The following is a 57,671-nucleotide window of genomic DNA, read 5'->3' on the forward strand; positions in this document are numbered from 1 at the left end:
GCCCCCCTTTGTCGCGCTGAAAGATCCAGCCCGTCCGGCGTTTGAGGACAAGGCCCGTTGAGGGCCGTAGCGGGGTCTGGGGGCGCAGCCCCCAGAGGGATGGGAACGGGTAGGGGCGGCGGGGGCGAAGCCCAAGCCCCGCCCTCAGCGCCGCTTCCTCAACACCCGCCCCACCACAATCGCCGACGCCACCACCAACGCCGCAGCCGGTGCAGCCCACCGCAGCGTCGCGCTCCCCGCCACCTGCTCCGGAGGCGGCACAGGCGCATACCGCCCCCGAGGCGGCGCATGGTCCACTTCCTCCGCGCTACGCCCGATCATCGTCCGTCGAGCATGCGCAGCCTCCGCAGGCGGCTCACCGGCATCCACGAACCGCTCGGAGACCTGCTCACCCTCATCAAGGTCGTCCACCTCGACGTCATCGACATCGAGCGCATCAGAACCATCGGGAACATCAGCGTCGGGTACCTCAACCTCCGCCACCGCCGAAGCCCCCTCGGACTCCGAGGCCCCACCGGGCGTACCCTCCCCCGCAACCTCCCCCAAGTTCTCCCCGAACCGCCGAATCAACCGCCCACCCGCCGCCGCAACCGCATCCGCAGGCAACTCGGCCACCCGCCCGTCCGCCGACACCGTGCCCCCGAACACCAGCACCGACCCGCCCTCAACACCCCGCACCCGCAACGTCAGCACCAGCTTGACCGACCCACCGCCACGCGCCTCGACAGCGTCGCCCTCCACGACGTACGCATATTCACCGTCGCCCTCACCACCGTCCTGACCGTCCACGACAGCGACCCGCAACGACCCGCGATACGTGATCGTGTGCCCCCCGACCCGCACCTTCAACCGCCCCGCGACCCCGGACACGGCAGGCTCGGTACCCGCGTCCTGCTGGAGTCCGGGCACCGCCCGGGCGGTGCGCACGGGGTCGGCGAGGACGTCCCTCAGCCGCTCTACCGAAACAGGAACGAACACCTCGTGTTCCATCAGTTCTCCTAGCAAGGGGACCACCGGCTCCAGCCGGTAGGGGTATTGCTTCTCAGGCTGGTCTGACCCCGACTGTGCCCACAGGTCCGCAGCACATCGCAAAGTGGTAGCATCTTGGTTGTGGCAAGAGGTGATCGTCGGGAGTCGCTGAACCTGCGCGTCTCACCGGACTTGAAGCGGCAGGTCGAGGCATACGCCGAGCGCTTGGGCATCTCGATCAACGCTGCTGCCTGCGTGCTTCTCGCTGAAGGACTCCGTGGCGAGCGAAGGCGTGAGCGGTGATCCGCGCGTACAAGTTCCTCCTGCGTCCCACGGCCCGTCAGACGGTCGCACTCACCGACATGCTGCGAGATCATTGCTCCCTCTACAACGGTGCGCTTCAGGAGCGCCGGGACGCCTACCGGCACACTTCGAAGACCACTGTCCGGTACAGCGACCAGTCCGCGCAGCTCAAGGAGATCCGCGCGTTCGACCCGGAGCGTCAGGGCCGCTGGTCGTTCTCCTCCCAGCAGGCCACCCTGCGCCGTCTCGACAGGGCGTTCCAAGCGTTCTTCGGCCGTGTCAAGGCCGGTCTCACGCCGGGCTACCCCAGGTTCAGGGGCGTCGGTCACTTCGATACCGTCACCTTCCCGAAGGACGGCGACGGCTGCCGATGGGACTCCACTCCCCATGAGCGTCAGACTCGCGTCCGTCTTCAAGGCGTCGGGCATGTCCGGGTGCACCGGCACCGGCCCGTACAGGGTCGCGTCAAGACAGTCTCGGTGAAGCGCGAAGGGAACCGCTGGTACGTCGTCCTGGCCTGCGACGAGGTCCCCGCCGAGCCGCTGCCGTCCACCGGGGCGATCGTCGGTATCGACATGGGCGTCGCCCACTTCCTGACCGCCTCGGACGGCGAACACGTCGCCAACCCTCGCTTCCTCCACGCGATGGCCGACGAGCTGGCCGAGGCGCAGCGGCACCTCTCTACGTTCCCCAGGCGAACCCGGCAGCGCACCAAACGCCACCGCGCCGCCGCCCGGAAGGTAGCCAAACTGCACGGCAAGATCCGGCGTCAGCGCGCCGACTTCCACCACAAGACCGCTCGCATCCTCGTCACCGGCCACGACGTGATCGCGCATGAGCGGCTGAACACAGCGGGCATGACCAAAAGCCCCACGCCCAAGGCCGACCCTGAGCAGCTCGGCAGCTTCCTGCCGAACGGCGCTGCCGCGAAGGCCGGACTCAACCGCAGCATCCTCGACGCGGGTTGGGCGCAGTTCCTCGGAATCCTGGCGAACAAGGCTGAGAGTGCCGGTCGCCTCATGATCCCGGTGGACGCGCGCAACACCTCCCGCACGTGCCCCGTATGCGGACACATTGCGAAGGAGAACCGCGCCACCCAAGAGAAGTTCCAGTGCACGGCGTGCGGGTTCGCGGCAAACGCGGACCATGTCGGCGCGACGAACGTCCTCAACAGGGCCGGGCTGGTCCTCTGTGACGTGGCCTAGCCACGACCGCAGGAAGCCCGCGCGTTCACGCGTGGGTGGAGTCACGACAGCCGAGCGTACCCAGCACGACCCGAACCGCACCCGCGCATCCGGGGATTCCCACGGGATCCGCACCCACGCGGCCCACCGGACGTGCCCTCCCCCGCTGCCCTTCCCTCAATACCGCGGATGAACGAGCGTCGAAGCCCGCACCCCCACCACCCGCATCCGCTCCGCAGCCCGCGCATCCGCCTCCAGCCCCGCCTGACCGAGCGTCCACAGCCGAGGCCCACCGCCCCCACCCACCCTCAGCCGGGGCGCCGCCCCCTCGGCCGTGGCCAGCACGAACCCCCAGTCGTGCGGCGCCCGCGCCGCCCCCGACGCCGTACGGTCCGGCCCCGCCGCGAAGCCCGCGTCCCGCCCGCCCACGCGGTACGGCACCGTACGCAGCCCCGCCGCCCGCACGGTCGCCTCGACCGTCCAGAACACGCGCGGCCGGGACTCGACCGGCCCGCCGTGCACGACCAGCCGGCCCCCGTCGGTCAGCACCTGGCGCGCCAGCCCGTAGAACTCCTGCGAGTACAGCTTCGTACTCGCCGTGATGCCCGGATCGGGCAGATCCGAGACGACCACGTCGTACGCGGCCCGCGCCCCCCGCAGCAGCCGGAAGGCGTCTGCCGTGGTCACGTGCACGCGCGGATCGTCGAACGCGTGCGCGTTCAGGGCGGCCAGGGCCGGGTCCGTGCGCGCCAACCGCACCACCCCCGCGTCGAGTTCGACGACGTCCACCCGCCGTACGCCCGGATACCGCAGCACCTCCCGCGCCGCCAGCCCGTCGCCGCCGCCGAGGACGAGCACGCGCGCGTGCGGCCCGTTCATCGCGGGATGGACGAGCGCCTCGTGGTAGCGCCGCTCGTCGCGCCCGCTGACCCGCAGCCGCCCGTCCAGGAAGAGGTCCAGCGGACGGCCGTCCGTGCCGCCGGTGAGGACCACCTCCTGTACGTCCGTCCGCAGCGCCACTCGTACGTCGTTGCCGTACACCGCCTGCCGGGCGGCCCGTTCGAAGTCGTCGACGAGTACGGCCGCGGCGGCGAGCAGCCCGATCACGGTCACGTTGGCCACCACCAGCAGCCAGCGCCCACGCCGGGTGAGGTCCCGCCGGAACAGACCGAGGACGAGGGCACCGCCGACCAGCGCGTTGACGGTACCGGTGAGCAGCGCGCCGGTGAGCTGCCCCAGCCAGGGGAGGAGAAGGAACGGAAAGGCGAGCCCTCCCACCAGTGCGCCCACGTAGTCCGCGGCGAACAGGTCGGCGACCGCGCCGCCCGCGTCCTGCCGGCGGATGCGCTGGATCAGCTCCATCAGGAGCGGCACCTCGGCGCCGATCAGCAGGCCGATGGCGAGGGAGAAGGTCACCAGCAGCACGCGGGGGCCGTGCGCCCAGAGGCCGCCCCAGTCGCCGGTCCACGCGAACACCGCGTACAGGGCCATCGCGCTGCAGCCGCCGACCAGCGCGAGCGCCGCCTCGACCGCGCCGAAGCCGGCGGCGGCCCGGCAGCGCAGGCGCTTCGCGGCGAGCGAGCCGATGCCCATCGCGAACACCATCACGGAGAGCACGACGGACGCCTGGGTGACCGAGTCGCCGATCAAGTACGAGGCGAGCGCGACGAGTTCCAGTTCGTACACCAGTCCGCAGGCCGCACAGACGAAGACGCAGGCGAGGACCAGGAACCGGCCGGTGCCGGGCCGGACGGGCAGCCGCGCGGGAGCACCCCAGGGCGGGGGGCTGCCCGGCGGGGCCGGCACGTGCGGTTCGATCACGCTGGGAACGCTACGTCACACTCCGCGTGCGCTTCGTCACCCACACGTGTGGTCCTTGTTTACGCGGAGGAAGTTGATGTGAAGCCCACCCGGGCCTCTCACGATCCCTCACAGAGCCGCTGTCACCCGCACCCCGACCCGCGTCCTGGTCGCCACCAGCTGCCCGTCCTGCGGATAGGCGTGCCAGGTCCGCCAGTGGACCTGCCCCTCGTGCCGCTGGGCCAGCATCGCGGTGAAGGCGTGCGGGCTGCCGGGGAAGACACCGGCCAGGCCGTTCGGATGGTCGGCGACCAGGGCCAGCAGCTCCTGCGCGCGCCCGGCGAACGACCCCGGCGACAGGACCTCCACTCTCGCCGCGAATTCGTACTCCCAGTCGCCGACCCGCTTGGCCACGCCGAGCGGGAGAGGGGTGCTGGAACCCGGGATGCACGCGACCGTCTCCGAACAGATGCCCTGTTCCTCCTCCAGAAGCACCTGGTGGGAGGCGCCGAGGAGTCTCAACTGGAGCTTCGCGTCCGCGAGTTCGAGGTCGAGGGTGGCGAGGGCGGGCAGCGGTTCCCGGCCCAGGGTCCAGGCGAGGTCGGCCGCGCGCGTGTCGGTGTAGGCGGTGTTCAGGGTCGTGAGCATGGATCGGCTCCGCTAGCACGCAAAGGGAGGTGTGAATGAGCAAGGTGTGGACGAGCGAGGTGTGGGTCCGGCGCGCTCCGGTCGACACGGGTCGACACCGGGAGATCAGCCCAGTCATGAGGAACATCCAGGGGCAAGGGACGTCCGAGGGGCTGTGTTGGTGATTTAGAGGGAATCATGAACGGTGGCGCCGTCACAGCGTTTTTACCCAACTTCGTGGGCTTTCCATCCCTCAGAGGGCTCCACAGCTCAACTGTTCAACCGCGGCGTACGCCCGAGCGTGCGAACAACCCCCGCGAGCGGGGTGACGCGGGGGTCACGTCACGAACGTACGAGCGCCCGCCGGGACGACGAATACGATCGTCCTCCCGGCGGGCGCTCCCCCCGCCGTCCGGATGCGGTTCCCCCTTCCGGAGCTCAGCTGCCCCGTGTCAGCTGCCTCCGCCGCATCCGCCCCCGCCGCCTCCCCCGCCTCCCCCGCAGGACGACCCACCGCCGCAGGACGAGCCCCCTCCGCAGGAGGAACCCGTGCTGCACGACGTACTGCTCCCGGAGTGCCCGGAGCCGCTGGAGCCCGCCGCTCCGCCGGCCCACCAGCTGTTCCTGCTCATGCGCCGGCGGAGCCGGGCGGCCCGGACCGTCACGGTCACGACGATGAACAGGCTCGCCAGCATGACAAGGGCGATGATGGCCACGGCCATGGCGTCACCCTCCTTTCGTTCCCCCGAGGCGGCCCCCCGTGGGCGCCTCGCCGTCTTGCGTGACGTGGGGATGCCCGCCTGTCTCACCTGCCAAAGCAGAGTTGAGGAAGTCCAGAGCTTCGGCGCAGGATGACGACCATGACCAGCAGCGCACGCCCCTTCCTCAACCGCCGGCTCGCCGAGTTCGGGACGACGATCTTCGCCGAGATGTCGGCACTCGCCGTCGCCACCGGCTCGATCAACCTCGGCCAGGGCTTCCCGGACACCGACGGTCCGGAGGAGATCCGCGAGGCGGCCGTACGGGCGCTGCGCGACGGCCGCGGCAACCAGTACCCGCCGGGCCCGGGCGTCCCCGAGCTGCGCACGGCGATCGCGGCGCACCAGGAGCGCCGGTACGGACTGTCGTACGACCCCGACCGCGAGGTCCTGGTGACGGCGGGCGCGACGGAGGCGATCGCGGCGACCCTGCTGGCACTGCTGGAGCCGGGCGACGAGGTGATCGCCCTGGAGCCCTACTACGACTCCTACGCGGCGTGCATCGCGATGGCGGGCGCCGCGCGGGTACCGGTCACACTGCGCCCCCACGAGGGCTCGTTCCGCCTGGACCTGGACGAGCTGCGGGCGGCGGTGACCCCTAGCACGCGCCTCCTCCTGATCAACACCCCGCACAACCCCACCGGCACGGTCCTGACCCGCGACGAGCTGACCGCGATCGCCCAGCTCGCCGTGGAACGCGACCTGCTGGTGGTCACCGACGAGGTGTACGAACACCTGGTCTTCGACGACGCCGGCCATCTGCCGCTGGCCTCCTTCCCGGGCATGCGCGAACGAACGGTCTCTATCGGGAGCGCCGGGAAGACGTTTTCGTTCACCGGATGGAAAGTGGGCTGGGTCACATCGACCCCGGACCTGGTGACAGCGGTCCGCTCGGCGAAGCAGTTCCTGACGTACGTGTCGGCGGGCCCGTTCCAGTACGCGGTGGCGGAGGCGCTGAGCCTCCCGGACACGTACTTCGAGGCGTTCCGGTCGGACATGCTCGCCAAGCGGGACCTGCTTTCGGCGGGCCTGCGGGAGGCGGGCTTCGAGGTCTTCACCCCCTCGGGCACGTACTTCATCACCACGGACATCCGCCCCCTGGGCGAGACGGACGGCTTCGCCTTCTGCCGCTCCCTCCCGGAACGGGCCGGAGTGGTGGCCATCCCGAACGCGGTCTTCTACGACCACCGCGAGGAGGGCGCTCCCTTCGTACGGTTCGCGTTCTGCAAGAGGACATCGGTACTGGAGGAGGCGGTGGCCCGGCTCAAGACACTCGGGGTCTAGCGGACAGCGGTGTACCGGGCAGGCTAAAGTGCCGTCGCGGGTACGGGTACGGGTACGTACCCGTACCCGGCCTGTGAGTGAAAGAGGAGCTTGCATCATGCCCGATGCCAACGTCCGTATCCCCGCCGACGCCCGCGACCGGCTTGCCGATATAGCCGCTGCGGAAGGGCTGTCCCTGCGTTCCTACCTGGCCCGGCTCGCCGAGACCCTGCTCACCCCGGCGGAGCGAGCCGAGCGGGCGGCGAAAGCACGGGCAATGCTGCGGGAGTGGAACGGCTACGACCCCGAAGAGCACGAGCAGGCCGAGCTGGACGCCGAGCTGGACCGCCGCATGACCGAGGCGGGTGCCGCGTGACCCGTGACGTGCATGTGTTCCTCGACGAGAGCGCGATGGTGGCCGCTGGGCGGGGCAACGCCCTGGCTTCCCGGCTGATCCATCGCGCTCACGCCGAGTCGGGCTGGTTCCTGTACGCCACCGTGTGTGCCTTGGTCGAGGCCGACCGGGCCCGGCCAGGCACCGCAGAGCACCTTGCGGCCCTGCCCGGCATCGCGATCGTCGACCTCGACCTGCCGGCCGCCCTGTCGGTGGCCCGCGCGACGACATGGGCCGATGCGCACACTCTTTACGCGGCCCAGCCCACTCCCGACCGGCCGGATGGCGCGGTGATCGCGACCACCAGGCCGCATACGTGGAAGAAGCAGCCGGTGCGCATCCTGGACGTCAGCCCCTGAACCCGGGCGGCAGGGTGCCCAGATGCTCCGGACCGGCAGTCCCGGCAACAGCATGGTTCCGCCACGCGGAAGCCCCGGTCGCCCTCGCCCCTCGTCCTGGCCGTGCACTGGGGATCGGCGACTCGTCGGCCCGTGGGCAAGACGGGCTGGGCGGAGGTGCCGATCGAAACACCGACCCGAGCTTGATGCTTCACCACCCCGGAAACGGCGAGAGCCCGGCCACCAGGGCCGGGCTCCTCCGCATACAGGTGTAGCGGCAGGACTACTCTTCGTCGTCCTCGGGCTTCTCCGCCTCGTCGATCTCCTGCTCAAGGCCGAGCTGCTCGACAAGCCACTTGTCGAACTCGATCGCGGCCCGCACCCAGCTCACCGTCGACGACACGAAGTGCTCCAGGCTGACACCCGTCCCGATGAGCATCTGCGCCTCGCCGATCAGGCGCACGGTGCCGTCGTCGTGGGTGTGGCTGTACACCTTGGGCCACAGGGTCCGCCGGTTCCAGTCGTCGATCGACTCCAGAAGCAGGGGCTTCTCCTCGATCTGGTGGGGCCGGTCGTAGAACGTCCGCACCGAGAAGACCTGCTGGTCACCCTCACCACGGAACATGAAGTACGTACGGAACTGCTCCCACGGCGCCGCGAGGTCACCCTCGTCGTCGACGACGTACTTCAGCTCCATCTGTTCGAGGAGCTGCTTCACAAGGTCCTGATCCGGGACGACGGGGCCCGCCGGACCTTGCGGCTGCGGCTCCGGCTGGCCCCCGAAGTTAGGGATCGAGGACGGGTCGATGGTCATTCGTGAACACTCCAACAGTCGTCTGGCTCGTCCGGCCATCGCTGAGACCAGACGTACACTCCCCACCCTCTCTTGCTTCGCCCCCGACCGGCAACAGCCGCCCCCATGCGCTGGCCCTGAGCGTCCGAAATCAGCGTTCGCGGTCCCGGAGCGCCGGATTCAAGCCCTTGGAGTTGCGAAGTTCCGCGAGATACCGGCGGGCCCCGTTCTCAGGACTGCCGGCCTCGTCACCGACCGTGGCTCCTGCTGGTTCGTCGGACATTCCCGGCTGTCGCAGCAGGTGCGGGGGCAGGTACATGTGCGCCGCCCCCGACTTGTGCGTCCCCTCGAAGAAAAACCGGACCCCGGCCTTGAGCAGCAGATCAGCGCGGGTCTCCCACGTGGCGCTCTCGGCCCAGCGTTCCCTGTAGGGCCCGCCGCTGGGCTCGTCGATCCAGCGGGCGGGTACGACTGGTTCGGTCTCCAGTCTCTCGACGGCCCTCGCATGCTCGTCCATCTGCCGGGTCAGGGCTTCGACGGCCACCGGGCTGACGGCCTGCCCAATGGCGGCGGTGAGGTTGACGAGTGCCTTCCGCAATTCCGCGATGGCCGCGAGGTGGTCCCGACCGGGTACATAGGTGCGTCTTGTCTCGGTCAGTTCCCTCGGCCTCGCCCAGAAAACGCCGCTCCAAGGATTCGTACAACCTCTCGGCGCGCCAGGTCGAAGGAGCATCACAGCGATCCATCTCGGAAATGGAACGGCACTGGTAGTACGTGAGCACAGTGGTCGTACCGTCGACCAGGCGGTTCTTCTGGTGCCGCACGTACAGGGGTCTGCCACCCCGCTCAGTGATGACAGCGTCCTTGAGCGCTGCGAACTCTTCCTGCGTGAGGATGGGTTCCGCCCAGACCACGGGCTGACCGTCCTCGTCCATGACAGGTTCGGACCGATGCAACATGACGCCCATCAGGGCGGGCGACTTCAGTATGTTGCGCAACGGGGTCACGGACCAGCGGGTCCCTCTCTCCGGTCTGCGCTCATACTCCGGAAGAGTCGTGTTCTGTTCCCGGCGCTGGTGGTCCCTGGCACTCGGGACACCTCGCACATTCCAGTCCCGTGCCACGGCGTAGACCGTGTCGGCACGGTCGACAATGCGCTCGTACGCCTCGCGGACGAGCCGTGATGTGCAGGGGTCGATGACGAGACGCTTTCTGGGCTCTCCCAGGTGAGTGAAGGTCTCGGCTCGGTAGCCGAATGGCCAGATTCCACCGTTCCACAGCCTGTTGTCGCGGAAGAACCGGGTGCGATCGAGTTGCTTGGCCTGTACTGCCTTACGGTACTTGGCCGCTTGGGTCGCTTTGATGCCCGCCATCATCCGCCCGTCCTCGGAATGAATGTCGAACGTGGGATCGTCGAGGACTTCGATGTCCTTGCCGTTCCTCAGAATCCAGTCGACGAACTGCCACCAGTGCATGTCATCACGCGTGATGCGGTCCTGCTCGGTGACCATGAGGACGTCCCACTCATGCACCAAGGGATCGATCAGCCACTTCCGCAGGCTCGGGCGCTGATCAAGGTTGACAGCACCGGAGACCGTGGCGTCGACCACACGCCCTACCTCGTCATGGACACCCCGCTGGATCGCCAGCGTGAGCGCCTCGTCCTGCCGAGTGAGCGCCGAGGATGCCTCCGTGTCGCGGCTGATGCGCTGAACTGCCAAAACTCGTTTCATACGGTATCCCTCCCGCCCGAAGGAACTACCGTGCCAGTACTGAAGTTACGTCAAATACCAGTTATCGACTGGATACTCACCCTGGTGCTGCTGCCCCAGATCAGGATCCTCTGGGACAGCAGCCGTGTCGGTTCAAGTCTGACTACAGAGTCTTCCCCGTAGCCGGGCCGACGATCAGCCCCTCCCCGAACGCATCCACCCGCACGGTGTCCCCGTCCTTGACCTCGCCCGCCAGGATCTCCTTGGCGAGGCGGTCGCCGATGGCCGTCTGGATCAGGCGGCGGAGGGGGCGGGCGCCGTACGCGGGGTCGTTGCCCTCGTCTGCGAGCCAGGCCAGGGCGGCCGGGGTGACGTCCAAGGTCAGGCGGCGGTCGGCCAGGCGCTTGGCGAGGCGGCCGATCTGGAGGCCCGCGATGCGCTCCAGCTCCTCCTTGTTCAGGGCGGAGAAGACGACCATGTCGTCCAGCCGGTTCAGGAACTCCGGCTTGAAGGAGGCCCGGACCACCTCCAGCACCTGCCGCTTCTTCTCCTCCTCCGACGTCAGCGGCTCGACCCGGCTGTGTCCACTCAAGAACTGGCTGCCCAGGTTCGACGTCAGGATCAGGATCGTGTTGCGGAAGTCGACCGTGCGGCCCTGGCCGTCCGTGAGGCGTCCGTCGTCCAGGACCTGGAGCAGGATGTCGAAGACCTCCGGGTGGGCCTTCTCGACCTCGTCCAGGAGCACCACGCTGTACGGGCGGCGGCGCACCGCCTCGGTCAGCTGGCCGCCCTCCTCGTAGCCGACGTAGCCGGGAGGCGCGCCGACCAGCCTCGCCACGCTGTGCTTCTCGCCGTACTCCGACATGTCGATGCGGACCATCGCCCGCTCGTCGTCGAAGAGGAAGTCGGCGAGTGCCTTCGCCAACTCCGTCTTGCCGACGCCTGTCGGGCCGAGGAAGAGGAAGGAGCCGGTGGGACGGTCCGGGTCAGCGATGCCGGCCCTCGTCCTCCGTACCGCGTCGGAGACCGCCTGTACGGCCTCGCCCTGACCGATCAGGCGGCGGCCCAACTCCTCCTCCATGCGCAGGAGTTTCTGGGTCTCGCCCTCCAGGAGACGGCCGGCCGGGATGCCGGTCCACGCGCCGACGACGTCCGCGATGTCGTCGGGGCCGACCTCCTCCTTGACCATGGTGTCCTTGGATGCCTCCTCCTCTTCCTCCGAGGCTTCCTCCAAGTCCCGTTCCAGGGTGGGGATCTCGCCGTAGAGGAGCTTGGAGGCGGTGTCGAAGTCGCCGTCGCGCTGGGCCCGTTCGGCCTGGCCGCGGAGTTCATCGAGCTTCTCCTTCAGCTCACCGACCCGGTTGAGGGACTGCTTCTCCTTCTCCCAACGGGCCGTCAGACCGCGCAACTCCTCCTCCTTGTCGGCGAGATCGCGGCGCAGCCGTTCCAGTCGCTCGCGCGAGGCCGGGTCGGTCTCCTTCTCCAGCGCGAGTTCCTCCATCTTCAACCGGTCGACGGCGCGCTGGAGTTCGTCGATCTCGAGCGGGGAGCTGTCGATCTCCATGCGGAGGCGGGAGGCCGCCTCGTCCACCAGGTCGATCGCCTTGTCCGGGAGGAAGCGGGACGTGATGTAGCGGTCGGAGAGGGTCGCCGCGGCCACCAGTGCGCTGTCCGCGATGACCACCTTGTGGTGGGCCTCGTACCGGCCCTTGAGGCCGCGCAGGATCGCGATCGTGTCCTCGACGCTCGGCTCCGCCACCAGGACCTGCTGGAAGCGGCGCTCCAGGGCGGGGTCCTTCTCGATCCGCTCGCGGTACTCGTCGAGGGTCGTCGCGCCGACCATGCGCAGTTCACCGCGCGCCAGCATCGGCTTCAGCATGTTGCCGGCGTCCATCGAGGAGTCGCCGCCGGCGCCCGCGCCGACGACCGTGTGGAGTTCGTCGATGAACGTGATGATCTGGCCGTCGGAGTCCTTGATCTCCGCGAGGACCGTCTTCAGGCGCTCCTCGAACTCACCGCGGTACTTCGCCCCGGCGACCATCGCACCGAGGTCAAGGGACACCAGCCGCTTGTTCTTCAGGGACTCCGGGACGTCGCCCTTGACGATCCGCTGGGCGAGGCCCTCGACGACGGCCGTCTTGCCGACGCCAGGCTCGCCGATGAGGACCGGGTTGTTCTTCGTACGCCGGGACAGCACCTGGACGACCCGGCGGATCTCCTGGTCGCGGCCGATGACCGGATCGAGCTTGCCCTCCCGCGCGGCGGCCGTGAAGTCCGTACCGAACTTCTCCAGGGCCTTGTACTGGCCCTCGGGGTCGGCTGTGGTCACGCGACGCCCTCCCCTGCTCTTCTGGAACGCGTCCAGCAGCTTCTTCGCGCCGGCGCCCTGCTGGGAGAGTACGTCCCCGGCGGCGCCGCCCTTCGCGGCGATGCCGATGAGGAGATGCTCGGTGGAGAGGTACTCGTCGCCCAGCTCCTTCGCCCGTTCGGCCGCATCGGCGATGACCGAAAGAAGTTCCCGGTTCGGTTGTGGGGGTGCGACAGTCGCGCCGGTCACGCTCGGCAGCGAGGCAAGTACGCGTTCGGCGCCCGAGCGTACGGCCGCCTGGTCGGCCTCGACGGCGGCCAGCAGGTCGGTGATGTTCTCGTTTGCTTGCTGGCCTCGGCCACTGAGAAGCGCCAGCAGCAGATGCGCCGGGGTCAGATCCGCGTGACCTCCGGACACGGCCTTGCTGCTGGCCGCGTTGATCGCGTCCCGGCTCCTGTTGGTCAGCTCGGCGTCCACGGTCGCTGTCTCCTCTCCACTTCGTGACTGACACAGCCAACGTACACAAAGTTGAGTCTATTCCACTCAAGGTGGGGCCGGAGGGCGGACAGACCGAAAAGCCGCCCATCCTCAATGACGGATGGACGGCCGAGAACACCGAGCGGGAGGCGCGGGAACGATCACTTTCAGCCAAGCGAGCGCTTGCCATACCCGGGGCGGGATGCCGCTAAACCCGGATATTTCCCGTAAAACTGCAGCGGCGTCACCGTGTTCAGGTCACGGTGACGCCGCTGCGGGGGGAAGCACCTGAGCGATCTACTGCGACGGGGGAATCGCGTCAGGCACTGCGGGGGGTGGCTGAGATGGTCTGTACGTCCTGGATATCGGGGATATCCGGGATGTCGGGGTGGTCCAGCCGGTGGTCGCGCTGATCCAGGTTCACAAAGATCATTCCGTACCGGATGGCACACCGTACGGGCTGCGGCGCCCCCCGAGGCCGCCGCAGACACCGGTACGCCCGTACGTCCTCGTCGTCGTCCCGCGTCACGACAACCGGCTCTCCGAACACGGTCACCATCAGCGAGTCACCGCTGTGGGGGATGGCGGTGACCAGGTCGATGAAGTGCCAGCCGGAGCGGTAGGCCGTGGCCATTTCGCGACGGAACGAGCGGTCGTCGGGTGGAGTCGTCATCTCAACTCCATGCACTGTCATCCGTGGTGGTGACGGCACTAGTGTCGTCATCGGCCGCGACGGTGGCAGTCGACAGCGACCAGGCACTGTCCGCTCGAATGTCACCCTTCTCGCCAGAGAGGCCACTCAGCGTTCCGAAGGCCACAACGGCGGAGAAGGCGGCGACAAGCACCGATCGAAGCATTCTCTTACGCATAGTCGGCTTCGTCCTCACTTGAAGGTCCCTCTTCCCCCGTCGAGTAAGACGATGGCTCATTCGGGCACGTCATGGCCACACAATCGATGCATCATGTTCCTGCATGTTCAGGACCCTGGGGGGTGGAGATTTGGCAATGAATCGGACTAAAGCGACACATCCCCATAGCGTGACGGAGCTGTGCGCCGAGGGCGGGCGTCTCTATGCGAATGCGCTCCGCACGGGACGTATCGCCCGTGCGGATGTGGAGGCGACCCCGTGTCTGGTGGAGTTCGCCCTGCTGCACCCCGACCCGGACGACGAGAACTGGCTGCGCCCCGTGCCTCCGTCAATCGCCCTGGCCCAGCGTCTCAACCCCCTAGAGCACGAGATCACCGAACGCAGGCGTCTGTCGATCGAGCTGGCCGACACCTTCGAACCGTTCATGGCTCTCAGCGCTCAGGAAACAGCGTCCACGCACTCGATCATGGTGCTGGAGGGGCTCGACCGCATCAACTCCGCGCTCGATCTGGCCACCGCCCAGTGCCAGAACGAGATGGTCACGGTCCAGCCGAGCCACCGCCACCCGGAAGGCCGGCTCATCGCCGCGCTGGAGCGCGACCGGCCGCTGATCGAGCGGGGGGTCCGCATCCGGACCCTGTACCAGCACACGGCCCGCTACAGCCCCGAGCGCCTCGCCTGGGTGGACCAGTTCACGGACGGCAAAGCCGAGTACCGCACCATCGACGAGCTCGTCGAGCGGCTCATCATCTGCGACGAGACCGTGGCCTTCATCCCCATCAGCGACGACCGGCAGGTCGCCCTGGAGCTTCGCCACCCCGGGCTCGTCCGCTACCTGGTCAAGGTCTTCGAGTTCATGTGGGGCCGCGCCGTGCCCCTGCGGGCGGGCACTCCGTACGACACCGACCCCGACGGCATCACCGACATCCAGCACTCCATAGCCAAGCTCCTCGTCGAAGGCCACGTGGATGAAGCCATCGCCCGGCGCCTCGGGATGAACGTCCGCACCTGCCGGGCCCACATAGCCAAGCTGGCCACCGCCCTGGGCAGCGGCAGCCGCGCCCAACTCGGCTACCTCATAGCGCAGTCGGGACTTCTGGACCAGGACCGCTGAGGACACCGAGGACTGGGGATGTCACCGAAGAACGTGGAGCACCAACCGCACGGGGCCGAGGAACTGTGCGAGGCAGGCATGAGCCTGTACGTCCGCGCGCTTCGCAAGGGCCCCATCCCGGCAGACGAGGCCAGGGCCGTCCCTTGCCTGATCGACTTCGGGCTGCTCCAGCCCGACCTCGAGGACCCTCACCAACTGCGCCCGCTGGCCCCCGCAGTGGCCCTCTCCCGGTTGCTGCACGAGAGCGCGGAGGACACGGCCAGGAAGCGGCAGCAGGAGGCACTACTGGCCGAAGCGTTCGAGCCGCTGGTGCGCGCCGACATCCCGGACGCGGTGACCACCACACCCCCGATCAGCGTCCTCAGCGGCCTCGACCGGATCAACCTCGTCGTCTCCCAGACCTTGGCAGACGCCTCCAGCGAACTCCTCGCCATCCAGCCCTTCACCAGCCTCACCCACCATCCCACCCCCTATCAGGCTGTCGCTCTGGACCGCGACCAGGACCTGCTCGACCGCGGCGGCCGGATACGTACCCTGTACCAGCAAACGCTCCGCCACGCGCCCAGAGTTCTCGCCCGCTACGAACACCTGCGGGGCGACGCCGAGGCACGCACCCTGGACGAGGTGCCCGATCGGCTGCTCGTCGTCGACCGCACGGTAGCGTTCCTGTCAGCCAACGCCGAACGGACGGTCGCGCTGGAGATCCGCCATCCGGCACTGGTGCAGCACCTGGTCACCACTTTCGAACGCTTCTGGCAACTGGCCACCCCGATGTACCCGCAAACTGTCCGGCGCCCGTCCCGTAACGGCATCACCCCCCGCCAGCGAGCCATCGCCGCCCTCCTCATCGAGGGCCTCACCGACGCCGTCATCGCCGCCCGCCTCGGCATGAACGTCCGTACCGCCCGGGTCCACATCGCCAAGCTCGCCGCCACCCTCGGCAGCGACAGCCGGGCCCAGCTCGGCTATCTCATCGGGCAGTCGGGGATTCTGGAGCCGGAGCCGGAGCAGCCTCCGGGCAGGCGGGCTCCGGAGGAGGCATCGGCGCCGGAAGACTGACCGCGCCGCCCTCCGGGTCCGCCGGGCCCCTCGGCCCGTCCAGCCCCGTCTGTGCGATCCGTACCCCCAGCTGTGTCCGGCTCGCCGCCCCCAGCGTCTCCGAGAGGCGGGCGATGTGCGCCCGGCAGGTTCGTACGCTGATGCCCAGCCGTTCCGCGACCACCGCGTCCTGGTGGCCCTCGGCGAGGAGGGCGGCGATCGAGCGCTCGCGGTGCGAGATGCCCTCGATGCCGGTGTCGGGGAGCGGGGCCGTGAGCGGAACCGCGAAGCGCCAGAGCCGCTCGAAGACCGTCACCAGGTACTGCACCAGCGCCGGGTGGCGGATCTCCAGCGCGACCGTCCGCTCCGCGTTCGCGGGGATGAAGGCCACCGTGCGGTCGAAGAGGATCAGCCGCTCGATCACCTCGTCGAGCGTGCGGGCCTGGACCGTGTCGCCCATCAGTTCGAGGTAGTTGAGCAGGCCCTGGCCGTGCCGCGCCACATGGTTGTAGAGGTCCCGCATCCGTACTCCGCGTCGGCGGAGTTCGAGTGCCCGGTGCAGGCCCTCCGAGAGTTCGTACTCGCGGCGGATGCCGCCGGGCTGAACGGTCAGCACCTCGGTCGTGCACGCGTCCGTCGCCTCGTCCATCGCGGCCTGGATACGGGCGAGACCGTCCAGGACGCGCAGGGCGGTGCCCTCGCCGGCGCCCGGGGACTGGATCTGCTCGCCCAGGGCCGCGTACCACTCGAACGCCGCCACCGCCGAGCCCACCCGCCGCTGGCTCACACTGACCTCGTCGTAGACACCGCGCAGCAGCCGGGTCATGACCTCCTGCGGGGAGGTCGGCACCAGCCAGGCCATGTCGTCGGGGTCGGGGTGCAACAGCGCGAGTTCGAGCAGGCACGGCACCGCCTCCGCGTCGAGGCGCCGCACACGGCCCCGCCGTACGGCCCGGGAATACACGCGATCCCCGGCCTCGCACAGTCGGTCAGCACCGTGTGGATGCTCGTCCGTCCCGTGCCCGGCCATCGCCCATCCCACCCCTGCGTCCAGCCCTGTTTGCAGCGCAACTATGCGCGGCCCGGACGTGGTCCGCAACACGGCTCCGCCCGTCACACGCCCCCGATCCCCCTACTATGTCCGACTTTCGCCCCTCCTCCGCCCGTGTCCCTGCAACAAGCTGACGGTGGTGGGGCGTTGTTCGTGAGGGCATTGTGGAAGGCGCTTCCCATGGACGTAACGGGGGCGCCTACGGGCGCACGGGGGAACGTCCGAAGCCGCCCCGGCAGGGTGCCCCCATCCGGCCGGGGCATCAGGCTGCCCAGAACCGGGCGCGGCAAACCCGGGAGAAAGCGCGTACCACACCATTCGCGCAAACTGCCGGAAACCACTCAGAGATCGTCCCGTTACGTCCCGCCCCTACCGTCAGGCCATGGCGGACATATTTGACGCATACGCGTTGGCCGATGCGTGGGACGAGATGTTTGTGCGGCCGGGTGAGGTCAGGACCGCCTATGAGCCGGTACTGGCGGCGCTCCAGCCCATCGAACCGACCGAACTGCGCTTCCGCGCCGACCAGATGGCCCGGGCCTTCACCGACCGCGGGGTGACCTACGCCTTCGCGGGCGAGGAGAGACCCTGGCCGCTGGACCTCGTGCCGAGGATCCTGGACGCGCTGGAGTGGGACCTCATCCAGCGCGGGGTCGCCCAGCGGGTGCGGGCCCTGGAGGCCTATCTCGCGGACGCCTACGGGCAGTGCCGGGCCTTCGAGGACGGGGTCGTGCCCTGGCGGCTGCTGCTCGGCTCGGACCACTTCCACCGGGCCGCCCATGGCATCGAGCCACCGGGCGGGGTACGCATCCACGTCGCCGGCATCGATCTCGTCCGCGACGAGGTCGGCGACTTCCGGGTGCTGGAGGACAACGTCCGGGTGCCGTCCGGGGTGTCGTACGTCATCGAGAACCGGCGGGCGATGACGCGCATCTTCCCGTCCCTCTTCGCCGAACAGCACGTCGTCCCCGTCGACGGTTACGCGCAGCGCCTGCTGGCCGCCCTGCGCGCCGCCGCGCCCGACGGTGCCGCCGATCCGCGGGTGGTCGTCCTGACCCCGGGTCCGAACAACGCCGCCTACTTCGAACACGCCCTGCTGGCCCGGCTGATGGGCGTGCAGCTGGTCGAGGGACACGATCTGGTGTGCCGCAACAACCGGGTGTGGATGCGGACCACGCGCGGTGAGGTACCCGTCCATGTCGTATACCGACGGCTGGACGACGACTTCCTCGACCCGCTCCATTTCCGGCCCGATTCGGTGATCGGCTGCCCCGGCATCCTGAGCGCCGCTCAGGCGGGGACGGTCACCCTCGCCAACGCGGTCGGCAACGGCATCGCGGACGACAAGCTCCTGTACACGTACGTACCCGATCTGATCCGGTACTACCTCTCTGAGGAACCGATTCTTCCGAACGTGGAGTCGTTCCGTCCGGATGAACCGGGGCAACTGGACGCCGTTCTCGACCAGATCGACCAGCTGGTCATCAAGCCGGTCGACGGCGCCGGCGGACAGGGCATCGTCATCGGGCCCAAGGCCGACCGGGAGACCCTGGAGGAGTGCCGGCGGGCGGTGGCCGCCGATCCGCGCGGCTGGATCGCCCAGCGGCCCGTCGCCCTCTCCACCTCGCCCACACTCGCCGGCGAGCGGATGGCGCCGCGTCACATCGACCTGCGCCCGTTCGCCGTGAACGACGGCAGCGACATCTGGGTCCTGCCCGGCGGGCTCACGCGCGTCGCGCTCCAGGAGGGCAACCTCATCGTCAACTCGAGCCAGGGCGGCGGTTCCAAGGACACGTGGGTGCTCGCCGAGGGCCCCACCGAGAGCCCGCACCCCGAGCCCGCCGGCGGGCTCCCCGAGGTCCTCCCGCGCCAGCTGGGCCCCGACGGCAACCTCACCCTCGTACAGGAAGGGGCGCAGCAGCAGTGAACGACGTGATCCTCTCCCGGATAGCCGAGGCCCTGACGTGGACGGGCCGTTACGTGGAGCGGGCCGACGCGACGGGCCGCATCCTGGACGCCTATCTGCACCGCCTGTTGGAGGACCCCTGGCGCGACGAGGACGCGGCCTGCCGCTCCCTGTACGCCATCCTCGGCGTCGACGCGGGCGCCCAACCCGTGGACATGCAGCAGGTGTTGGACCAGCTCGCCTTCGACGCGCGGTCGACGTGCTCGATCGAGGGTGCGCTGGGTGCGGCGCGGCTGAATGCCCGCAGTGCGCGTGAGGCCGTCTCCTCGGAGATGTGGGAGTGCCTCAACTCCACCTGGCACGCCCTCGCCGACCAGCGGCTCGCGGCCCGACGCACGGGCCCGTACGCCTACTTGGAGCTGGTACGGCGTCGTGCGGCCCTCTTCTTCGGACTCGCGGACTCCACCATGAGCCGGGACGACAGCTGGCGTTTCGTGGTCCTGGGGCGGAGCCTTGAGCGGGTGGACATGACCGTACGGCTGTTGTCGGTACGGGTGTTGGACGCCGCGCATGCCCCGGACTGGCCGACCTTGCTGAGCGCGTCCGGCGCCGACGAGGCGTACGCGCGGGTGTACGGCGGTTTCGGCGACACCCCGAGAGTGGCCGAATTCCTGTTGCTGGACCGGGACTTCCCGCGTTCGGCGCTGCACGCCCTCACCACGGCCGAGGAGTGCCTCGCGGCGCTCGGCCGTCCGCGCCAGGATCCGGCCCGCCGCCCGATCGGACGGCTGCGGACCAGACTCGAGTATCTGGACTCGCAGGCCATGGAAGACCAACTCCCCTCCCTCCTACGGGACTTGCAGACCGCCTGCATGGCCTCGGCGGAGGCGGTGGCGGAGCGGTTCTTCCCGTACCAGGGGCCCGTGGAGTGGGCCCAGGAAGGAGCGCGAGCAGTATGAGCAGCAACGGGACGAGCATCATGTCGACGAGCGCGCCGATGACCCGCAGGCTCCGTATCCGGCACATCACCCGGGTCGCGTACGCGCAGGCCGCGGTCTCCTCGCACAACGAGGTCCGGATGACCCCGCTGACGCTCCCCGGCCAGACGACGCTGGACGCCCGGGTCACCGTGAACCCGACGACGCCGACCTGGTCGTACTGGGACTACTGGGGCACGCAGGTCACCGGTTTCGACCTGATGGACCCGCACGCCGACCTCACGATCACCGCGCAGAGCCTGGTCGAGACGGCCCCGCCGGACCCCCTGGACCCCGCGCCGAGCTGGACCGAGGTGGCCGAACGGACCGCGAACTCCCGCCTGTTGGAGTACGCGACGACGACCACGCGTACGACTGTGCCGCCCGAGTTGGTCGAGCGGGCGCGGGAGGTTGCGGCGGGCCTCGACCCGCACGAGACGGCGACCGCGGTGTCGGCGCTGGTCGCGGACCGGGTGTCGTACCTGCCCGGCACGACGGGCGTGAACACGTCGGCGGCGGAGGCGTGGGAGCAGGGCGCGGGCGTCTGCCAGGACATCGCCCACGTCACGATCGCGCTGCTGCGGGGCATCGGCCTGCCCACCCGCTATGTCTCCGGCTACCTCCACCCGGAGCGGGAGGCGGAGCTGCACCGCCCGGTGGAGGGCCAGTCGCACGCCTGGGTCGAGTACTGGGCCGGCGACTGGTGCGGCTACGACCCGACGAACCGGACGCGCGCCGACGAGTCGCACGTGGTGGTGGGCCGGGGGCGCGACTACGACGACGTGACACCGCACAAGGGCGTGTACCGGGGTGTGGCCGGGGGGCCGCCGGAGGTGACGGTGGAGTTCACGCGGGTGGCGTGAGACGTGAGACGTGAGACGTGCGTGGCCCTGGGGCAGTTCGCTGCCCCAGGGCCACGCCCTGCTTCAGGCCCGGGCCCGGGGTGCGCCTACTTCAGGCCGATGGCCTCGCACTCGTCCTCGTACTTGGCCGTGCAGATGTCGGACACCTTGTAGATGCCGTCCTCGATGACCGTGGTCTTGATGTTTTGCTTCGTCAGGGCGACGACGCTCACGAGCTGGGCCGGGACGTCCTTGTCGGTGGGGCTGTCGACCTTGTCCCGGGTGAGGGCGTCGAACTGGATGTCGCGGCCCTGGATGCGGGCGACGGCCATCTCGGCCGCCGTCTCGGCCTCCTGCGGGTACGACTTGTAGACGCTCATGTACTGCTCGCCGGAGAGGATCCGCTGTACGGCGGCCAGTTCGGCGTCCTGCCCGGTGATCGGCGGCAGCTTGGTGACGCCGGCGGCCTCCAGGGCCTCGATGATGCCGCCCGCCATGCCGTCGTTGGCGGAGTAGACGCCGGCGATGTCGTCCTTGCCGATGGCATCGATCGCCCTCGTCATGTTCGACTTGGCGTTCTCGGGCTTCCAGTCCTTGGTGTCGAAGGACTGCGCGATCGTCACCTTGCCCTCCAGTTCGGAGAGGGCGCCCTCCTTGAACTGGGCGGCGTTCGGGTCGGTCACCGACCCGTTCATCATGACGATCTTCGCGGCGGGGTTGACGTCACCGCCGAGGGCCTCCAGGAGGGAACGTCCCTGCACCTCGCCGACGAGTTCGTTGTCGAAGGAGATGTACGCGTCGATGGGGCCCTCGGCCAGCCTGTCGTACGCGATGACGGGAATCCCGGCGTCCTTGGCCTTCTTGACCCCGCTCGCGATGGCGTGCGCGTCCACGGCGTCGAGGAGCAGGACGTCGACCTTGTCGTCGATCATCTTCTGGAGCTGCTCGGCCTGCTTGTCGGCGTCCGCCCCGGCGTTGGCGTAGTCGACCCGGCCCTGGCCGTTGGTGAGCGACGCGACCTTGTTCTTGATGATCGGGTAGTCGAACTTGTCGTACCGGGTGTTCTCGGTCTCCGGGAGCAGCAGCCCCACCGTGATGTCGTTGCCCTTGGTCGGGGTCGCCTCGGTGGTCTCCCCGCCGGCCTCGAGTACTCCGCAGCCCGCGGCGAGGGAGACCATCGCCGTGGAGGCGGCCACGGCTATGGAAATACGACGCATACGGGGTGTTCTGGGCATTCGGGCGCTCACTTCAGGCGTTTCGGGACGAGGACGCAGCAGTGCGACCCATGTGGCTGAAAGCCAACGTTGGCGAGCCCCCGCACGTCAAGCGGAACTACTTAACGAGATGGCAACATCACGCTCCGCTGCCCTGTGGAGAAGCAGCGAATGTCTGCACAAACAGCCGCCGCACAGCCGCTGCACACCCTCCACCGGATGTCCCGTACAACCGAGTGCATTCCTCGCGAGTCGTGATCATTGACGGCTCGACTCCGCCGTCCCCGACACGGACACGATGGACACGACGGATGCGAAGGACCGAATGATCTCAGCCAGACGTACGACGGCCAGGGCGACCGCGAGGGCCACCTCCGCGATCGCGGTCGTGCTCGCCACCGCAGGCGGACTGCTCACCGCGGTCGCCGCCGCACCCGCCTCGGCGGCCACGGTGACGTGCGAATCCCCCGCCTACAAGCGGCAGTTCTTCGGCAACGCGACCTTCTCCGGCACCGCGAAGCGGACGGACTGCGACGCGGCGATCGACTCGAACTGGGGCGCCAAGGCCCCCGCGGCCGGCCTCCCGAAGGACAACTTCTCCGTCCGCTGGACGGTGACGCGCGACTTCGGCTCGGGCGGCCCCTTCGCCCTGTCGGCGGCGGCCCAGGACGGTATCCGCGTCTACGTCGACGGCGTACGCAGGATCGACCTGTGGAAGAACGTCACGGCGACGCGCACCAGGACGGTGAACCTCGCGATCGCGTCCGGCAAGCACACTGTGCGTGTCGACTACGCGGCCTGGACGGGCAACGCGAACATCAAGTTCGCCTACATGCCCCGCACTTCGGCGGCCGTGGACAAGGTCAAGCCCCTCGCCCCGACGGCGCCGACGGTCACGTACGACAAGACGACGGGCAAGTCGAAGCTCACCTGGGCGAAGAACAAGGAGATGGACCTCGCGGGGTATCGCGTCTACCGCGCCCTGAAGGGCACCCAGTTCGGCGCCGCCCCACTCACGACGACCACGGCCACGACGTACACGGACGCCTCGGTCCCGAAGACCGGCGAGACGTACGTCTATGAGGTCCGCGCGGTAGACAAGGCCGGCAACCTGTCGGCGGGCAGCGCGGACGTGAGCGTGACGACGGTCGACAAGACGGGGCCGGCGCAGGTCACCGGGGTCAAGGCGACCGTGGGGGCGTCCACGCTGCGGCTCGACTGGAACACGGTCGACGACGCGTCCTCGTACAGCGTCCACCGCGCGAGCGCGCCGGAGGGCCCGTACACGCGGATCGCCGACTCGCTCGGCGGCACCTCTTACACGGACGTGACAGCGGACATCAAGCAGCGCACGTACTACCGAATCACGGCCGTCGACAAGTACGAGAACGAGTCCGTCCCGTCCGCGACCGCGGACCCCGGCGAGCCGGACACCACCGCGCCCGACCAGGTCACGGGCCTGCAGGCGAAGGGCACCACGGCGGGCAACGCGGTCCGCTGGCAGGCGTCGTCGGCGGACGTGGAGCACTACGAGGTGTGGGCGGTCCCGGCCGGCCAGTCGTCCGACCCCGACGGCCCGGACATCGTGACGGGAACGTCGTACAACGACATGCGGGCGGAGGAGGGTGCCGCGGTCGCGTACCGCGTCCAGGCGGTCGACGCGTACGGGAACATCTCGCCGGTGTCGGAGACGGTGACGGCGACCCGGCCCGCGCCGGGCGAGTCGGCGACGCCCACGGGACTGACGGCCACACCGCGCGACAGCGGCACCGAACTCACCTGGGACCACTCGGCCGAGAGCGCGCCGTTCGGGTACGAGGTCTACCGCCGTGTCGGTACGTCCGAGGCGTGGACCAGGATCAACGAGGACGACTACCCGTACTCCTCCTACGTCGACGCCACGGCCCCGGCCGGCCCCGCCTCGTACTACGTGATCGTGAACGACCAGTACGGCCACGAGTCGGCGCCCACGGCAGTGGTCACGGCGGTTCGGGGACCCCGCTCACGGTGACGCTGACGCCGGTCCCACCGGCATCAGACAGCTCAAAAATCAAAAATAATCACAACAGGCATACAACCAATCCACATCCTCACGAGTCCTGATCGTCAACGGCCCATTTCTCGCCGTTGACGATCAGGACTCGAAGGACCGCATTGAACCCAGCCAGACGCACGACGCAGGCAGCCACCACCGCCCTCGTGCTCGCCACCGCCGGCGCGCTTCTCAGCACCGCAGCCCCGGCCGCCTCCGCCGCGACGACATGCACTTCGCCCGTCTACAAACGGCAGTTCTTCGCGAACACCGCCTTCTCCGGCACGCCGAAGCGGACCGACTGTGACGCGGCCATCGCCGAGAACTGGGCCGCGAAAGCCCCCGCGACCGGCCTCCCGAAGGACAACTTCGGCGTCCGCTGGACGGTGACCCGGGACTTCGGGTCCGGCGGGCCGTTCACCTTCACCGCCGCAGCCCAGGACGGTATCCGCGTCTACCTCGACGGCAAGGTCAAGGTGAACGTCTGGAAGAACGTGTCGTCGACGGCGAAGAAGACCGTCAACCTCACCATCCCGTCCGGCAAACACACGCTGCGCGTCGACTACGCGTCCTGGACGGGCAACGCGAACGTCAACTTCGCGTACGCACCCCGGACTTCGGCGACGGTAGACAAGATCGCGCCGCTCACCCCGGCCGCCGTCTCGGCGACCTACGACAAGGGGACGCGGAAGACGACCGTCAAGTGGGCGAGGAACAAGGAGATGGACCTCGCCGGTTACCGCGTGTACCGCCGGCTCAAGGACAGCGACGCGTGGAAGCGCCTGCCGACCACGACGGCGGTGACGTACACAGACGCCACGCCCGCGACCGGCGACACGTACTTCTACGAGGTCCGCGCGGTCGACAGGGCGAGCAACGAGTCCGTCGGCACCGCCGACAAGCCCGTGACCACTCTCGACAGGACAGCCCCCGCGACCCCATCCGGAGTCAAGGCAGCCGACGAACAGCCCGGAGTCACGGTGTCCTGGAACCCCGTACCCGGCGCGGCGAGTTACGTCATCCATCGGTACTGGCAGTTCGGCGACGAGCCGGTGAAGGTGGCGACGGTGACGTCCACCGCCTGGACCGATGTCAAGGTGAACGAGCGCCAGTCCTACAGCTACTGGGTCACAGCGGTCGACAAGGCCGGCAACCAGTCCGCCCGGTCGGCGTCCATCGGGGTGGAGCGCGGCGACTTCGCGCCCTCGGCTCCGACCGGCCTGACCGCCACGGCGACGGCCACCGGGATCACGCTGACGTGGAAGGCGCCGACCGTGCCGAACACGTGGGACTTGAGCGGATACCGGATCTACCGCGACGGCCGGCTCGTGGACGAGGTGTGGCCGAACCGCACCTCGTACACCGACATCGGCGTGCACCAGGGCGACACGTACACATACACGGTGACCGCCACGGACGTCGAGTACGAGTCCGTCGCATCGGCCCCGGCCACCGCCACCGCACCGGCCACGGGGCTCGCCCCCGCGCCGGTGACCGGACTGCGCGGTGCCATGAACGGCGCCGACATCGAACTGGTCTGGGACCGCAGCCCGGAGGACGACGTCGAGTACTACCTCGTCTACCGCGGGACCCTGGTCGACGGCGTCTGGCAGTACTACCCGTGGACCGACGAGTACGACATCCGGCACTCCACCAGCGACGAACCGTTGATCTACTACTACCACGAGATCTACAACCCCCAGGGTGAGACCGCCCGCTGGGCCGTGCTCGCCGTCGACTCGTACGGCAACTCCCGGTTCGACACCGGCGAGGAGTTCTCGTACGTCACGGTGACGGAGCCCGTATCGGATCCGGAGGCAGCCGAATGAACCGGCCGACACCCATGACCGCCGCCGCCTCCTGCGCTCTCGTGCTCGCGATCGCGGGTGGCGTGCTCACCACGGTCGCAGCCCCGGCCTCGGCGGCTACTCCCACCTGCAACTCCCCTGTCTACAAGCGGCAGTTCTTCGCGAACACCACCTTCGCCGGAACCCCGAAGAAGACGGACTGCGACGCCGCCGTATCCGAGAACTGGGGCGCCAAGGCCCCCGCCACGGGCCTCCCGAAGGACAACTTCGGCGTCCGCTGGACCGTGACCCGCGACTTCGGCTCCGGCGGCCCCTTCGCCTTCACGGCCGCCGCGCAGGACGGCATACGCGTGTACCTGGACGGCAAGGTCAAGGTCAACGTCTGGAAGAACGTGACGTCGACGGCGAAGAAGACCGTCAACGTCACGATCCCGTCGGGCAAGCACACCCTCCGCGTCGACTACGCCAACTTCACCGGCAACGCGAACGTCAACTTCGCCTACACGCCCCGCACTTCGGCAACGGTCGACAAGGTCAAGCCCCTCATCCCCGCATCGCCTTCGGTGGCGTACGACAAGACGACGGGCAAGGCGAAGCTCGCCTGGGCGAAGAACAAGGAGATGGACCTCGCGGGCTACCGCGTCTACCGGCGCCCCGACGGCGGCTCCTTCGGCGCCAAGCCCATCGCGACGACCACCGCCACGACGTACACGGACACCCAACTCCCGCTCACCGGGGAGAAGTTCGCCTACGAGGTCCGCGCGTACGACAAGGCGGGCAACGAGTCGGCCGGTACGGCGGACATGGCCGTGACCACTGTCGATCGCGTCGCCCCGGGCGTGCCCCAGGACTCGGCCCTCATCAGCTCGACGGAGTCGGAGGGGATGCGGTTCGGCTGGAGCGCGGTCGAGGGCGCGGTGTCGTACGTGGTGTACCGGGCGCCCGAGGTGTACCAGAGCGCCGAGTACGTGCCCGGCACCTACACGAAGCTCGGCGGCACCACCGAGCTCACGTACCGGGACGCCTCCGCCGTGGAGCGCGCGGGGTACTTCTACGTGGTCACGGCCGTCGACGCGGCGGGCAACGAGTCCGCGCGCTCCGAGGCCGTGACGGGCCGCCTCCGGGACGACGTCCCGCCACCCGCCGTCACCGGCCTGACCGTCACCCCGACCGAGTACGGCTTCGAGCTGGACTGGGACGCGAACCCGGCCGAGGACCTCACCTGGTACCGGCTCTACCAGGGCGTGATGGCCGACATCGACGAGGACGGCTCGGAGAATTGCTACGCGAGCGTGGCCGAGGAGTACCTGCCCGGTGACAGGACCTCGTTCACGTACACCACCACCGGGAACTGGTACTGGCACACGGGCCTCATGGACGGCGAGGAGCGCTGCTTCCTCGTCGACGCCGTCGACGACTTCGGCAACTCCACCTTCAGGTGGACGGGTGAGGGCGACGTCGTACTGGCCACCGAGTTCGACATGCGGCCGAGCGTGTCCACACCCGAGGGCTCACCGCTGGAACTGACGGCGACGGGTGCCGAGGGCGACGAGGGCAACCACCTCGTCTGGTCCTGGAGCGCCGGCGCCCAGGAGACGACCGGTTTCCGCGTCCAGCGCTGGAACCCCGCCACCGGGGCGTACGAGAAGGTCGCGGACCTCGGCAGCGATGTCACCGAGTACTACGACACCGGCGCCCCGCGAGGCACGACGTCCTTCTACTGGGTGACCGCCCTGGCCGCGGACGGCACGGAATCCGTGCCGGCGGGCGGCTGGACGGTCACGACCCCCGCGACCCCTGCGACCCCTGCGACCTGACGACCTCACAACCTGACGAGACAGAGAAAGTGCAGACACAGAGCCGTATGAAGATCGCCAGACGCACGACCACGTCGGCCGCGACGGCCGTTGTCCTCGCCACCGCCGGAGGCCTCCTCACCGCGGTTGCCGCCACGCCCGCCTCGGCGGCCACGGTGACGTGCAACTCCCCTACCTACAAGCGCCAGTTCTTCACGAACACGGCCTTCTCGGGCACCCCGAAGAAGACCGACTGTGACGGGACGATCAGCGAGAACTGGGGAGCGAAGGCCCCCGCCCCCGGCCTCCCGAAGGACAACTTCGGCGTCCGCTGGACCGTGACCCGCGACTTCGGCTCGGGCGGACCCTTCGCGCTGACCGCCGCCGCGCAGGACGGCATCCGCGTCTACGTCGACGGCAAGGCCAAGGTCAACCTCTGGAAGAACGTCACGGCGACCCGTACCAAGACGGTCAACGTGACGATCCCCTCCGGCAGGCACACCGTGCGCGTCGACTACGCCAACTTCACCGGCAACGCGAACGTCAACTTCGCCTACACGCCCCGCACTTCGGCGGCCGTCGACAAGGTCAAGCCGCTGGTCCCGACCGGCACCGCGCTCACGTACGACAAGTCGTCCGGCAGGGCCAAGCTCACCTGGGCGACGAACAAGGAGCTGGACCTCGCCGGCTACCGCATCTACCGCCGTCTGAACGGGAGTTCGTTCGGCGGCACCCCGCTGGCGACGACCACTTCCACCTCGTACACGGACACCACCCTCCCGGTCACGGGCGCGAGTTACTTCTACGAGGTCCGCGCGTACGACAAGGCGGGCAACGAGTCGGCCGGTACGGCGGACAAGGGCGTCGTCACCGTCGACCGCACCGCTCCGGCCGCTCCCCAGGCGCCCACGATCGCCAACGAGTCGGCGGCGAACGGGCTGCGGGTCAGCTGGAGCGCGGTCGAGGGCGCGGCGTCGTACCGCGTGTACCGGGCGATCGGTGCGCAGGGCAGGTTCTTCGAGATGGGCCGCCCGGACAAGGTCTCCTACCTGGACACCTCGGTCGTCGAGGACGTCGCCTACCGCTACCGCGTCTCCGCGGTCGACGCGGCGGGCAACGAGTCCGGGGCTTCGCCTGTCGTCAACAGCACGTACGACGACGACACCGCACCGCCCGCCGTGACCGGCCTGAAGGTCACCCCGACCGAGTACGGCTTCCAGCTGAACTGGGACGCGAACCCGGCCGCCGACCTCGCGCGATACGCCGTCTACGTAGGCGAGTTGGTCGAGGACAAGGCCACGGGCGAGAAGGTGTGCTCGGCCGAACTCGTGAAGTACGTGAAGGCCGACACCACCTCGTACTCCTACCTGACCCGACCGAACGGCGAGCAGGCGTGCCTCTTCGTCGACGCCCTCGACGGCGCCTGGAACTCCGTCTACACGGAGACCGGCACCGCCCCGACGGTCGTGGCCACGGAGCTGAACACCACCCCGAGCGTGGCGACTCCGCCCGGCTCCCCCCTCCACGTGACGGCGGACTCGACCGAAGGCGCCAGTCCCAACCAGCTCTCCTGGAGCGGCCTGGACGCCAACTCCCCGCAGGCGGCGGGCGGTTACCGCGTCTACCGCTGGAACCCGGCAGCCGCGGCGTACGAGAAGATCGCCACCCTCACCAACACCGCTTCCGCGTACGTCGACGCGGGCGCGAAGCCCGGCACGACGTCCTACTACTGGGTGACGGCAGCGGCAACGGACGGCACGGAGTCGCTGCCGGCGGGGGACTGGGCGGTCAACGCCCCAGTGAACTGACCGCACACGTAACGCAGAAGCAGAAAGAGCAGCGCAGAACCGTATGAAGATCACCAGACGCACGACCGCCACGACCGCGACAGCCGTAGCGCTCGCCACGGCAGGCGGCCTCCTCACCGCCGTCGCCGCACCGACCGCCTCGGCTGCAACGGTGACGTGCAACTCCCCTGTCTACAAGCGGCAGTTCTTCGCGAACACCACCTTCGCCGGAACCCCGAAGAAGACGGACTGCGACGCCACCGTCGCCGAGAACTGGGGCGCCAAGGCCCCCGCCACGGGCCTCCCGAAGGACAACTTCGGCGTCCGCTGGACCGTGACCCGCGACTTCGGCTCCGGCGGCCCCTTCGCCTTCACGGCCGCCGCGCAGGACGGCATACGCGTGTACCTGGACGGCAAGGTCAAGGTCAACGTCTGGAAGAACGTGACGTCGACGGCGAAGAAGACCGTCAACGTCACGATCCCGTCGGGCAAGCACACCCTCCGCGTCGACTACGCCAACTTCACCGGCAACGCGAACGTCAACTTCGCCTACACGCCCCGCACTTCGGCGAGCGTCGACAAGGTCAAGCCCCTCGCCCCGACGGGCCCCACCGTCGCGTACGACAAAACGACGGGCAAGGCGAAGCTGACCTGGGCGAAGAACAAGGAGCTGGACCTCGCGGGGTACAAGGTCTACCGCCGTCTGAACGGCACGCCGTTCGGCAGCACTCCTCTCGCGACCACCACCGCCACGACGTACACGGACTCGACACTCCCGAAGACCGGCGAGACGTACGCCTACGAGGTCCGCGCGTACGACAAGGCCGGCAACCAGTCGGCGGGCAGCGCCGACGTCACCGCGACGACGGTCGACAAGACGGCGCCGGTGCAGGTGACCGACTTGTCGGGGCAGGGCACCACGGCGGGCAACTTCCTTACGTGGAAGCCCTCTTCGAAGGACGTGCACCACTACGAGCTGTGGGCCGCCCCAGTGGGCCAGAGCGACTCGAACTCACCGCGGGTCGTGTTCGGGACGTCCTGGGCAGACGAGCTCGCCGAGCCGGGAACCGCCTACACGTACAAGGTCCAGGCCGTCGACGGCGCCGGGAACATCTCCCCGGTCTCCGAGCCCGTGACGGTGACGCGCCCCGTGGCGTCGACCACGCCCGCTCCGACCGCCCTGGAGGGCACACCCGCCGACGCCTCCACCCGTCTCTCGTGGGTACCGTCGGAGGACGGCACGGTGACCGGGTTCCACGTCTACCGCCGCAGCTCCACCAATGGGGTCGGGACCCTCGTGGGCAGTGTCGACGGCTCGACAGCCTCGTCGTACGACGACACCTCGGCCCCCAAGGGCACCGCGTACTACTACGTCGTCGCCGTCGACAGCACGGGCGCCGAGTCCGTGCCGTCGGCGCAGATCAGCGTCAACCGCCTCACACCGGCCACCGCGACCGGCCCGGCGGCCCCGAAGCTGACCGTGGTCTCCACGGGCGGCACCCGCTCCCCGATCATCGTCGAGGTCAAGCCCGGCACGGGCGACGAGAGCCGCATGCTGAAGGGCTACTCCTGGGACTTCAGCGGATACGGCTCCCCCAGCGGCCAGCAGCTGACGACGACGGGCCGGATCGAGTTCCAGCCCCAGTACACCGGCGGCTACACGGTCACCGTACGGGCCGTCGACGTCTACGGGCGCGAGAGCGCGGAGGCGTCGACGGCGGAGGTGCTGGTTCTGCGCTAGCGGCTACGCGACAAGCCGGCACATGCACGGGAAGGGGGTGGGGAGGGCAACTGCTCTCCCCACCCCCTTCCACGACGCTCCTCAGCTTCGCTTCGGACCCGTGATCGCCTCACCGATGACGAAGCCCTTGGCAGGGCCCTCCGGGACGACGGCCTCGGTGCCGTACGGCACACGGTGCTCGTCCTCGTAACGGGCGTGCTCAGGCACGGGAGCAGTCAGGATGCTCACCGTTCCATGGTTGTCGTAGTCATCGATGATCACGTACACGGGGATTCCGGCCCGGGCGTACTCGCGGCGCTTGCGAACCCGGTCGCGATCCTGGTTGCGCTTACCGGGAGAGACGACCTCGATCACCACGTGCACCGCTGAAGTGTTGATGCCGAGGCCGTCCTCCGCCTCGATCGGTTCACCGTCCCGCGGGGCCACGAACCCGTCCGGTACCCACGCCCTGAGCGGATGGATCACATTCGTGTCGTTCCAGGCACCGTACTCACTGTCCTGGAGAAAGATCGCCAGCGCATCGCGCAGGCGATTGACGACCTGGGCATGCGAGAAACGTCCTGTGGGCGACACCTCGATGGCTCCCTCGATGATCTCAGCGCGGTAGCCCTCGGGGAGTTCTATGGCCTTCCATACCTGCCACACGACCTCGTCCAGGTTGGGTTCGTTCACGAATTCAGCCTGGGACTCGGACATGGTCTCGGGCCTCTCGTGCGCAAGAGCGGTCATGGCGGCACCTCCTCCTCAAGTGTGGGCTTGGCGTCCTTGGGGCACAAGCAACACGATCACGCTAGGTACGGTTGTTCGGCTGACCAGGGGATTCGTCTCCGGATCACCCGACGGAGTGAGGACGGAACGATCCGCCGTCCCGCCATGGCCGGGAACGTCAGCCCGTTCCCTTCTCGTCGCCGGGCGAGAGCCGAATGGGGACAAGCGGGATCAGATACCAGGTGCCTCCACGGGCGTCGCGATGGTCTCCGCCGTGCCCGGACTCCCGTACGCACGCGCCCACTTCGCTGAGCATCGGGGCACCGTAGAACAGGGAGGCGCGTACTGTCCCGCACCGTTCCGGGGCCGGCGGCGTGGCTGCGGTCGCGGTCACGGCGTGCCCCCTTCGGGCAGGAGCAGAAGCGCCCATACGACCTTGCCAACCGTGTCACGCGGTTCTGTGCCCCACGCATCGGCCAAGGCCTCCACCAGCGCCAGCCCCGCCCCGACTCGTCGTCGCCCGCCGCATGCCGCAGCCTCGGCTGCCCGTCGCTCGCGTCGGACACCTCAAGGCGCAGTGCGGCAACGGTCAGTTCGAACCGGACGCCGATCTCCCGGCCGGGGGTCGCTGCGGCGTTCACGGCGTTGGTGGTCAGCTCGGAGAGCAACAGGACTGCGGAGTCGGCGAGTTCGGCATCGTCGATGTGCCATATGGCGAGCGGGTGATGACACATCAAGACAGTTGCCGTGTCACCAAGTTGATACGCTGCGTTATGGATTCAGAGTGCTCTGCATCCGAGCAATTCGCAACCTGACTTTTGGAACAGTTCCATGATCTTTTGTTGCGGCTACTGTTCTGCGACCGCACCACCTGTACGGAGGGGTACTAATGGCCGGAGTTCGCCCAACAGTTCGACGCCGTCGCCTCGCCGCGAAGCTGATCGAGTTCCGCGAACGGGCAGGGAGAACACCCGACGATGCCGCAGAGCGCATCGGTTGCCACCGCACGAAAATCAACCGGATCGAGAACGCCCGCTTGGGCATCTCACTGGGAGAGTTGCGCGACCTGCTCACGTTCTACGGTGTTGAAGACCCGGCCCAGGTCGACGAGTTGGTGTCGCTGGCGCAGCGCAGCCGCGAGCCCGGCTGGGTGCAGCGCGCGGGGCTGGCGCGCCCGACGTACACGGAGTTCATCGACTACGAGAAGACGTCCGACTACATCCGGTCGTTCCAAGGCAACGTCATCGCCGGCTTGCTGCAAACCCCCGACTACGCACGGGCCGTTCTCTCCGTCGCCCCCACAAACCTGAAACAGGACGAGGTGGACGCGCTCGTGGAGGCGCGCATGAAACGCCAGGAGATCCTGGACCGCCCCGACCCCCCACGTCTGTGTGTGATCGAGAGTGAGGCCGCCCTCCGACTCGAAGTGGGAGGCCGGGAGGCGATGCGCAAACAACTGGAGCACCTGGAGACCATGGCGAGCCATCCGACCGTGGAGGTCCAGGTCATTCCCCACCGTGCGGGGGCACATGCCGGACTGGCCGGATCGTTCGTCCTCTTCGGGTTCCCCGAGGGGTCGTTCTCGGATGTCGTGTGTGTTGAGCACCGCACGGGGACCCTGTACATGGAGACCCCGAAGGAGACCGAGGAATATACGCTGATCTTCGATTCGCTACGGTCCATCGCCTTGAGCCCTGGGGACAGCCTCGACCTGATCGCCCAGGTAAGGCGGGAGCTGTAGCCGTATGGAAGCGGAGAGGTAACGAGGGATGAGCACGCCCAGTCTTGAGACCGCGATATGGCGCAAGAGCAGCTACAGCGGGCAGGGCGGCGACTGCCTGGAGGTCGCCGAAGGACTCCCCGACGTCCTCCCCATACGCGACAGCAAGAACACGTCCGGCCCGAACCTGGCCTTCGACACCCAGGCCTGGACCTCGTTCATAACGGCGCTGAAGGCCGACGAAGTCTCCTCAGCCTGAGCACCAGCACCCCTCGTCCCTCTCGAACATTCACGCAACACCCGTACAACCAACCCCCACCCTCACGAGTCCTGATCGTCAACGGCTCCCTCTGCCGTCGACGATCAGGACCGAAGGACCGCAGTGAACCCAGCCAGACGCACGACACCCGCGGCCACCACCGCGACCGCCGTCGTGCTCGCCACCGCCGGTGCCCTGCTCGGCACCGCAGCCCCGGTCGCCTCCGCCGCGACCACTTGCAACTCCCCCGTCTACAAGCGCCAGTTCTTCGCGAACACCGCCTTGTCGGGGACCCCCAAGCGAACCGACTGCGACGCCGCCGTCGCCGAGAACTGGGGCGCGAAGGCCCCCGCCACCGGCCTCCCGAAGGACAACTTCGGCATCCGCTGGACAGTGACGAGGGACTTCGGCTCGGGCGGCCCCTTCGCCCTCACCGTCGCCGCGCAGGACGGCATCCGCGTGTACCTGGACGGCAAGGCCAAGGTCAACCTCTGGAAGAACGTCACCACGACCCAGAAGAAGACCGTCAACCTCACCATCCCGTCCGGCAAACACACCCTGCGCATCGACTACGCCAACTTCACGGGCAACGCGAACGTCAACTTCGCCTACGCGCCCCGCACTTCGACAGCCGTCGACAAGGTCAAGCCGCTCGCCCCGACAGCGCCGACCGTCACGTACGACAAGACAACGGGCAAGGCGAAGCTCACCTGGGCGAAGAACAAGGAGATGGACCTCGCCGGGTACAAGGTCTTCCGCCGCCTCAAGGACGCTGCCTTCGGTACCAAGCCCCTCACGACGACCACCTCCACCTCGTACACCGACGCGCCCCTCCCGGAGACAGGCGCGACCTACTACTACGAGGTCCGCGCCTACGACAAGGCCGGCAACGTCTCGACGGGCTCCGCCGACAAGGCGGTCACCACCGTCGACACGACGGCGCCCGCCGCGCCCACCGGGGTCTCGGACAACGGGACCATCACCCCGGTGGCCGAGGCGAACCTCAACTGGTACCCCAACACCGAGCCCGACCTGGCCGGTTACCGGGTCTATCGCTCCGCCTCCGAGCCCGTCGCGCTCACGGCCGACAACCTGGTCAGCGGCTCCTCGTGGACCGGCAGTTGGTACGACGACAAGTTGCCGCCGACCGGGGGCTCGTTCTACTACGTCATCACGGCCGTGGACACCCATGGCAACGAGTCGGCCGCCTCCCTCACGGCCGTGTACGAGAGCGTGGACACCACAAAGCCCACCTTCGCCCCGGACGACCTGAAGGCCGTCGACGGAGAGCGCGGCGTCAGCCTGACCTGGACCTGGGGCCCGGACGCGGACGAAGACATCGCGTACTTCTACGTCTACCGCGACGGCATCGGGTTCACCACCGCTGGTGAGTCCTACGTGGACACCGAGATCGGGCGTTCCACGACGCACACCTACTGGGTCCGGGCCGTGGACCGCCAGGGCAACTTCGGTCCCGCCTCGGACTCGGTCACCGTCGACCATGTCGGCGACTACACCGCCCCCGCCGCGGTGACCGGCCTGACCGCGACGGCGATGGAGAACGGCGTACGGCTCGACTGGGACGACAGCCCGGCCGAGGACGTCGCCGACTACCGGATCCACCGAGGTGTGTACGCCGACGGCGCCTGGACGTACACGGACATCACCGACAGCCTTCCGTACAGCTCCGTATGGTCGCGGAACTGGGACCCGAACCTGCCCGACGGGGAGAAACTGCGATATGTGGTCGCCGCCATCGACAACGACGGCAATGTCCTTGACATCGGCTCCGCCACATCCGTCGACGTCGCCGAACTCAACGTGATCCCGACGGAGACCTATCCGGACGAGTCGGCCATTCTCCACCTGGAGAGTGAGGACTTCGCCGGAGAAGCCCATCTCACCGTGAACTACACCGCGGACCGCGACACCTACGGCACGGCGATCGGCTACCACGTCTACCGCTGGGACCGCGCCAAGGGCGCCTACGCGAGGCTCACGGAGACACCAAGACCGGTCACGAAAAACCACTACTCGGACTACGCCGCCCCGACCGGCACGACCCTCTTCTACAAGGTCACGGCCGTGTACGCGGACGGGACCGAGTCGGCGCCGGTCGGCGACCACGTGTTGCGGGCCGACTCATCGGAGGCCTAGCCCCAGCACGCCGAAGGGGCCCGGAGGTTCGAACCGATCCTCCGGGCCCCTTCACACACCCGCGTCACACACGCGCCCGCCTAGTCCTTCGCCTTCTTAGGCCGCCAGACCACCAGCGCGCTCGTCTGCTGAACCTCCTGATAAGGCACCAGATCCCGCCGGTACGAGGCGTGCACCGCCGCCTCCCGCTGCTGCATCGCCGCAGCGGCGCCATCCAACGCAGCCTCCATCTCGGCCACCCTGGACTGCAACGCGACCACCTGGTTCTCCAGTTCGATGATCCGCTTGATGCCGGCCAGGTTGATGCCCTCGTCCTGCGACAACGCCTGCACCGCGCGGAGCAGTTCGATGTCGCGGGCCGAGTAGCGGCGGCCCCGGCCGGCGGTGCGGTCGGGGGAGACCAGGCCCAGGCGGTCGTACTGGCGCAGGGTCTGGGGGTGCAGGCCCGAGAGCTGGGCCGCCACCGAGATGACGTAGACCGGGGTTTCCTCGGTCAGTTCATACGGGTTGCGTCGACGACCGTCCATCTCGGTCAAGCTCCCTTCGCTGCCTCGAACAGCTCTGCCCGCGGATCCTCATCCGCGGTCGCCTCGCGATACGCCTCCAGTGCGTCACGAGCCTTCCCCGTCAGCTCCGTCGGGACACTCACCTCGACGGTGACCAGCAGATCGCCCCGGGTGCCGTCCTTGCGGACCGCGCCCTTGCCCCGCGCGCGCATCGTGCGCCCGTTGGGCGTGCCCGGCGGCAGCTTCAGGGTGACCGACGGGCCGCCCAGAGTCGGGACCCTGACCTCGCCGCCGAGTGCCGCCTCGACGAACGTCACCGGCACCGTCACCGTCAGGTTGTCTTCCTTGCGGCCGAACACCGGGTGGGCGTCGACATGCACGGTGACGTACAGGTCGCCCGCCGGGCCGCCTCGCTCGCCCGGTGCTCCCTTGCCGCGCAGGCGGATGCGCTGGCCGTCGGCCACCCCTGCCGGGATGCGCACCTGCATCGTCCGGGAGGACTTGGCGCGTCCGCTGCCGTTGCAGACCATGCACGCGTGTTCCGCGATCAGGCCCCGGCCCTTGCAGTCCGGGCAGGGGTCCGTCAACGAAAAACCGCCGCCCGACCCCCTCGCCACCTGGCCGGTCCCCACGCACGTCGGGCACACCCTCGGTGTGCCGTTCTTGTCGCCCGTCCCGGAGCACGCCTTGCACGGTGACTGGGACGTCATGCGCAGCGGGACCGTCGCGCCGTCCACCGCCTCCGTGAAGCTGAGCGTGACCTCGGTGTCGATGTCCTGGCCGCGCCTGGGCTGCGTACGGGTGGTCCCGCCGCCGCCCCGGTTGAACAGACCGCCGAAGACGTCCCCGATGCCACCGCCGAAGCCGCCCGGACCGGAGCCACCACCGGCGCCTCCGCCCTGGGGGCCGCCCCCGAAGAGGTCGCCCAGGTCGAAGTTGAAGGAGCCGCCGCCCGCGCCCGGCCCGGGGCGGAAACCGCCGTTGCCGAAGAGGGCGCGGGCCTCGTCGTACTCCTTGCGCTTCTTGGGGTCGCCGAGGACGTCGTTCGCCTCGGAGATCTCCTTGAAGCGCTCCTCGGCCTTGGCGTTGCCCTTGTTGGCGTCCGGGTGGAACTCGCGGGCGAGTTTCCGGTACGCCTTCTTGATCTCGGCCTCGGTGGCGTCCTTGGGGACGCCGAGGACCTTGTAGAAGTCCTTCTCGATGAAGTCCTTGGTGCTCATCCCCGACGTCCCTCCTCTCCGGAGTCCCCCACCTCAGTGCTCACGTCAGCCCTCTTCCGGGCCACCGTTCTCCTTGCCGTCCGCCGACTCCGTGGAGTCGCCCTTGTCGGCCTGCGTCGCCCCGGGCTGGGGCTCGGCCACCGCGACCCGCGCGGGGCGCAGGTTGCGCTCGCCGAAGCGGTAGCCCGGCTGCAGGATCGCCACGCAGGTCGTCTCCGTGACGTCCGGCGCGTACGAGTGCATCAGGGCCTCGTGGATCATCGGGTCGAAGGGCTCGCCCTCCTTGCCGAACTGCTGCAGGCCCATCTTGGCGGCGACGGTCTCCAGCGACTCGGCGACGGACTTGAACCCGCCGACCAGTTCGCCGTGTTCCCTCGCGCGGCCGATGTCGTCGAGCACGGGCAGGAGCTCGCTCAGGAGGTTCGCGATGGCGATCTCCTTGACCGTGATCCGGTCCCGCTCGACCCGGCGGCGGTAGTTCTGATACTCGGCCTGGAGCCGCTGGAGGTCCGCCGTGCGCTCACCGAGCGCCGTACGTACCTGGTCCAGCTGTGCCGTCAGACCGGCGACCTGTGCTGCTGCTGCGTCCCCGGCCGGGGCCGCCCCCTCAGAAGAGGGGGCGGCCTTCGGCTCGGCGTCGTCGGGGGTGGCGCCGGAAGGGACGTCGGGCTTCTCGTCGAAGCCCGGAGTCTCCTCCGTCACGCGGCACCGTCCTTGCGCTCGTCGTCGACGATCTCGGCGTCGACGACGTCGTCGTCGGCCTTCGGGGCCTCGGCGCCGGGCGCCGCGTCACCGGCGCCGGCGGCCTGACCCGCCTGGGCGTCGGCGTACATCGCCTGGCCCAGCTTCTGGGAGACGGCGGCGACCTTCTCGGTGGCGGTGCGGATCTCGGCGGTGTTGTCGCCCTCGGCGGACTCGCCCTTGAGCGCGGTCTTCAGCTCCTCGATCGAGGCCTCGACCTCGGTCTTGATGTCGCCGGGGACCTTGTCCTCGTTGTCCTTGAGGAACTTCTCCGTCTGGTAGACGAGCTGCTCGCCCTGGTTGCGGGTCTCGGCGGCCTCGCGGCGACGGTGGTCCTCGTCCGCGTACTGCTCGGCCTCCTGGCGCATGCGGTCGACCTCGTCCTTCGGCAGCGAGGAGCCGCCTGTGACGGTCATCTTCTGCTCCTTGCCCGTGCCGAGGTCCTTCGCGGTCACGTGCATGATGCCGTTGGCGTCGATGTCGAAGGACACCTCGATCTGCGGGACACCGCGCGGGGCCGGCGGCAGACCCGTCAGCTCGAACATCCCGAGCTTCTTGTTGTACGCCGCGATCTCGCGCTCGCCCTGGTAGACCTGGATCTGCACGGACGGCTGGTTGTCCTCGGCGGTGGTGAAGATCTCGGACCGCTTGGTCGGGATCGTCGTGTTCCGCTCGATGAGCTTCGTCATGATGCCGCCCTTGGTCTCGATACCGAGGGACAGCGGGGTGACGTCGAGGAGCAGTACGTCCTTGACCTCGCCCTTCAGGACACCGGCCTGGAGCGAGGCGCCGATGGCGACGACCTCGTCCGGGTTGACGCCCTTGTTGGCCTCGCGACCGCCGGTCAGCTCCTTGACCAGCTCGGCGACGGCGGGCATACGGGTCGAGCCACCGACGAGAACGACGTGGTCGATCTCGCTCAGCGCGATACCGGCGTCCTTGATGACGTTGTGGAACGGCGTCTTGCAGCGCTCGAGGAGGTCGGCCGTCAGCTGCTGGAACTGGGCGCGCGTGAGCTTCTCGTCCAGGTGCAGCGGGCCCTCGGCGGAGGCCGTGATGTAGGGCAGGTTGATCGAGGTCTCGGTGGACGAGGACAGCTCGATCTTGGCCTTCTCGGCGGCCTCGCGGAGGCGCTGGAGGGCCATCTTGTCCTTGCCCAGGTCCACGCCGTGGCCGGTGCGGAACTGCTGCACCAGGTAGTCCATGACGCGCTGGTCCCAGTCGTCACCACCGAGGTGGTTGTCACCGTTGGTGGCCTTCACCTCGACGACGCCGTCGCCGATCTCCAGGAGGGACACGTCGAAGGTGCCGCCACCGAGGTCGAAGACGAGGATCGTCTGGTCGTCCTTGTCCAGGCCGTACGCCAGAGCGGCGGCCGTGGGCTCGTTGACGATACGCAGGACGTTCAGGCCCGCGATCTCGCCGGCCTCCTTCGTCGCCTGGCGCTCGGAGTCGTTGAAGTAGGCCGGGACGGTGATGACCGCGTCCATGACCTTCTCGCCCAGGTAGGCCTCGGCGTCGCGCTTCAGCTTCTGCAGGATGAAGGCGCTCATCTGCTGCGGGTTGAAGTTCTTGCCGTCGACCTCGATCTTCCAGTCGGTGCCCATGTGGCGCTTGACCGACCGGATGGTCCTGTCGACGTTGGTGACCGCCTGGCGCTTGGCTACCTCGCCGACCAGCACCTCACCGTTCTTCGCGAAGGCGACGACGGACGGCGTGGTCCTGGCACCCTCGGCGTTGGTGATGACGGTGGGCTCGCCGCCCTCCAGAACGCTGACGACGGAGTTAGTCGTGCCCAGGTCGATGCCGACCGCACGTGCCATTTCAATTCCTCCAGGGGAATGACGAAGTATGACTTGAGTGGAACGGACTCAAGTGTGCATCACTCCCGTCGCGCGGTCAACAGAGCTGAGTCGACCCCACTCAACTCTTATCCGTTCCTTACGCGCAATGACGCCCTGACCTGCGCCGACTGCACGGCCGGTGCCCGCCGCAGCCCGTACACGGGAACCCTCAGCAGCCCCAGTACGACCACCCCCACCACCCCCACCACCCACCAGAGCCCCGATCCCGCGACCCACCCGCCATGCGCGAGCACCCCCACCAGCACCGCCCCGAAGGCCCCCGCCCCGAGCAGCACGGCCGCCCCGCGCGGGGTGAGCCCCAGCCGCCGCAGCCGGTGCGCGAGATGGTCCGGGCCCCCGCGCGACAGCGGCCGCCGGGCCACCCGCCGCGACACGACGACGAGCACCACGTCCGCGCCGGCCACGGCGGTGAGTGCGAACAACACCCCCGCACTGGGCGCCAGTTCGTGCCCGGTCCGCACGACCACTGCCGCCGAGGCCAGCACGAACCCGGTGAACAGGGACCCGCACGCGCCGAACGCGATCCGCGCGGGATGCCAGTTGTGCATGAGGAACCCTGTGAGCGCGGCGGCCAGCACGCTCAGCAGCACGGCGAGCCCGTCGAACACCTCGACGGCGGCACAGGCGCTCACCCCGAAGGCGGTCAGCACCCCGACCGTCCCCACCAGCCCGTCGGCATGGTCGAGGGCCCGGAAGGCGACGGCGACGAACACGATCCAGCCGACGGCGAGCAGCCCGGCCCCGAACCCCAACTCCCGGTACGGCACCACGAACGCGGCGGCGACGGCCGTACCGGCGACCAGGAACCGCGCCTTCACCCGCCGTACGTCGGCGACGAGCCCGAGCGCCCCGACGCCCGCTCCGGCGAGGAGCAGCCTCCCGATCCCGTCCCCCAGAGGGGCGTACCCGGTCCACTCGCCCACGCCCGCGACCAGCGCGGTCGCGAGCACGACCGCGAGCCCGCCGAGCAGCGGCAGGGGCCGGGCCCGGCGCCGGTCGAGGACGCCGAGGCGCAGGGCGAGGGTCCGCAGGAGGGCGGTGAGGACGGCGGCGAGGAGAAGGGCTGAGGTGGCTGCGAGGATCCCGTAGAGCACGGGCTCACGTTAGATGGAAACGTAACAATTCTGTACGAATAACACGATCTACGACGATCGGTTTTGACCGGCAGGTCAGGTGCCTACTCAGGTAAGCCTCAGCGACTCAGATCACTCCGCCGCTGACTACAGTGCGAGCCAAGATATGAGTAGTCTCTGACAGACTGGCTAAGTTACCGCTTAGTAATACCGCTGAACGTCAGTCATTACGTGCGCAGGCCTGAGGAGCCCCGACATGCAACTCGCCGCGATCATCGTGTCGCTGGTCCTGACCGTGGTCGGCGTCGCGCTGCTCGCACGCGCCATCGGTCAGTTCGTCCGGTACTTCAAACTCGGCCAGCCGGTCCCGGCCGGCGTGCGGACGGACAACCCCTACCAGCGCAGTGTGACGCTGGTGAAGGAGTTCCTCGGCCACACGCGGATGAACCGCTGGGGCATCGTCGGCTTCGCGCACTGGTTCGTCGCGGTCGGCTTCCTGACCCTGCCGCCGACCCTCGCCCAGGCCTTCGGCCAGCTCTTCTCGGCGGACTGGACGCTGCCGATCATCGGCGGCTTCCTGCCGTTCGAGATGTACATCGAGTTCATCGGTGTGATGACGATCATCGGCATCGCCGTACTGATCGTGATCCGCCTGCTGAACCTGCCCTCCCGCCCCGGCCGCAAGTCCCGCTTCGCGGGCTCCAAGGCGGGCCAGGCGTACTTCGTCGAGTACGTCATCCTCACCATCGGCCTCGCGATCTACGTGCTGCGCGGCCTCGAGGGCGCGATCCACCACGTCGAGCACTACGAGGCCGGGTACTTCGCCTCGTACCCCCTCGTCCTCGCCTTCAAGGGCCTGAGCGTCGGCGCCCTCCAGAACCTCATCTACTTCACCGCGATGGTGAAGATCAGCACGTCGTTCGTCTGGATGATCGTCGTCTCGCTGAACACCAACATGGGTGTCGCCTGGCACCGCTTCCTCGCGTTCCCGAACATCTGGTTCAAGCGCGAGGCGACCGGCGGCACGGCCCTGGGCGCCCTCCAGCCGATGACGTCCGGCGGCAAGCCGATCGACTTCACGGACCCCGGCGACGACGACGTCTTCGGCGTCAGCCAGGTGGAGCAGTTCTCCTGGAAGGGCCTGCTCGACTTCTCCACGTGTACGGAGTGCGGTCGCTGCCAGTCGCAGTGCCCCGCCTGGAACACCGGCAAGCCCCTCTCCCCCAAGCTGCTGATCATGTCGCTGCGGGACCACGCCCACGCCAAGGCCCCCTACCTGCTGGCGGGCGGCGGCAAGGACATGGAGGGCAACGAGAAGGCGACCAAGGAGCAGCTGGCCGACGTATCGGCCGCCGCCCTCGCCGAGGCCGAGCGCCCCCTCATCGGCACCCTCGAAGAGAACGGCGTCATCGACCCGGACGTCCTGTGGTCCTGCACGACCTGCGGTGCCTGCGTCGAGCAGTGCCCGGTGGACATCGAGCACGTCGACCACATCGTCGACATGCGCCGCTACCAGGTGATGATCGAGAGCGCGTTCCCGTCCGAGGCGGGCACGATGCTCAAGAACCTGGAGAAGAAGGGCAACCCCTGGGGCCTGGCGAAGAAGCAGCGCCTCGAATGGCTCAAGGAACTCGACTTCGAGGTGCCGGTCGTCGGCAAGGACATCGAGGACCTCACCGAGGTCGAGTACCTGTACTGGGTCGGCTGCGCGGGCTCGCTGGAAGACCGGGCGAAGAAGACCACCAAGGCGTTCGCCGAACTCCTCCACATCGCGGGCGTCAAGTTCGCGATCATGGGCGGCGACGAGAAGTGCACCGGTGACTCGGCCCGGCGTCTCGGCAACGAGCCGCTGTTCCAGGAGCTGGGCATGGAGAACGTGGCCGCGCTGAACATGGCCTTCGGCGAGGACGACGAGGACGAGTCGACCAAGAAGCCGCGCTCGGCGAAGAAGATCGTCGCCACCTGCCCGCACTGCCTGAACACCATCGGCAACGAGTACCCGCAGCTCGGCGGCGACTACGAGACCATCCACCACACCCAGCTGCTCCAGCACCTCATCGACGAGGGCAAGCTGCTCCCGGTGACCCCGGTCGACGGCCTCATCACCTACCACGACCCCTGCTACCTGGGCCGCCACAACAAGATCTACACGCCCCCGCGCGAGATCATGTCGGCCGTCCCGGGCCTGCGCCAGCAGGAGATGCACCGCCACAAGGAGCGCGGCTTCTGCTGCGGCGCGGGCGGCGCGCGGATGTGGATGGAGGAGCGGATCGGCAAGCGCATCAACAACGAGCGCGTCGACGAGGCCCTGTCCCTGAACCCCGACATCGTCTCGACGGCCTGCCCGTTCTGCCTGGTCATGCTGACCGACTCGGTCAACGGCAAGAAGAACGAGGGCAAGGCGAAGGAGTCCATCACGGTGGTGGACGTCGCCCAGCTGCTCCTGGAGTCCGTGAAGACCCCGGTCCCGGACGACGAGCCCCCGGCGGGCGAGGCGGAGTCGGAGAGCGCGCCTGAGCCGCAGCCGGTGAAGTAGGTCTGAGAACAGGTTCGAGCGGGGCCGGCGCCGGTGGCGTCGGCCCCGCTCACGTTCGCCCTCGCATTCACCGAACTCCCTTACAACCATTGCCACTTGCCGTAAGTCTCCTCATCGCCCCGGTGATCGCCGCGACCTTGGAGACCCCTTGCGTTCCCGTGCCTCCCTCCTGACAACAGCCCTTCTCGCCGCCACCCTGAGTCCGATCGCCCTCGGCGCCCCGGCCTCGGCCGCCGCGGCGAAGCACGTGGACGACTTCAACGGCGACGGCCACCGCGACCTGCTCCTCGGCGACGACTCCGCCACCGTGGCCGGGAAGGGGGACTCGGGCGCCGTCGTCGTCATCTGGGGCTCGGCGACCGGGCTGGACCCCGCCAAGCGCTCGGTGATCACGCAGAACAGCCCCGGCATCGCGGGCGTGGCCGAGGCGAAGGACTACTTCGGCGAGAAGGTCACCTCGGCGGACCTGAACAAGGACGGCTACGCGGACGTCGTCGCGAGCTCCCCCGGCGAACTGCACGCCGGCCGCCACGGCACGCTCACCGTCCTGTGGGGCTCCAAGTCGGGCCTGACCAAGGGCAGCATCTACGCGTCCCCGGGCAGCAAGGCGGAGCCCTTCGGCCTGGACGCCGCGATCGGCGACTTCAACGCCGACGGCCACCTGGACATCGTGTCCGTGGACGGCGAGTTCGTCTGGTTCCTGCGCGGCCCGTTCACCAAGGCCGGCGGGCGCGGCAAGGCCACCAACCTCGACCCGTGGGACGGCGAGGACATCAAGGCCGAGATGGTGGTGGCCGGCAAGGTCACCAAGGACGGCACCGCCGACTTCGCGGTCTTCGGCTACGACCTGGACACCAACAGCAAGCGGCTGTGGTTCTACAAGGGCGGCAGGAACGGCCCCGCCAAGCCCTGGAAGCGCACCGTGCCCGCCGCCTTCGACTCCATCGGCTCCAGCGCCGTGATCGCCGACTTCGACCGCAACGGCTACGGTGACCTCGCGATCGGCGTCTCCCGCTCGGGCCGGGGCGGCGCGGTCCACGTCCTGCCCGGCACGGCCACGGGACCGGCCGGCAGAATGCTCACCCTCACCCAGAACACCGCGGGCGTCCCCGGCAGCGTGGAGGACAGCGACTACTTCGGGTACGACGTCTCGGCCGCCGACACCAACGGCGACGGCTACCCGGACCTGGCTGTCGGCGCCCCCTACGAGGCGATCGGCACCAGCTACTGGGCCGACGGTTCCATCACCGTCCTGCGCGGCGGCTCCACCGGCCTCACCGGCAGGAACGCCCGCCAGTACGACCGTACGACCCCCGGCCTGCCGAACGTCTCCCCGGACAACGCCTGGCTCGGCGCCTCCCTCCTCCTGCGCGACTTCAACGGCGACGGCCGCGCCGAACTGATCGCCACGGCCAACGAGGGGGGCCGTCTCCACATCCTGCCCGGCACCTCGTCCGGCCCGACGGGCACCGGCTCCCGGACGCTCACCGTCCCCCAACTGGGCCTGGGGGCACGGGCGTTCATGGCTGCAGAGCTGGCGGACTGACCGCCGTACTGATCGAGCGCCCCTGTGTCGTGTTCCGCACCGGCACAGGGGTGTCTTCACATCTCGAACACGTGCATCATTACCGAGCAGTTGCCAATGGGGTCAACGGTCAGGACGAGGTGCAGGGTGCGCGTGCGAAGAGGCGGTCGGGGTACGGCGGTCACCGGCGGGTTGGCGGCCATTGCCGCCCTGGTGGCACTCACCGCCTGCGGTCCCGCCACAGGGGACGCCGACGCCGCCGCGCAGACCCCCGTCCAGGCGGCCAAGGCCCCCGCCCAGCGCCCGATACCGCAGGGCGACGGCAGCAAGGTCGCCGACGACTTCAACGGTGACGGTCACCGTGACCTGGTCCTCAACGACCTCGTCAAGGACCAGCTCCACACGGACGACGCCGGAATCGGCATCGTCTACGGCTCACCGACCGGACTCGTCCCCGGCGCCCGCCAGTTGCTGAGCCCGGCCCGTCAAGCGGCCCGTACGAAGGGCCAGTTGCCGGCGGTCTTCGACGCGGAGGCCAGCTGCGACCTCGACGGCGACGGCTTCACCGACCTGGTCGTGTCGACCGACCCGCCCTACGACGGCCAGGGCCAGCCCCCGGTGCCGCTCCAGCTCCTCTTCGGCTCCCCGGACGGCCTCACCGGCCGCGCGGTCGCCCTCACGATCCCGGCGGGCGCCCGCGCGGGCAACGACTGGCCCGACCAGCCGGTGTGCGGCGACTTCGACGGGGACGGCGCCCAGGACCTGGTCGTCCACGCCTCCGACGAGCAACTCAGCTATCTGCGCGGCCCGTTCACTCGCAAGGGCGCCCCGAGCAAGGCCGGAGCCCCGATCACCGCCCCCGGCAACGTCCCGACCGGCCCGGCGGCCGACGTGAACCACGACGGATACGACGACCTGGTCGTCCGTACGACGGAGGGCACCTCCAAGTCGGCGGTCGTGCTGGGCGGCCCGGACGGTCCGACGCGCACGGGGACGGCGCTGCCCGAGGGCATCGACGTCGCCCTCGGCCGGTTCGGCAAGGGACGTGACCTGGACGCGGCGGTGGGCGCGATGGGCGAAACGTCCCTGCGCTACGACCTCCCCGACGCCACCTCCGGCACCCTCGCCTCCCCCGGCTCGATGCTCGACACCGGCGACTTCGACGGCGACGGCCGCGACGAACTCGTCTCCAGCGGCTCCCGGTTGAGGGTGTTCCGGGCCCCGAGCGCGGCGGCCGGGATCTCCGCGAAGGGCATGGTGACCGTCGCGCCACCGGCGAAGGGGACGACGCGCGTCCTGACGGTCGGCGACTTCGACGGCGACGGACGGGCCGACCTGGTGGTGCGGACGTACCGGGGAGAGACCTGGGACGAGGTGGCTGTGTACGCCGGGGTCAAGGGCGACATGGTGGCGGCGGAGCCGTCGGTGACGTTCTCCAGCTCGGAGTTCCTGTAGGAAGTAGGAAATGGAGTGTCGTACTCCCGTCACACCTGTCGTGCTCCCGTAACACCTGTCGTGAAGAGCCGTACTCCGCACAACCATCGGCCACAAGCGTGGGTCTTCCACGTGCTCGCGGCTGACCACCGCGCGGATCAACCGATGTAAACGAAGCAGACGAACCACACGAAGCAAACGAAGCAGACGAAGCAAACGGGGAGATCAACCATGCGCAGACGCACCACCACCGCGGCCGTAGCCACCGCCCTGCTCGCCACCGGCCTGGCGCCGCTGGCCCTGAGCACCCCCGCCACGGCCGCCGCCGCCAAGTACGCCGACGACTTCAACGGCGACGGCTACCGCGACTACGCCGAGTACTCCTACGGCGCCGAGTTCGAGACCCCGGGCGGCGCCGTCAAGGTCACCTTCGGCACGGCCAACGGGCCGGGTACGAAGGTCCAGTACGTCAGCCAGAACAGCGCCGGTGTGCCCGGCTCCGACGAGGCCGACGACAACTTCGGCGAGGTCCGGGCCGCCGCCGACTTCAATGCCGACGGGTACGGCGACCTGGCCGTCGCCGCCACCGGCGAGGACCTGGCCGGACGGGAGAACGAGGGCACGGTCACCATCCTGTGGGGCAGCAGGACCGGCCTGTCCGGCGGTACGAACCTCCCGGCGCGCACGCACACCTCGTACGGCCGGATGGGCGCGGACCTCGCGGTCGGCGACTTCAACGGGGACGGCAAGAAGGACCTGGCCGTCGTCGCGGGCGGCAAGGCGTGGGTCTACCTGGGCACCATCTCCCGTACGGGCGTGGCCGGTTCGATCACCTCCTACGACCGGGACAACATCTACTTCGAGGTCACCTCACTCGTCGCGGGCAATGTGACCGGCGACAACAAGACCGACCTCGTCGCCATCGGCGATGTCGTGGGCGAGAACTTCATCGGCTCGGACGCCTGGTTCCTCAAGGGCGGCAGCAAGATGGTCCCCGGCCGCACGCTCCGCCTGGAGGGCAAGAACAGCGCGGGCGGCGAGAGCGAGCGCGGCGGCGACGGCGTCATCGCCGACTTCAACAAGGACGGCAAGGGCGACATCGCCATCGGCACGCCTCTCTTCTCGTCCTACCGCGGCGAGGTCAGCGTCTGGTACGGCGCCGCGGCCGGCCCCGCCAAGTCCGCCCGCTTCACCCAGAACACGGCCGGCATCGCGGACAGCGCGGAGACGTACGACAACTTCGGCGGCAGCATCGCGGCCGGTGACATCAACGGCGACGGCTACCGCGACCTCGCGATCGGCGCGTACGGCGAGCGGATCGCCGGCAAGCCGTACGCGGGCGGGTTCCACGTCCTGTACGGCCGCGCCGGGGGCCTCACGACCGCCGGCTCGCAGTGGCTCGCCCGCAGCTCGGCGGGCGTCCCGGGCGATGTCACCGACGGCGACATGTTCGGCGCGAAGCTCCGCCTGCGCGACGGCAACCGCGACGGCAAGGCCGACCTGTACGTGTCGGGCGGCATGGGCTCGGTGCGGCTGCTCGGCTCGGCGACGGGGATCAGGACGACGGGGGCGACGTCGGTGCCGGAGAGCGTGATCGACGGGATGCTTCCGTAAGGGAAAGGGGAGGGATGCTTCCCTAGGGGAAATGTGAAGGCCCCCTTAAGGGATGTCACAGGTCGGCAGCAAAGGGGGGCCCGGAACCCCGGGCCCCACACGCCACTCGTCAGGACCAGGTACGTTCGATGACGTGGCTGGATTCAGGATCGGACGCGGCGGCCGGGACAACCGCCCCCCGCAAGCGCGACCGCAACAAAACCCGCGGCAGCAGCCGTACGGCCAGCAGCCCCCGCAGGGCGGCCCGTCGTACGGCTACCCGTCCGCGCCTCAGCAGCCGTACGGCGGCGGACAGCCGTCGTACGGCGGCCCGGGCGGCGCCGGACGGCAGTGGCCCCCGCAGGCGACGGCGGCCGGCGGCGGTTACAACGGACCCGGGGGACACGGCGAGCCGGAGTACTTCGGCGACGACGGACACGGCGGGCACCACGGGCACGCCCCCCAGGGCCACCCCAACGCCCCCGTGGACCCGTACGCGGCCAACAACCCTGGTCACACACAGGCGTTCACGGTCGGCGACGACGGGTACCACGAGGGCGACACCTATCGCGCCGGCGCCGCCTCGGCCCCGCCGGCCGGTCCGCGACTGCGCTGGAAGGAACTGCTGCGGGGCATCGTCACCGCCCCCGACCGCACGTTCCTCCAGATGCGCGACTACCAGGTGTGGGCACCCGCCCTCGTCGTCACGTTCCTGTACGGCCTGATCGCCGTCTTCGGGTTCGACGACACGCGCGAGGACACGATAAACGCCACCCTCAACAACGCGATCCCGATCGTGCTGACGACGGGCGTGGCGATGGTCCTGAGCGCCTTCGTCCTGGGCGTGGTCACCCACACCCTGGCCCGCCAGCTCGGCGGCGACGGCGCCTGGCAGCCGACGGTGGGCCTGTCGATGCTGATCATGTCGATCACCGACGCCCCACGCCTCCTGGTCGCGATGTTCGCGGGCGGCGACGCCCCCTTCGTACAGATCCTGGGCTGGGCGACCTGGGTCGCGGCGGGCGTCCTGCTGACCGTGATGGTCCGCCGCTCCCACGACCTGCCGTGGCCGAAGGCACTGGGGGCATCGGCGATCCAGCTGATCGCACTGCTGTCGATCGTGAAGCTGGGCACGTTCTAGGGGTTCCGGGTTCTGGGATACGAGGGCGTGCGTGTGCCCCCGTATCCCAGGCGAGGTCTGTTTCTCAGGCGTCGAGAACCTGGCCCGCGCGACGGACGACCGGGGGCTCGACGGACCACGGGAAGTTGATCCACTCGTCGGTGCGCTTCCACACGTACTCGCACTTCACAAGAGACTGAGTCTTCTCGTAGATGACGGCGGAACGCACCTCGGCAACGGCGTCCAGACAGAAATCCCGCACCAGCTTGAGCGTCTTGCCGGTGTCGGCGACGTCGTCGGTGATGAGGACCTTCTTGTCGGAGAAGTCGATGGCGTTGGGAACGGGCGCGAGCATGACGGGCATGGGGAGTGTGGTCCCGACGCCGGTATAGAACTCGACGTTGACAAGATGGATGTTCTTGCAGTCAAGGGCATAGGCAAGCCCCCCGGCCACGAACACACCCCCACGCGCGATGCTGAGCACGACGTCGGGCTCGTACCCGTCGTCGGCGATGGTCTGCGCGAGCTCACGAACGGCGACACCGAACGCCTCGTAGGTCAGGTTCTCCCGTATGTCGCTCATGGAGCTCAGACCTGCGTTCGGTGGAGGTCGAGGCAGGAACGGCGGGCGGTGGGCCCATCCTCGGGACGCACATCAATGTCGGAGAGAAGCACATCCCGAGGATACGCAGTACCTACCGCTGCTTCTCCAGAGCCACCGGGACCACACTGCGAAGCCTGGCGCATCGTGGGCACCGGATGAGCCGGCCAGGACCGAGCCGCTCAGCTTGCTGCATCGGAAGCGAAGCGGTGGTGAACACGTGCCCCTCGGCACAACGGACGACGGTGCGTTCCATCAAGTCCTAGAGTCCCTTCCCCAAGAACCGCATCTGGCTACTACTTACCTAGTGACAAAAGCCACATTACGGCATCCGGGAGATGACCCTACGGGCGGCGCTCCAACCCGCTGCCCCCTCTCCCGCACCCACACCGTACGCCCCAACTTCCGCCCCTCGCAGCCCTGGGAGGGGCGGGGCGACGGAGTAGTCTGGCCGCGAATGTCACCTGGACAGCAGGACGGAATTTAGCGATGACCCTTCCCAACCACCTGCCTCCGGTTACCCAGAAGCCGAGCGCGCAGAATTCCCAGGCCACCCAGTGCCACCTCGACGCCTACCTGGCGTCCGCCCTGACCGGACTGGACGCCAACCAGCGGAAGTATCTGTTCGAGATTTCTGACGCCGTGGCCGCAGCCTGCGCCCGTAACGACGTTCGACTCTACGAGCCCAGAAAAGTGACCGATCCGGTTCACCACACCACCGTGCCGGACGTGGAAGTATTCCGAACAGATCGCCATCGGGTCATCAATTCCGACATTCTCATCTATCTCGCGCATCATCCGAGTACGGGTGCGGGACAAGAGCTCGTTTTCGCCCAGGAAGCCATCGTTCCGATTTTGGTGGTCGCGCACATCGACACCAGGATCAGTCGAATGGTGACCGGAATTCCCGGGCCCCTCACTCTGGTGCGATACGACTCGATCACCCAGCTCACGGAGCAACTCGATCAGGAGATCGCCGATCTGCAGCCGAAACTGCTGCAGCGCAGGATCGCCCTTGAGGAACTTGAACTGCACCGGGTGGGCACCCGTATCAAGGAATTGCGCGAACTGCGGAACATGACCCGTCGGCAGATGGCGGAATCCACCAGAATCCCGAACGCATTCACCCCCGAACAGCTCAAGCAGTGGGAACAGAGCAGTGACAAGGTGAACAACCTCAGCCTGACCTACCTCCAGGAGATCGCGTCCGCTTTGAGCGTGAGCATCAAGGATCTCATGTAGGTTTTTTGGAGTGACGAGTTTTAGAATGCCGAGAAAAATACCGGTGCATGGAACCGCGAGCACGACTGCTAGCATGACCTGACCCTGCCGCAAAGAACATCACTGGGCCACGGAAAGGGAATCTTGTGGAGTATGCCGCGTATGCAGACCGTGCACCGGATTCGCAATATCGTACGATCTTGGATGCCATCCTGGAGCACGGCGCCGCGACGCCCACGCGACAAGGTCCGGCCGCTCTGACCCTTATGCAGCAGACCATGAGCTTCGATCTGGCCAACGGCTTTCCGGTCATTACCGAGAGAAGCATTGCCAGGTTCTGGCGCAAACCCATCGGGGAACTCTGCGCATTCATCAACGGGGCGACCACCCTCGACGAACTGGCCGAGTTCGGCTGCGACTGGTGGGGCCCCTGGGCGAGTGAGGCGAAGACGTCACGCCGCGGGCTTCCGCCGGGTGATCTGGGCCCTGGATCCTACGGAGGGGCGTTCCACGATTTCCCCACCGTGGAAGGGACGGAAGAGATGGAAGGAAAAGGCTTCGACCAATTCAAACATCTGGTGGAGCAGCTGACCGAACTCCCGCACGACCGCACCCACTTCGTCAGTCCATGGATTCCGCAGTACCAGATCCGCGGGGCGGGAAAGGTCCCGAAGACCACTATTTCCCCCTGCCACGGCTGGGTCCATGTCAGGGTCATCGGGGGGCGTCTCCATCTGCACATGTTCCAGCGTTCCGGAGACGTTCCCGTCGGGGTCCCGTCCAACATGATTCAGTACGCGGCCCTCCTGCTGATGCTCGAACACCTCACGGGCATCCCTGCCGCACGCTACTATCACACCATTTCGGACGCCCATATCTACGAGGACCAGGTCGACAGCGTGAAGGTGATGCTGGACCGGGAATCGCGGCGGTTGCCGACGGTGGCCCTCAACGAGAGCGGACGCCAGGTGAAGGACATCCACGAATTCCGTGCTGAACACTTCGATCTGGCGGACTATGACCCGCATGCCGCCATCGGGTCTATTCCGGTGGCGACATGAAAAGGTCCTTGATCGTCGCGGCCTCGGAGAACGACATCATCGGCCATGACGGGGATCTGCCATGGCATCTGCCGGGAGACCTGCGGTACTTCAAGGAAGTCACACGAGGGCATGCCGTGGTGCTCGGGCGCCTCACTCATGAGTCGATCGTCGCCCGCCTCGGGCGTCCCCTCCCCGGCCGCACCAGCGTGGTGGTGAGCACATCTCCCCGCCCCGGCTCCGAGGACGTCCGATGGCTGCCCTCGGTCCCGTCCGCGCTGGCCGAGGCCGATGCGCTGGAGCGGGCGTCCGGACAGAACGAGGTCTTCGTGATCGGCGGTGCCAGCGTCTACCAGCAGGCTCTGCCCGCCGTAGACAGGATCTATCTGACGCGTGTGCACACACACGTGGAAGGTGACTCCCGGATGCCTTCCGGCTGGCTGGAGGGCTTCGCCCTGACGTCACGCGTCGATGTCGAGGCGAGCCCGAGCGGCTCGCTGTTGGCTCACTCTTTCCTGCGCCTCGAAAGGGTGCCCACGTGACTCTGTACTACTTCGGCAACTGCCGTACGGCGGAGCAGCGCGCGGAGATGGAGCGGCTGGACCACGAAGGCATCTGTCTCTTCTGCCCGGACGTCATCCGTAAGCACGAGAAGCAACAGATCCTCTGGGAGACCGCACACTGGATGGCCACGCCCAACGAGTTCCCGTATGCCGGGACGCAGCTGCATCTGCTGCTCATTCCCAAGGAGCACGCCACCGATCTGCTCGACCTCTCCGCCGAGGCCCGCGCGGACTTCTGGGAGGTCCTGGCGTCCACGAAGGACCGATACGGCCTGGACCACTACGGCCTGGGTGTCCGCAACGGTGACTGCCGGTACACGGGCGGGACCATAAGGCACCTGCACGTGCATGTGCTCACCGGCCAGGGCGAGGTCGCAGCCGACGAGCAATTCACCCCGGTCCGGATGAGGTTCACTTCGGCTCCGGGTCGCTAGAGACGTCGCGGGAGGCGCCGCCGGACGTGTCGCTGGATGTGCCGCCGCTGGATGTGCCGTTGGAGGCATCGTCGAGAGCCATATCGACCCAGATCAGCTCGACGCCTCCCGTGCGAAGGGTCTCCTCCCCGTCCAGCATCGAGTAGGGACCGGCGAAGAAGCACCTCCGGAATCCGGCCTCGACCACGAGCCGGGCGCAGGCAGGGCAAGGGAACGTACTGACGTAGAGGTCCGAACCCGCCAGGCCGAGCCCCTCTCGGGCCGCCGTGGCCACCAGGGATGCCTCGGCGTGGATGGCGGTGGACAGGTCCGGCCGCACCCCTCTGCTGAAGTCGTTGCGCGGATCGCCGTCGATGTACGGCGCGTACTCGGTCGGGTGGTGGTGGTTGTGAGCGACCTTGAGGATCTGGCCGTCGCGTACGGCCATCGCGCCGACCTGGCGCCACCAGTCCGAACTACGCCGCGATTCGCGCTCCGTCCGAACCATGAGCCGACGGTCCAGACTCGACCGCGAGATCCGGTAGTCAAACCGCACGGGCTTCGTCGCGCGACTCCATTCCCGGTCCCAGCGCAGGAACGTCGTCTCGAATCGAACCTGGACCTTGTCGGGGAAGTCCGGAAGCTCGATAAGCCGGTGCATGATGTCCTCGTCCGGCAGTACGACGAGGTCAGCCTGGACTGCGTCAGCCAGGTCGGTCGGCTCGACCAGCAGCAGACGCGTCTGCGGAACGATCAGGCGGGCATGCTCCACCGCACGCTCGGGGCTCAGAGCCCGAATCTCCTTGGCGAGTTTGGGAAAGACGTCGCTGAATCGCCGACCCAGAATCAGGATCTCGTCGGAGTCAGCATGCCGTCGGAGAAATGCCTCGTAGCCGGCGTGCACCACAGGCAGGTACAGGATCGTCTGCTTCACAGGCGTGCCGAATCTCTCTGTCTCTAAGCCGAGCTGCCGGGGGGCTGCTGTCCGGCACCGGTCCCGCTGCCGTCGGCCCACTCGGTGAGACCCAGTTGGAGGCGGCGCAGGCGGGCCGAGGTGCTGACGGTCGCCATGCGTTCGAGCACCTCTACGCGGACGCAGTACTTCGCCTCCAGCTCGGCAATCTCTTCGGCCGTATAGGTGTCTGCCGTGGCGACCAGCACATCGGGGCGGACAGCGTCGATGAGGCTCCAGCGGGGGTGGTCGACCTGTTTCAGAGTGACGAGGCCGACACCACGCTGATGGGTCACCATCCGCAGCCGCTCCATCTCGGGCACGGCGGGACGGTTGGGGCCCTTGCGCTGTCTGATCTTCTCATCGCTATCGAGGCCGACGATAAGGAATTCACCAAATTTTCGGGCAGCCTCGAGATACATCGAATGGCCCTCGTGGATGATGTCGAAAGAACCACTTGTCAATACAACTCGCATACGCAGGACACGAAGCGCCTGAACAATTTCCGTGATTTTTTCGTAATCCTCTACGAAACGCAAGTCGAAGTGAGATTCATCTGCGAATAGATCTTTGCCGAACATAGGATCCTCGCGAATCAAGTCATTGGCCCATGGGGCATTTTTTGACCTGCTCGTCATTTTCCTCTTGGCCTCATCAGGTCTGTCTGGGGCGGGCTCGTGAATCACGCATTCTCAGGCAATCTCAAGATCACCTTACCTTCGTCCCTACCTCTGCCGAGGTTGGGGTAACGCCTCGATGGTAGCCGCGCATCTTACCCGAGCGCCTCCCCTCAGTCCTGTCGCACCTCCGGGCAGACCGTTCCCGCAGCCTACGCTGACCCGAGTCGTCGCACAGGGCACTCCAAAATCCTTCCGCAGCAGGCGAGTTCACCGTAGGGTTGGACGCCGTTGGGTCCACTGCAGACGGCAAAGAAAGGCCAGGCGATGGTTGCTGAAAGTGGTCGGCGCCCACAGCGCCCCGGTCACCTCCTCTCCCAACAGGATCTCCTCACCGAGTTGCAAAGCTCCGAACGCATCTTCCGGTCGACGTCCTGGAAGCCCGAACAACTGCTCGGCGCGGGCTACTCGGTCCGGCTCGGTGACGATTTGCTGGTGATTCCCGACAACCCCGGGGATTCCAAGTACACGGCTGTCAAGGGCAACGACGTGAAGCCCGAGTTCACCCTGGCCCCTGGAGATACCGCACTGATCTCCACGATCGAGAAATTCTCACTCGATTTCGACATCACCGCGACCATCGGCGACCGATTCGGCCTCGCGGCCAAAGGGCTTCTCATCCTGCACGGTTCCACCGTGCACCCCGGTTACGGCCGGGAGATCGACCCGGAGAACGACGGCTGGCGCCTCAAGGCCGACGAGCGGCTCTACTTCATCGTGGCAAACGTCGGCCCGAAGAACATCACGATGCGAAAAGGCGACGCGATTGCCTATCTACAGTTCTTCGACATCGAGCGGGTGCCGGAAAACCCCGTGGCCAACGTGGGGTTCGACCATCTGAGCACTCTGTTCGGGGCGGGCCAGCACACGGAAGACGGCGGGCTGTCCTACTTCCGCAACGTAAAGGACCTCCGCGCCGAAGTCGAAAGCGAGCGCCAGAGGTTCGACACCGAACTGGCAGACATGGGGCGCACGATCGAGGCCAACCACGCAGAGATGAAGAGCCGCGCAACCGACGCGCAGACTGCCGTGGACCGCGTCACCAACACGAGCAACATGATCGTCGTATTCGGAGTGTTCCTGATCGCGACCACCCTGCTGGGCGTTGTGCTCGTGATGCTGGGCGACCTGGTCGACAAGCTCTCCGAAATGGACGTCTGGAAAATCGCCCTGCTCTCCGCCCTCGGGTCGCTGTACGCCGGAGCGACGGTCACAGGGACGGTGCTGGTGGCGAGGGCGGCAGGACAGGCGGTTCGGCCTGGGGGGACGCCGAGCGGCAACAACGGCAACGGGTGACGGCGAGCGGTTCGCGGTCAGCGGCTAGCGGCCAGAGGGGCTCCGCCGCGCGCGCCGCAATGCACACGGCACTGTGTGTCAACTGACCGTCACCACCCCGGAAACACCCGGGCCTGGTGCTGCGCGGATGAGGTACAGTAGGCGAACGCTTAGGCGCCGACGCATGATCGGCACCAAGTGCGGGTGTAGTTTAGTGGTAGAACATCAGCTTCCCAAGCTGAGAGTGCGAGTTCGATTCTCGTCACCCGCTCCATGACAAAGGCCCAGGTCAGCGACCCGGGTCTTTTTGCTGTCGTCGTCGATTACTCGACGCGTGCCAGATTCGTGCCAGAACGGCTTCCTGCTGTCCGCCGGACTCCGACAGGCACTCGCGCCCGTCATGGTGCGCGAGCATTCGAGCAGCTGCGGATCGCGGTCGGCGACGCTCGCGGTGATCTCTCGGAGCAGATCCGGTCGATCCTCGTGACCGAGGTCGGGCAGGGACAGATTGATCTCTATGTCATATCCGGTGTGCCACGCCCCATTTGCCATCTCAACACGATAAGGAGCACTGCTGACAGTCGAATAGACCGCCTGACGTGCGAACAAGGGTGCAGGTGGCCTCGACAGGACGGAGATCGCCGACTGTCACGAGAGGGCTCAGCACAAGCCGACGGCGCCTGCGGTGCCGCAGCAGCAGCCCCGGCGCACGGTGACGGTGGGCCGGGCCGCCCCCTGCCTGCGCGGTGGGGGCAGCCCGTCGGGTGCGCCTGTCACTCGGCGGCCTCGGTGTCAGCGCGCTTCCAGGCCGCGTCGCGCGGCAGGCGCAGGCCGTTGTGTTCCGGGCCGTCAGGTCTGCGTCGTTGGTCAGCGGGGCGGTGCTTCGACTCCTGTCATGGCGAGGGCCGCCGGGGGGAGCCGGTCACCGTGGATGGTGATGCTCGCGACTGCGGTGTTCAGTTCCTGGAGTTCGGCGGGGGTGAACCTGACCTCCTCCGCGCCGATGTTCTCCAGGAGGTGGGACAGGCGGGTGGTGCTGGGGATCGGTACGATCCACGGCTTCTGGGCGAGCAGCCAGGCGAGGTCGATCTGGGCGGGGGTTGCGCCCTTGCGTACGGCCCAGTCCTGGAGCAGCTGCACCAGGGGCATGTTGGCGGCCAGATTGTCCCGGCTGTTGCGGGGGAACACGGGCCGGAAGTCGCCCTCCGCGAACTGGAAGTACGGGCTCATCGTGCCGGTGGTGAAGCCCATGCCCAGGGGTGCCCAGCACACGAAGCCGATGCCGAGTTCCTCGCAGAGGGGCAGGACGTTCGCCTCGGGGCCGCGCCACAGGGTGGAGTACTCGTTCTGGATCGCGGTGAGCGGCAGGAT

49 protein-coding genes, 1 tRNA gene and 1 pseudogene (1 of these 51 running past the window's edge) are annotated in these 57,671 nt (G+C 68.2%); 29 read left to right on the forward strand and 22 right to left on the reverse strand.

The features are described from left to right. Window positions 1-144: 144 nt before the first annotated feature. Window positions 145-990 carry a carbon monoxide dehydrogenase subunit G gene (locus ACWCRB_RS21020; RefSeq protein ID WP_450997466.1) on the reverse strand — a complete coding sequence of 282 codons (846 nt, stop codon included), beginning with the start codon at window positions 988-990 and terminating at the stop codon, window positions 145-147. A 120-nt stretch (window positions 991-1,110) separates the two neighbouring features. Between ACWCRB_RS21020 and ACWCRB_RS21025 the strand changes: the two genes are divergently transcribed. Together ACWCRB_RS21025 and ACWCRB_RS21030 are read left to right on the forward strand one after the other, a co-directional pair. Further along, the gene (locus ACWCRB_RS21025; RefSeq protein ID WP_450997467.1) at window positions 1,111-1,272 is read left to right on the forward strand and encodes a toxin-antitoxin system HicB family antitoxin; all 162 of its coding nucleotides are present in this window, start codon (window positions 1,111-1,113) and stop codon (window positions 1,270-1,272) included. Then, entirely contained in the window at window positions 1,269-2,477 is a 1,209-nt protein-coding gene (locus ACWCRB_RS21030) for an RNA-guided endonuclease InsQ/TnpB family protein (RefSeq protein ID WP_450997468.1), read from the forward strand. Before ACWCRB_RS21025 ends, ACWCRB_RS21030 begins: the two co-directional genes overlap by 4 nt. Window positions 2,478-2,633: 156 nt before the next feature. On the opposite strand, the gene ACWCRB_RS21035 is transcribed toward ACWCRB_RS21030, so the two are convergent. The 3 genes from ACWCRB_RS21035 to ACWCRB_RS21045 all read right to left on the reverse strand — a co-directional run bounded on the left by ACWCRB_RS21035 (window position 2,634) and on the right by ACWCRB_RS21045 (window position 5,605). Continuing rightward, the gene (locus tag ACWCRB_RS21035) at window positions 2,634-4,277 is read right to left on the reverse strand and encodes a polyamine aminopropyltransferase (protein ID WP_450997469.1); all 1,644 of its coding nucleotides are present in this window, start codon (window positions 4,275-4,277) and stop codon (window positions 2,634-2,636) included. Between the two features lie 108 nt (window positions 4,278-4,385). Further along, complete coding sequence (locus tag ACWCRB_RS21040) at window positions 4,386-4,904, reverse strand: DUF2617 family protein (RefSeq protein ID WP_235476231.1); 519 nt, start codon at window positions 4,902-4,904, stop codon at window positions 4,386-4,388. Window positions 4,905-5,335: 431 nt separating this feature from the next. Beyond that, a complete protein-coding gene (locus tag ACWCRB_RS21045) occupies window positions 5,336-5,605 on the reverse strand; it encodes a hypothetical protein (RefSeq protein ID WP_450997470.1) in 270 nt (89 codons plus the stop codon). Window positions 5,606-5,734: 129 nt separating this feature from the next. On the opposite strand from ACWCRB_RS21045, the gene ACWCRB_RS21050 reads away from it, so the two are divergent. The 3 genes from ACWCRB_RS21050 to ACWCRB_RS21060 all read left to right on the forward strand — a co-directional run bounded on the left by ACWCRB_RS21050 (window position 5,735) and on the right by ACWCRB_RS21060 (window position 7,657). Further along, on the forward strand, window positions 5,735-6,925 hold the full coding sequence (locus ACWCRB_RS21050) for a pyridoxal phosphate-dependent aminotransferase (protein ID WP_450997471.1): 1,191 nt from the start codon (window positions 5,735-5,737) through the stop codon (window positions 6,923-6,925). A gap of 97 nt (window positions 6,926-7,022) precedes the next feature. After that, the gene (locus ACWCRB_RS21055) at window positions 7,023-7,280 is read left to right on the forward strand and encodes a hypothetical protein (protein ID WP_450997472.1); all 258 of its coding nucleotides are present in this window, start codon (window positions 7,023-7,025) and stop codon (window positions 7,278-7,280) included. Between the two features lie 35 nt (window positions 7,281-7,315). Next, a complete protein-coding gene (locus ACWCRB_RS21060; protein ID WP_450997510.1) occupies window positions 7,316-7,657 on the forward strand; it encodes a hypothetical protein in 342 nt (113 codons plus the stop codon). A gap of 262 nt (window positions 7,658-7,919) precedes the next feature. Here the strand turns inward: ACWCRB_RS21060 and ACWCRB_RS21065 are convergent, their stop codons facing one another. The 5 genes and pseudogenes from ACWCRB_RS21065 to ACWCRB_RS21085 all read right to left on the reverse strand — a co-directional run bounded on the left by ACWCRB_RS21065 (window position 7,920) and on the right by ACWCRB_RS21085 (window position 13,599). Beyond that, complete coding sequence (locus ACWCRB_RS21065; RefSeq protein WP_235476233.1) at window positions 7,920-8,450, reverse strand: YbjN domain-containing protein; 531 nt, start codon at window positions 8,448-8,450, stop codon at window positions 7,920-7,922. Between the two features lie 130 nt (window positions 8,451-8,580). Beyond that, a complete protein-coding gene (locus ACWCRB_RS21070) occupies window positions 8,581-9,027 on the reverse strand; it encodes a hypothetical protein (RefSeq protein WP_450997512.1) in 447 nt (148 codons plus the stop codon). Between the two features lie 274 nt (window positions 9,028-9,301). Continuing rightward, a pseudogene (locus tag ACWCRB_RS21075) lies at window positions 9,302-10,162 on the reverse strand (recombinase family protein); the annotation flags it as partial. A gap of 142 nt (window positions 10,163-10,304) precedes the next feature. Further along, window positions 10,305-12,926, reverse strand: coding sequence for an ATP-dependent chaperone ClpB (gene clpB, locus ACWCRB_RS21080; RefSeq protein WP_450997473.1), 2,622 nt, complete (start codon window positions 12,924-12,926; stop codon window positions 10,305-10,307). A gap of 319 nt (window positions 12,927-13,245) precedes the next feature. After that, window positions 13,246-13,599: a hypothetical protein gene (locus ACWCRB_RS21085; protein ID WP_369035341.1), complete on the reverse strand. Its 354-nt coding sequence runs from the start codon at window positions 13,597-13,599 to the stop codon at window positions 13,246-13,248. Window positions 13,600-13,931: 332 nt separating this feature from the next. Here ACWCRB_RS21085 and ACWCRB_RS21090 point away from each other — a divergent pair, with 332 nt between their 5' ends. Further along, the gene (locus tag ACWCRB_RS21090; protein ID WP_450997474.1) at window positions 13,932-14,909 is read left to right on the forward strand and encodes a helix-turn-helix transcriptional regulator; all 978 of its coding nucleotides are present in this window, start codon (window positions 13,932-13,934) and stop codon (window positions 14,907-14,909) included. Between the two features lie 18 nt (window positions 14,910-14,927). After that, window positions 14,928-15,968 carry a LuxR C-terminal-related transcriptional regulator gene (locus tag ACWCRB_RS21095; RefSeq protein WP_450997475.1) on the forward strand — a complete coding sequence of 347 codons (1,041 nt, stop codon included), beginning with the start codon at window positions 14,928-14,930 and terminating at the stop codon, window positions 15,966-15,968. Here ACWCRB_RS21095 and ACWCRB_RS21100 read toward each other — a convergent pair. Next, window positions 15,880-16,977 (reverse strand): LuxR C-terminal-related transcriptional regulator, encoded by a 1,098-nt coding sequence (locus ACWCRB_RS21100; protein ID WP_450997476.1) that lies wholly within the window; start codon window positions 16,975-16,977, stop codon window positions 15,880-15,882. The genes ACWCRB_RS21095 and ACWCRB_RS21100 overlap by 89 nt on opposite strands. A 403-nt stretch (window positions 16,978-17,380) precedes the next feature. On the opposite strand from ACWCRB_RS21100, the gene ACWCRB_RS21105 reads away from it, so the two are divergent. Genes ACWCRB_RS21105 through ACWCRB_RS21115 form a run of 3 tightly spaced genes read left to right on the forward strand, consistent with a single transcriptional unit; the run spans window position 17,381 to window position 20,744 of the window. Beyond that, a complete protein-coding gene (locus ACWCRB_RS21105; RefSeq protein WP_450997477.1) occupies window positions 17,381-18,925 on the forward strand; it encodes a circularly permuted type 2 ATP-grasp protein in 1,545 nt (514 codons plus the stop codon). Further along, the gene (locus tag ACWCRB_RS21110; protein WP_369035335.1) at window positions 18,922-19,863 is read left to right on the forward strand and encodes an alpha-E domain-containing protein; all 942 of its coding nucleotides are present in this window, start codon (window positions 18,922-18,924) and stop codon (window positions 19,861-19,863) included. Before ACWCRB_RS21105 ends, ACWCRB_RS21110 begins: the two co-directional genes overlap by 4 nt. A gap of 38 nt (window positions 19,864-19,901) precedes the next feature. Next, window positions 19,902-20,744 carry a transglutaminase family protein gene (locus ACWCRB_RS21115; protein WP_450997511.1) on the forward strand — a complete coding sequence of 281 codons (843 nt, stop codon included), beginning with the start codon at window positions 19,902-19,904 and terminating at the stop codon, window positions 20,742-20,744. An 86-nt stretch (window positions 20,745-20,830) separates the two neighbouring features. Here ACWCRB_RS21115 and ACWCRB_RS21120 read toward each other — a convergent pair whose 3' ends face one another. Beyond that, the gene (locus tag ACWCRB_RS21120; protein ID WP_450997478.1) at window positions 20,831-21,940 is read right to left on the reverse strand and encodes a sugar ABC transporter substrate-binding protein; all 1,110 of its coding nucleotides are present in this window, start codon (window positions 21,938-21,940) and stop codon (window positions 20,831-20,833) included. Between the two features lie 322 nt (window positions 21,941-22,262). On the opposite strand from ACWCRB_RS21120, the gene ACWCRB_RS21125 reads away from it, so the two are divergent. From ACWCRB_RS21125 to ACWCRB_RS21145, 5 genes are all read left to right on the forward strand, one after another. Beyond that, window positions 22,263-23,948: a fibronectin type III domain-containing protein gene (locus ACWCRB_RS21125; protein ID WP_450997479.1), complete on the forward strand. Its 1,686-nt coding sequence runs from the start codon at window positions 22,263-22,265 to the stop codon at window positions 23,946-23,948. A gap of 143 nt (window positions 23,949-24,091) precedes the next feature. Then, on the forward strand, window positions 24,092-25,798 hold the full coding sequence (locus ACWCRB_RS21130; protein ID WP_450997480.1) for a fibronectin type III domain-containing protein: 1,707 nt from the start codon (window positions 24,092-24,094) through the stop codon (window positions 25,796-25,798). Beyond that, window positions 25,795-27,594, forward strand: a complete 1,800-nt coding sequence (locus ACWCRB_RS21135; RefSeq protein ID WP_450997481.1) for a fibronectin type III domain-containing protein — start codon at window positions 25,795-25,797, stop codon at window positions 27,592-27,594. The genes ACWCRB_RS21130 and ACWCRB_RS21135 overlap by 4 nt, the downstream gene beginning before the upstream one ends. Before the next feature lie 47 nt (window positions 27,595-27,641). Further along, entirely contained in the window at window positions 27,642-29,381 is a 1,740-nt protein-coding gene (locus ACWCRB_RS21140; protein WP_450997482.1) for a fibronectin type III domain-containing protein, read from the forward strand. Between the two features lie 43 nt (window positions 29,382-29,424). Continuing rightward, window positions 29,425-31,101, forward strand: coding sequence for a fibronectin type III domain-containing protein (locus ACWCRB_RS21145; protein WP_450997483.1), 1,677 nt, complete (start codon window positions 29,425-29,427; stop codon window positions 31,099-31,101). An 81-nt stretch (window positions 31,102-31,182) separates the two neighbouring features. Here ACWCRB_RS21145 and ACWCRB_RS21150 read toward each other — a convergent pair whose 3' ends face one another. Beyond that, the gene (locus ACWCRB_RS21150; protein WP_450997484.1) at window positions 31,183-31,830 is read right to left on the reverse strand and encodes a Uma2 family endonuclease; all 648 of its coding nucleotides are present in this window, start codon (window positions 31,828-31,830) and stop codon (window positions 31,183-31,185) included. Between the two features lie 157 nt (window positions 31,831-31,987). Next, the gene (locus tag ACWCRB_RS21155; protein ID WP_450997485.1) at window positions 31,988-32,125 is read right to left on the reverse strand and encodes a hypothetical protein; all 138 of its coding nucleotides are present in this window, start codon (window positions 32,123-32,125) and stop codon (window positions 31,988-31,990) included. A gap of 573 nt (window positions 32,126-32,698) precedes the next feature. Between ACWCRB_RS21155 and ACWCRB_RS21160 the strand changes: the two genes are divergently transcribed. From ACWCRB_RS21160 to ACWCRB_RS21170, 3 genes are all read left to right on the forward strand, one after another. Further along, window positions 32,699-33,550: a helix-turn-helix domain-containing protein gene (locus tag ACWCRB_RS21160; protein ID WP_450997486.1), complete on the forward strand. Its 852-nt coding sequence runs from the start codon at window positions 32,699-32,701 to the stop codon at window positions 33,548-33,550. 28 nt (window positions 33,551-33,578) lie between these two features. Further along, window positions 33,579-33,788, forward strand: a complete 210-nt coding sequence (locus ACWCRB_RS21165) for a DUF397 domain-containing protein (protein ID WP_450997487.1) — start codon at window positions 33,579-33,581, stop codon at window positions 33,786-33,788. A 123-nt stretch (window positions 33,789-33,911) separates the two neighbouring features. Further along, complete coding sequence (locus ACWCRB_RS21170) at window positions 33,912-35,945, forward strand: PA14 domain-containing protein (protein ID WP_450997488.1); 2,034 nt, start codon at window positions 33,912-33,914, stop codon at window positions 35,943-35,945. 80 nt (window positions 35,946-36,025) lie between these two features. On the opposite strand, the gene ACWCRB_RS21175 is transcribed toward ACWCRB_RS21170, so the two are convergent. The 5 genes from ACWCRB_RS21175 to ACWCRB_RS21195 form a co-directional block, all read right to left on the reverse strand. After that, entirely contained in the window at window positions 36,026-36,472 is a 447-nt protein-coding gene (locus ACWCRB_RS21175; protein ID WP_450997489.1) for a heat shock protein transcriptional repressor HspR, read from the reverse strand. Window positions 36,473-36,477: 5 nt separating this feature from the next. After that, window positions 36,478-37,671 carry a molecular chaperone DnaJ gene (gene dnaJ / locus ACWCRB_RS21180; RefSeq protein WP_450997490.1) on the reverse strand — a complete coding sequence of 398 codons (1,194 nt, stop codon included), beginning with the start codon at window positions 37,669-37,671 and terminating at the stop codon, window positions 36,478-36,480. A gap of 45 nt (window positions 37,672-37,716) precedes the next feature. Next, on the reverse strand, window positions 37,717-38,373 hold the full coding sequence (gene grpE, locus ACWCRB_RS21185) for a nucleotide exchange factor GrpE (protein WP_450997491.1): 657 nt from the start codon (window positions 38,371-38,373) through the stop codon (window positions 37,717-37,719). Beyond that, entirely contained in the window at window positions 38,370-40,235 is a 1,866-nt protein-coding gene (gene dnaK / locus ACWCRB_RS21190; protein ID WP_450997492.1) for a molecular chaperone DnaK, read from the reverse strand. The genes grpE and dnaK overlap by 4 nt, the downstream gene beginning before the upstream one ends. A 107-nt stretch (window positions 40,236-40,342) precedes the next feature. After that, entirely contained in the window at window positions 40,343-41,371 is a 1,029-nt protein-coding gene (locus ACWCRB_RS21195) for an MraY family glycosyltransferase (RefSeq protein WP_450997493.1), read from the reverse strand. A gap of 235 nt (window positions 41,372-41,606) precedes the next feature. Between ACWCRB_RS21195 and ACWCRB_RS21200 the strand changes: the two genes are divergently transcribed. From ACWCRB_RS21200 to ACWCRB_RS21220, 5 genes are all read left to right on the forward strand, one after another. Beyond that, window positions 41,607-43,886, forward strand: a complete 2,280-nt coding sequence (locus ACWCRB_RS21200; RefSeq protein WP_450997494.1) for a heterodisulfide reductase-related iron-sulfur binding cluster — start codon at window positions 41,607-41,609, stop codon at window positions 43,884-43,886. A gap of 148 nt (window positions 43,887-44,034) precedes the next feature. Beyond that, window positions 44,035-45,432: an FG-GAP and VCBS repeat-containing protein gene (locus tag ACWCRB_RS21205; RefSeq protein ID WP_450997495.1), complete on the forward strand. Its 1,398-nt coding sequence runs from the start codon at window positions 44,035-44,037 to the stop codon at window positions 45,430-45,432. Window positions 45,433-45,558: 126 nt separating this feature from the next. Next, window positions 45,559-46,866 carry an FG-GAP repeat domain-containing protein gene (locus ACWCRB_RS21210; protein WP_450997496.1) on the forward strand — a complete coding sequence of 436 codons (1,308 nt, stop codon included), beginning with the start codon at window positions 45,559-45,561 and terminating at the stop codon, window positions 46,864-46,866. 210 nt (window positions 46,867-47,076) lie between these two features. Further along, a complete protein-coding gene (locus ACWCRB_RS21215) occupies window positions 47,077-48,459 on the forward strand; it encodes an FG-GAP and VCBS repeat-containing protein (protein WP_450997497.1) in 1,383 nt (460 codons plus the stop codon). A gap of 52 nt (window positions 48,460-48,511) precedes the next feature. Continuing rightward, the gene (locus ACWCRB_RS21220; RefSeq protein ID WP_450997498.1) at window positions 48,512-49,579 is read left to right on the forward strand and encodes a Yip1 family protein; all 1,068 of its coding nucleotides are present in this window, start codon (window positions 48,512-48,514) and stop codon (window positions 49,577-49,579) included. A 64-nt stretch (window positions 49,580-49,643) separates the two neighbouring features. Here the strand turns inward: ACWCRB_RS21220 and ACWCRB_RS21225 are convergent, their stop codons facing one another. Further along, the gene (locus ACWCRB_RS21225; RefSeq protein WP_450997499.1) at window positions 49,644-50,141 is read right to left on the reverse strand and encodes a phosphoribosyltransferase; all 498 of its coding nucleotides are present in this window, start codon (window positions 50,139-50,141) and stop codon (window positions 49,644-49,646) included. 507 nt (window positions 50,142-50,648) lie between these two features. On the opposite strand from ACWCRB_RS21225, the gene ACWCRB_RS21230 reads away from it, so the two are divergent. The 4 genes from ACWCRB_RS21230 (at window position 50,649) to ACWCRB_RS21245 (ending at window position 53,417) form a co-directional block, all read left to right on the forward strand. Next, complete coding sequence (locus ACWCRB_RS21230) at window positions 50,649-51,401, forward strand: helix-turn-helix domain-containing protein (protein WP_450997500.1); 753 nt, start codon at window positions 50,649-50,651, stop codon at window positions 51,399-51,401. A gap of 125 nt (window positions 51,402-51,526) precedes the next feature. Continuing rightward, on the forward strand, window positions 51,527-52,441 hold the full coding sequence (thyA, locus tag ACWCRB_RS21235; RefSeq protein ID WP_450997501.1) for a thymidylate synthase: 915 nt from the start codon (window positions 51,527-51,529) through the stop codon (window positions 52,439-52,441). Beyond that, entirely contained in the window at window positions 52,438-52,962 is a 525-nt protein-coding gene (locus ACWCRB_RS21240; protein ID WP_450997502.1) for a dihydrofolate reductase, read from the forward strand. Before thyA ends, ACWCRB_RS21240 begins: the two co-directional genes overlap by 4 nt. Then, entirely contained in the window at window positions 52,959-53,417 is a 459-nt protein-coding gene (locus ACWCRB_RS21245) for an HIT family protein (protein ID WP_450997503.1), read from the forward strand. The genes ACWCRB_RS21240 and ACWCRB_RS21245 overlap by 4 nt, the downstream gene beginning before the upstream one ends. On the opposite strand, the gene ACWCRB_RS21250 is transcribed toward ACWCRB_RS21245, so the two are convergent. Beyond that, window positions 53,395-54,330: a deoxycytidylate deaminase gene (locus ACWCRB_RS21250; protein ID WP_450997504.1), complete on the reverse strand. Its 936-nt coding sequence runs from the start codon at window positions 54,328-54,330 to the stop codon at window positions 53,395-53,397. The two genes, ACWCRB_RS21245 and ACWCRB_RS21250, sit on opposite strands and share 23 nt — an antisense overlap. A 23-nt stretch (window positions 54,331-54,353) precedes the next feature. Then, entirely contained in the window at window positions 54,354-54,986 is a 633-nt protein-coding gene (locus ACWCRB_RS21255; RefSeq protein ID WP_450997505.1) for an adenylyltransferase/cytidyltransferase family protein, read from the reverse strand. Between the two features lie 270 nt (window positions 54,987-55,256). Between ACWCRB_RS21255 and ACWCRB_RS21260 the strand changes: the two genes are divergently transcribed. Continuing rightward, window positions 55,257-56,321, forward strand: coding sequence for a dCTP deaminase domain-containing protein (locus ACWCRB_RS21260; RefSeq protein WP_450997506.1), 1,065 nt, complete (start codon window positions 55,257-55,259; stop codon window positions 56,319-56,321). Window positions 56,322-56,500: 179 nt separating this feature from the next. Then, window positions 56,501-56,574 (forward strand) — tRNA-Gly (locus tag ACWCRB_RS21265). A 593-nt stretch (window positions 56,575-57,167) separates the two neighbouring features. Here the strand turns inward: ACWCRB_RS21265 and ACWCRB_RS21270 are convergent. Continuing rightward, window positions 57,168-57,671, reverse strand: the end of a protein-coding gene (locus ACWCRB_RS21270) for an aldo/keto reductase (RefSeq protein ID WP_450997507.1). 702 nt of this gene lie beyond the right edge of the window; only the last 504 of its 1,206 coding nucleotides appear in the window; its start codon lies beyond the right edge, outside the window — the gene reads right to left on this strand; the stop codon is at window positions 57,168-57,170.

The organism is Streptomyces sp. NPDC002156, assembly GCF_053593675.1.

Excerpts from the sequence above, each read along its gene's own strand:
- ACWCRB_RS21020 (WP_450997466.1), bottom strand. The coding sequence starts at position 990 with ATGGAACACGAGGTGTTCGTTCCTGTTTCGGTAGAGCGGCTGAGGGAC.
- ACWCRB_RS21040 (WP_235476231.1), bottom strand. The coding sequence starts at position 4,904 with ATGCTCACGACCCTGAACACCGCCTACACCGACACGCGCGCGGCCGAC.
- ACWCRB_RS21045 (WP_450997470.1), bottom strand. The coding sequence starts at position 5,605 with ATGGCCGTGGCCATCATCGCCCTTGTCATGCTGGCGAGCCTGTTCATC.
- ACWCRB_RS21050 (WP_450997471.1), top strand. The coding sequence starts at position 5,735 with ATGACGACCATGACCAGCAGCGCACGCCCCTTCCTCAACCGCCGGCTC.
- ACWCRB_RS21055 (WP_450997472.1), top strand. The coding sequence starts at position 7,023 with ATGCCCGATGCCAACGTCCGTATCCCCGCCGACGCCCGCGACCGGCTT.
- ACWCRB_RS21060 (WP_450997510.1), top strand. The coding sequence starts at position 7,316 with ATGGTGGCCGCTGGGCGGGGCAACGCCCTGGCTTCCCGGCTGATCCAT.
- ACWCRB_RS21065 (WP_235476233.1), bottom strand. The coding sequence starts at position 8,450 with ATGACCATCGACCCGTCCTCGATCCCTAACTTCGGGGGCCAGCCGGAG.
- ACWCRB_RS21085 (WP_369035341.1), bottom strand. The coding sequence starts at position 13,599 with ATGACGACTCCACCCGACGACCGCTCGTTCCGTCGCGAAATGGCCACG.
- ACWCRB_RS21090 (WP_450997474.1), top strand. The coding sequence starts at position 13,932 with ATGAATCGGACTAAAGCGACACATCCCCATAGCGTGACGGAGCTGTGC.
- ACWCRB_RS21095 (WP_450997475.1), top strand. The coding sequence starts at position 14,928 with ATGTCACCGAAGAACGTGGAGCACCAACCGCACGGGGCCGAGGAACTG.
- ACWCRB_RS21100 (WP_450997476.1), bottom strand. The coding sequence starts at position 16,977 with ATGGCCGGGCACGGGACGGACGAGCATCCACACGGTGCTGACCGACTG.
- ACWCRB_RS21105 (WP_450997477.1), top strand. The coding sequence starts at position 17,381 with ATGGCGGACATATTTGACGCATACGCGTTGGCCGATGCGTGGGACGAG.
- ACWCRB_RS21115 (WP_450997511.1), top strand. The coding sequence starts at position 19,902 with ATGACCCGCAGGCTCCGTATCCGGCACATCACCCGGGTCGCGTACGCG.
- ACWCRB_RS21120 (WP_450997478.1), bottom strand. The coding sequence starts at position 21,940 with ATGCGTCGTATTTCCATAGCCGTGGCCGCCTCCACGGCGATGGTCTCC.
- ACWCRB_RS21125 (WP_450997479.1), top strand. The coding sequence starts at position 22,263 with ATGATCTCAGCCAGACGTACGACGGCCAGGGCGACCGCGAGGGCCACC.
- ACWCRB_RS21135 (WP_450997481.1), top strand. The coding sequence starts at position 25,795 with ATGAACCGGCCGACACCCATGACCGCCGCCGCCTCCTGCGCTCTCGTG.
- ACWCRB_RS21140 (WP_450997482.1), top strand. The coding sequence starts at position 27,642 with ATGAAGATCGCCAGACGCACGACCACGTCGGCCGCGACGGCCGTTGTC.
- ACWCRB_RS21145 (WP_450997483.1), top strand. The coding sequence starts at position 29,425 with ATGAAGATCACCAGACGCACGACCGCCACGACCGCGACAGCCGTAGCG.
- ACWCRB_RS21150 (WP_450997484.1), bottom strand. The coding sequence starts at position 31,830 with ATGACCGCTCTTGCGCACGAGAGGCCCGAGACCATGTCCGAGTCCCAG.
- ACWCRB_RS21155 (WP_450997485.1), bottom strand. The coding sequence starts at position 32,125 with ATGCTCAGCGAAGTGGGCGCGTGCGTACGGGAGTCCGGGCACGGCGGA.
- ACWCRB_RS21160 (WP_450997486.1), top strand. The coding sequence starts at position 32,699 with ATGGCCGGAGTTCGCCCAACAGTTCGACGCCGTCGCCTCGCCGCGAAG.
- ACWCRB_RS21165 (WP_450997487.1), top strand. The coding sequence starts at position 33,579 with ATGAGCACGCCCAGTCTTGAGACCGCGATATGGCGCAAGAGCAGCTAC.
- ACWCRB_RS21175 (WP_450997489.1), bottom strand. The coding sequence starts at position 36,472 with ATGGACGGTCGTCGACGCAACCCGTATGAACTGACCGAGGAAACCCCG.
- dnaJ (WP_450997490.1), bottom strand. The coding sequence starts at position 37,671 with ATGAGCACCAAGGACTTCATCGAGAAGGACTTCTACAAGGTCCTCGGC.
- dnaK (WP_450997492.1), bottom strand. The coding sequence starts at position 40,235 with ATGGCACGTGCGGTCGGCATCGACCTGGGCACGACTAACTCCGTCGTC.
- ACWCRB_RS21200 (WP_450997494.1), top strand. The coding sequence starts at position 41,607 with ATGCAACTCGCCGCGATCATCGTGTCGCTGGTCCTGACCGTGGTCGGC.
- ACWCRB_RS21215 (WP_450997497.1), top strand. The coding sequence starts at position 47,077 with ATGCGCAGACGCACCACCACCGCGGCCGTAGCCACCGCCCTGCTCGCC.
- ACWCRB_RS21220 (WP_450997498.1), top strand. The coding sequence starts at position 48,512 with ATGTCACAGGTCGGCAGCAAAGGGGGGCCCGGAACCCCGGGCCCCACA.
- ACWCRB_RS21225 (WP_450997499.1), bottom strand. The coding sequence starts at position 50,141 with ATGAGCGACATACGGGAGAACCTGACCTACGAGGCGTTCGGTGTCGCC.
- ACWCRB_RS21230 (WP_450997500.1), top strand. The coding sequence starts at position 50,649 with ATGACCCTTCCCAACCACCTGCCTCCGGTTACCCAGAAGCCGAGCGCG.
- ACWCRB_RS21240 (WP_450997502.1), top strand. The coding sequence starts at position 52,438 with ATGAAAAGGTCCTTGATCGTCGCGGCCTCGGAGAACGACATCATCGGC.
- ACWCRB_RS21255 (WP_450997505.1), bottom strand. The coding sequence starts at position 54,986 with ATGACGAGCAGGTCAAAAAATGCCCCATGGGCCAATGACTTGATTCGC.